This is a genomic window from Xanthomonas bonasiae, from assembly GCF_014836395.1.
GTDB classification, from domain to species: domain Bacteria; phylum Pseudomonadota; class Gammaproteobacteria; order Xanthomonadales; family Xanthomonadaceae; genus Xanthomonas_A; species Xanthomonas_A bonasiae.
In genome coordinates, this window is record NZ_JACSQX010000005.1 from 82667 (window position 1) to 140337 (window position 57671).

General features: G+C 67.2%; 40 protein-coding genes, 1 tRNA gene and 1 pseudogene. 30 read left to right on the forward strand and 12 right to left on the reverse strand.

All coding sequences use genetic code 11. From position 1 onward, the window contains the following. Positions 1–51: 51 nt before the first annotated feature. The gene (locus H9658_RS09295; protein WP_179567693.1) at positions 52–885 is read left to right on the forward strand and encodes a glycosyltransferase family 2 protein; all 834 of its coding nucleotides are present in this window, start codon (positions 52–54) and stop codon (positions 883–885) included. Next, positions 885–1919 carry a CDP-glycerol glycerophosphotransferase family protein gene (locus tag H9658_RS09300; protein ID WP_191825138.1) on the forward strand — a complete coding sequence of 345 codons (1035 nt, stop codon included), beginning with the start codon at positions 885–887 and terminating at the stop codon, positions 1917–1919. Before H9658_RS09295 ends, H9658_RS09300 begins: the two co-directional genes overlap by 1 nt. A gap of 31 nt (positions 1920–1950) precedes the next feature. Here H9658_RS09300 and H9658_RS09305 read toward each other — a convergent pair whose 3' ends face one another. From H9658_RS09305 to ribA, 3 genes are all read right to left on the reverse strand, one after another. Continuing rightward, complete coding sequence (locus H9658_RS09305; protein ID WP_191825139.1) at positions 1951–3465, reverse strand: PH domain-containing protein; 1515 nt, start codon at positions 3463–3465, stop codon at positions 1951–1953. Next, on the reverse strand, positions 3462–4010 hold the full coding sequence (locus H9658_RS09310; RefSeq protein WP_191825140.1) for a PH domain-containing protein: 549 nt from the start codon (positions 4008–4010) through the stop codon (positions 3462–3464). The genes H9658_RS09305 and H9658_RS09310 overlap by 4 nt, the downstream gene beginning before the upstream one ends. 182 nt (positions 4011–4192) lie before the next feature. Next, positions 4193–5314: a GTP cyclohydrolase II RibA gene (gene ribA / locus H9658_RS09315; protein WP_191825141.1), complete on the reverse strand. Its 1122-nt coding sequence runs from the start codon at positions 5312–5314 to the stop codon at positions 4193–4195. A 310-nt stretch (positions 5315–5624) separates the two neighbouring features. On the opposite strand from ribA, the gene H9658_RS09320 reads away from it, so the two are divergent. Beyond that, entirely contained in the window at positions 5625–6146 is a 522-nt protein-coding gene (locus tag H9658_RS09320; protein ID WP_179567672.1) for a GNAT family N-acetyltransferase, read from the forward strand. Between the two features lie 25 nt (positions 6147–6171). On the opposite strand, the gene H9658_RS09325 is transcribed toward H9658_RS09320, so the two are convergent. After that, a complete protein-coding gene (locus H9658_RS09325) occupies positions 6172–7086 on the reverse strand; it encodes a lauroyl acyltransferase (protein ID WP_179567670.1) in 915 nt (304 codons plus the stop codon). Positions 7087–7293: 207 nt separating this feature from the next. Here H9658_RS09325 and dtd point away from each other — a divergent pair, with 207 nt between their 5' ends. Both dtd and rpoD read left to right on the forward strand, forming a co-directional pair. Further along, positions 7294–7734 (forward strand): D-aminoacyl-tRNA deacylase, encoded by a 441-nt coding sequence (gene dtd / locus H9658_RS09330; protein ID WP_191825142.1) that lies wholly within the window; start codon positions 7294–7296, stop codon positions 7732–7734. Positions 7735–7845: 111 nt separating this feature from the next. Further along, positions 7846–9705, forward strand: coding sequence for an RNA polymerase sigma factor RpoD (gene rpoD, locus H9658_RS09335; protein ID WP_179567666.1), 1860 nt, complete (start codon positions 7846–7848; stop codon positions 9703–9705). A gap of 223 nt (positions 9706–9928) precedes the next feature. Here the strand turns inward: rpoD and H9658_RS09340 are convergent, their stop codons facing one another. From H9658_RS09340 to H9658_RS09350, 3 genes are all read right to left on the reverse strand, one after another. Next, a complete protein-coding gene (locus H9658_RS09340; RefSeq protein ID WP_191825143.1) occupies positions 9929–11215 on the reverse strand; it encodes an AGE family epimerase/isomerase in 1287 nt (428 codons plus the stop codon). A gap of 91 nt (positions 11216–11306) precedes the next feature. Next, the gene (locus H9658_RS09345; protein ID WP_179567662.1) at positions 11307–12611 is read right to left on the reverse strand and encodes a sugar MFS transporter; all 1305 of its coding nucleotides are present in this window, start codon (positions 12609–12611) and stop codon (positions 11307–11309) included. Next, a complete protein-coding gene (locus tag H9658_RS09350) occupies positions 12608–13657 on the reverse strand; it encodes a LacI family DNA-binding transcriptional regulator (protein ID WP_191825144.1) in 1050 nt (349 codons plus the stop codon). Before H9658_RS09350 ends, H9658_RS09345 begins: the two co-directional genes overlap by 4 nt. Positions 13658–13790: 133 nt before the next feature. Here H9658_RS09350 and H9658_RS09355 point away from each other — a divergent pair, with 133 nt between their 5' ends. From H9658_RS09355 to H9658_RS09385, 7 genes are all read left to right on the forward strand, one after another. Further along, positions 13791–16154, forward strand: a complete 2364-nt coding sequence (locus tag H9658_RS09355; protein WP_191825145.1) for a GH92 family glycosyl hydrolase — start codon at positions 13791–13793, stop codon at positions 16152–16154. 496 nt (positions 16155–16650) lie between these two features. Continuing rightward, positions 16651–19788 carry a maltotransferase domain-containing protein gene (locus tag H9658_RS09360; RefSeq protein ID WP_191825146.1) on the forward strand — a complete coding sequence of 1046 codons (3138 nt, stop codon included), beginning with the start codon at positions 16651–16653 and terminating at the stop codon, positions 19786–19788. Next, entirely contained in the window at positions 19785–23144 is a 3360-nt protein-coding gene (gene treS / locus H9658_RS09365) for a maltose alpha-D-glucosyltransferase (protein WP_191825147.1), read from the forward strand. The genes H9658_RS09360 and treS overlap by 4 nt, the downstream gene beginning before the upstream one ends. Next, positions 23141–25327 (forward strand): 1,4-alpha-glucan branching protein GlgB, encoded by a 2187-nt coding sequence (glgB, locus tag H9658_RS09370; protein ID WP_191825148.1) that lies wholly within the window; start codon positions 23141–23143, stop codon positions 25325–25327. The genes treS and glgB overlap by 4 nt, the downstream gene beginning before the upstream one ends. A 238-nt stretch (positions 25328–25565) precedes the next feature. Then, positions 25566–25641: transfer RNA gene (locus tag H9658_RS09375), tRNA-Ile, on the forward strand. 339 nt (positions 25642–25980) lie between these two features. Further along, positions 25981–26409 carry a PAS domain-containing protein gene (locus tag H9658_RS09380; RefSeq protein WP_179567650.1) on the forward strand — a complete coding sequence of 143 codons (429 nt, stop codon included), beginning with the start codon at positions 25981–25983 and terminating at the stop codon, positions 26407–26409. After that, positions 26406–27950, forward strand: coding sequence for a diflavin oxidoreductase (locus H9658_RS09385; RefSeq protein ID WP_179567648.1), 1545 nt, complete (start codon positions 26406–26408; stop codon positions 27948–27950). Before H9658_RS09380 ends, H9658_RS09385 begins: the two co-directional genes overlap by 4 nt. Positions 27951–27993: 43 nt before the next feature. Here H9658_RS09385 and H9658_RS09390 read toward each other — a convergent pair whose 3' ends face one another. Next, entirely contained in the window at positions 27994–28395 is a 402-nt protein-coding gene (locus tag H9658_RS09390) for a ribonucleotide reductase subunit alpha (RefSeq protein ID WP_179567646.1), read from the reverse strand. Positions 28396–28580: 185 nt separating this feature from the next. On the opposite strand from H9658_RS09390, the gene moaA reads away from it, so the two are divergent. From moaA to H9658_RS09475, 17 genes are all read left to right on the forward strand, one after another. Beyond that, entirely contained in the window at positions 28581–29561 is a 981-nt protein-coding gene (moaA, locus tag H9658_RS09395; protein ID WP_179568085.1) for a GTP 3',8-cyclase MoaA, read from the forward strand. Between the two features lie 4 nt (positions 29562–29565). Further along, on the forward strand, positions 29566–30564 hold the full coding sequence (gene moaCB, locus H9658_RS09400; RefSeq protein WP_179567644.1) for a bifunctional molybdenum cofactor biosynthesis protein MoaC/MoaB: 999 nt from the start codon (positions 29566–29568) through the stop codon (positions 30562–30564). Beyond that, on the forward strand, positions 30561–31817 hold the full coding sequence (locus H9658_RS09405; protein WP_179567642.1) for a molybdopterin molybdotransferase MoeA: 1257 nt from the start codon (positions 30561–30563) through the stop codon (positions 31815–31817). The genes moaCB and H9658_RS09405 overlap by 4 nt, the downstream gene beginning before the upstream one ends. After that, positions 31814–32074: a MoaD/ThiS family protein gene (locus H9658_RS09410; RefSeq protein ID WP_218848162.1), complete on the forward strand. Its 261-nt coding sequence runs from the start codon at positions 31814–31816 to the stop codon at positions 32072–32074. Before H9658_RS09405 ends, H9658_RS09410 begins: the two co-directional genes overlap by 4 nt. A 5-nt stretch (positions 32075–32079) precedes the next feature. Continuing rightward, positions 32080–32643 (forward strand): molybdenum cofactor biosynthesis protein MoaE, encoded by a 564-nt coding sequence (locus H9658_RS09415; RefSeq protein ID WP_179567640.1) that lies wholly within the window; start codon positions 32080–32082, stop codon positions 32641–32643. Between the two features lie 114 nt (positions 32644–32757). Then, a complete protein-coding gene (locus tag H9658_RS09420; protein WP_179567638.1) occupies positions 32758–33177 on the forward strand; it encodes a hypothetical protein in 420 nt (139 codons plus the stop codon). 142 nt (positions 33178–33319) lie between these two features. Next, on the forward strand, positions 33320–34738 hold the full coding sequence (locus H9658_RS09425; protein ID WP_191825149.1) for a NarK family nitrate/nitrite MFS transporter: 1419 nt from the start codon (positions 33320–33322) through the stop codon (positions 34736–34738). 73 nt (positions 34739–34811) lie between these two features. Further along, complete coding sequence (locus H9658_RS09430) at positions 34812–38552, forward strand: nitrate reductase subunit alpha (RefSeq protein ID WP_191825150.1); 3741 nt, start codon at positions 34812–34814, stop codon at positions 38550–38552. Then, positions 38552–40099, forward strand: a complete 1548-nt coding sequence (narH, locus tag H9658_RS09435) for a nitrate reductase subunit beta (RefSeq protein WP_191825151.1) — start codon at positions 38552–38554, stop codon at positions 40097–40099. The genes H9658_RS09430 and narH overlap by 1 nt, the downstream gene beginning before the upstream one ends. Beyond that, positions 40096–40779 (forward strand): nitrate reductase molybdenum cofactor assembly chaperone, encoded by a 684-nt coding sequence (gene narJ, locus H9658_RS09440; RefSeq protein WP_191825152.1) that lies wholly within the window; start codon positions 40096–40098, stop codon positions 40777–40779. Before narH ends, narJ begins: the two co-directional genes overlap by 4 nt. Then, the gene (narI, locus tag H9658_RS09445; protein WP_191825153.1) at positions 40776–41480 is read left to right on the forward strand and encodes a respiratory nitrate reductase subunit gamma; all 705 of its coding nucleotides are present in this window, start codon (positions 40776–40778) and stop codon (positions 41478–41480) included. Before narJ ends, narI begins: the two co-directional genes overlap by 4 nt. Positions 41481–41482: 2 nt before the next feature. Continuing rightward, positions 41483–42391: a peptidylprolyl isomerase gene (locus H9658_RS09450; RefSeq protein ID WP_191825154.1), complete on the forward strand. Its 909-nt coding sequence runs from the start codon at positions 41483–41485 to the stop codon at positions 42389–42391. A gap of 86 nt (positions 42392–42477) precedes the next feature. Then, a complete protein-coding gene (locus H9658_RS09455; RefSeq protein WP_191825155.1) occupies positions 42478–43800 on the forward strand; it encodes an MFS transporter in 1323 nt (440 codons plus the stop codon). Between the two features lie 208 nt (positions 43801–44008). Further along, on the forward strand, positions 44009–45211 hold the full coding sequence (locus H9658_RS09460) for a coproporphyrinogen III oxidase (RefSeq protein ID WP_191825156.1): 1203 nt from the start codon (positions 44009–44011) through the stop codon (positions 45209–45211). Between the two features lie 55 nt (positions 45212–45266). After that, a complete protein-coding gene (locus H9658_RS09465) occupies positions 45267–46013 on the forward strand; it encodes a helix-turn-helix domain-containing protein (protein WP_191825157.1) in 747 nt (248 codons plus the stop codon). 206 nt (positions 46014–46219) lie between these two features. Continuing rightward, positions 46220–46468, forward strand: a complete 249-nt coding sequence (locus tag H9658_RS09470; protein ID WP_191825158.1) for a hypothetical protein — start codon at positions 46220–46222, stop codon at positions 46466–46468. After that, complete coding sequence (locus H9658_RS09475) at positions 46465–47292, forward strand: cyclic nucleotide-binding domain-containing protein (protein WP_225209861.1); 828 nt, start codon at positions 46465–46467, stop codon at positions 47290–47292. Before H9658_RS09470 ends, H9658_RS09475 begins: the two co-directional genes overlap by 4 nt. A 93-nt stretch (positions 47293–47385) precedes the next feature. Here H9658_RS09475 and H9658_RS09480 read toward each other — a convergent pair whose 3' ends face one another. The 4 genes and pseudogenes from H9658_RS09480 to H9658_RS09495 form a co-directional block, all read right to left on the reverse strand. Beyond that, on the reverse strand, positions 47386–48609 hold the full coding sequence (locus tag H9658_RS09480) for an NnrS family protein (protein WP_191825160.1): 1224 nt from the start codon (positions 48607–48609) through the stop codon (positions 47386–47388). A 444-nt stretch (positions 48610–49053) separates the two neighbouring features. Next, positions 49054–50110: pseudogene (locus H9658_RS09485) on the reverse strand (IS3 family transposase). 162 nt (positions 50111–50272) lie between these two features. Continuing rightward, complete coding sequence (locus H9658_RS09490) at positions 50273–51865, reverse strand: hypothetical protein (protein ID WP_191825161.1); 1593 nt, start codon at positions 51863–51865, stop codon at positions 50273–50275. Beyond that, on the reverse strand, positions 51858–56819 hold the full coding sequence (locus H9658_RS09495) for an AAA domain-containing protein (protein ID WP_191825162.1): 4962 nt from the start codon (positions 56817–56819) through the stop codon (positions 51858–51860). The genes H9658_RS09490 and H9658_RS09495 overlap by 8 nt, the downstream gene beginning before the upstream one ends. Before the next feature lie 242 nt (positions 56820–57061). On the opposite strand from H9658_RS09495, the gene H9658_RS09500 reads away from it, so the two are divergent. After that, positions 57062–57493 (forward strand): SymE family type I addiction module toxin, encoded by a 432-nt coding sequence (locus H9658_RS09500; RefSeq protein ID WP_191825163.1) that lies wholly within the window; start codon positions 57062–57064, stop codon positions 57491–57493. Positions 57494–57671: the final 178 nt, after the last annotated feature.

Genomic DNA, 57671 nt, shown 5'->3' on the forward strand with positions numbered 1-57671 from the left:
CCGCCCCCCCCGCGACCGCAGGGTGCACCGCTGCCCCGGATACCGAGCGCCATGGCCGACGCCGCCGCGACCACCTTGCCGCTCAGCCTGGTGGTGATGACCTACAACGAAGCCGCCAACATCGCGCGCTGCCTGGACAGCGTGCCGTTCGCCGCCGACAAGCTGGTGGTGGACTGCGGCAGCAGCGACGACACGGCGGCGATCGCCCGCGCGCACGGCGCGCGCGTGGTCGAGCAGGCCTGGCTGGGCTTCGGCGCGCAGCGCAACTTCGCCTCCACCCAGGCCGCGCACGACTGGATCCTGGTGCTGGACGCCGACGAATTCCTGTCCGACGCGCTGCGCGCCGAATGCCTGGCGCGGCTGCCGCAACTCCTGGCCGAAGACCGCCTGGACGCGGTGTGGTTGCGGCGTAGTACCTGGTACATGGGTGCGCCGATGCGCTGGTACCGGCCGATGGTCGGCGAACGCCTGGCGCGGCTGTACCACCGCGGCCGCGCGCGCTGGAGCGATGCGCGGGTGCACGAATCGCTGCGCTTCGACGGCGCCAGCGCCGAGTTCGCGCCGCCGTTCAACCACCTGCACAACCCGACCCTGGTGCACAAGCAGCTCAAGGTGCTGCGCTACGCCGAACTGAAGGCGCTCGGCTGGCGCGACAAGCGCAAGCCGGTGAGAATGTGGCAGAGCCCGTTCGTGTTCGCCGGCGCCTTCCTCAAGGATTACCTGCTGCGCCTGGCGGTGCTCGATGGCTGGCGCGGCTTCGTGGTGGCGCAGACCGCGGCCAGCTACGCGCTGTACAAGCGCATGCGCTACTACGAGATGCAGGTCAACCCGGCCTCGGTGGAGCAGGCGCGGGCGCAGCTGCAACGGCACGATCTGGAGCACTGATGAGCAAGCATTACCTGCTGTACGGATCCGAACGCTATGCGCTGGCGATCCTGCGCCCGCTGCAGGCCGCGATCCGCGCGCGCGGCGACCAGGCGGCGTGGTTCTTCGACGGTCCCGGCGCCGCCGATCTGAGCGCCGACGAGCGCCACCTGGCGACCGTGGAGGAAGTGCTGGCGTGGAATCCGTACGCGGTGATCACCTCCAGCAACGCGGTGCCGCACTTCTTTCCCGGGGTGAAGGTCGAGACCTTCCACGGCTTCGACGCCGGCAAGCCGCGGCACATCTATGTCCGCGGTTTCTTCGACCTGTACTGCACCACCGGCCCGCGCGACACCGCCGCGTTCGGCGCGCTGGCGCGCAGGCTCGGCCACTTCGCGGTCAAGGAAACCGGCTTCCCCAAGATCGACCCGTTCATGCGCGAGATCGGCGCCGAGCTGGCACCGGTGCGGCAGCCGCCGGTGATCCTGTACCACTCCACGTTCTCGCCGTCGTGGAGCGCGGCCGGCATCCTCCACGACGAGGTCGCGCGGCTGTCGCGCACGGGCGAATGGCGCTGGATCGTGACCTTCCATCCGAAGATGGACCCGCAGATGGTGGCGCGCTATCGCGCGCTGGAGAACGACTACCTGCGCTTCGCCGACAACGACAACATCCTGGAGCTGTTCCCGCAGGTGGACCTGATGTGCTCGGACACCTCCTCGGCGCTCAACGAGTTCCTGCTCACCTACAAGCCGGTGGTGACGTTCAAGAACCGGCGCCCGGGCCCGCAGCTGATCGACATCGACGACCCCGCGCAGTTCGAGCCGGCGATCCGCCGCGCGCTGGCGCGGCCGCCGGAACTGATGGCGGCGATCCGCGACTTCGCGGACGGCCTGCATCCCTACCGCGACGGGCAGTCCAGCGAGCGCGTGCTGCGCGCGATCGACGACTTCGTCGCCGAGGGTGGACGCAATCCCAGGCGCAAGCCGTGGAATTTCTGGCGCAAGCTGAAGATCCGCCGGCGCATCGGCTACTGGGGCCGCGGCGCGCGTTGATCCGGCGCGCGGCCGGGTACCGCGCTCGCCGCTACCAGCGCAGCCGGCGCCGTGCCAGCGCGCGGCTCAGTTGCAGGTACAGCGCCTGCGCTTGGGCCTCGGGCAGCAGGCGCACCCGCAACGGCGGCTCGCCATGGCGGGCGCCGGCGGTATCCAGCCACAGCGTGGCGGTGCCGCAGTAGCGGTCCAGCGGCGAGCGGGTCAGCTGCAGCGCCTGCAGCTTGTCGATCTCGGCCAGTCGCCACCAGCGCGTCCACCAGCCGCCGCGCACCGCCACGTAGCGCGCGTCCACGGCATATCCCATGCGTTGCGCCTGGCGCCAGGCCTTGAACGCCGACCACGGCAGCCACAGCAGCGCCAGCGCGGCCCAGGCGCCGAACGGCCGCCACAGGCCGGCGCACAGCAGCGGCACCAGGCATAGCGCCGGCAGGCATAGCCGCCACCAGCAGCGCGTGGCGATCCCCTGCCAGTGCGGCGGCGGCCACGCGATCTGCGGCAGCAGCCGGTGCAGCAGCGCGTCGCACGCGGCCGGCGTCGCCAGCGGCGCCAATTCCTTCAGCGCGCGGCCCTCCTCGCCGTGCCCATCCATCACCGCGGTGTCGATGTGCAGGCTGCGCCGCCGCAGCAGGCGTTGCAGCACGCCTTCGTGCAGCGTCCAGGCCTGGATCCGGCGCCGCGCCACGCTGCTGCGCAGCCGCGTCAGCAGGCCGCGCTCCACGGTCAGCCGGCGCTCGCTCTCGCTGAGCCGGAAGCCGTGGTACTGCAGCAGCGCCAGCGCCATCGACAGCACGCGCATGACCAGCAGCAGCGTCGCCAGCATCAGCGCCACGCTGACCGCGCCGGCCATCCAGCCCAGCTGCAGGTGGCTGGCGTAGCCGAACAACTGCCGCCCGTAGTGCTCGATCGCATTGGAGACCATGCGCTCGGGGAACAGGTGATAGGTGGCGCCGAACGCGGTGATCACCACCACCATGCCGCGGTTGGAGATCAGCCCCTGGCGCAGCACTTCCGAGGTGGGCAGCGCCAACAGCACGTCGCTGGCCGGCGCTGCGTCCGCCGACGCGGGCGCGGTCTCGGTGGCATGCGCGCGATGGCGGATCTGCCGCTCCAGCGCCAGCGCCTGGTCCAGCCGCAGCACCCGCATCTGCGCTTCCGGCTTGGTCCCGCCGGCCGATTCCAGCCGCACTTCGGCCACGCCGAACAGCCGATGCAGCAGCGACTGGTGCACGACCACGTTGTGGATGCGCGCGAACGGGATCTCGCGCAGGCTGCGTTCCAGCCAGCCGCTGCGGATGCTCAGGCTGTCGCGGCCGATGCGGTACTGGTAGGTGAGGTAGCGCAGCAGCGACACCGCGATCAGCGCGCTGCCCACCAGCAGCATCATCAGCTGGTCGACATGGTCGTTGCGGCCGTCGCGCCCGCCGAACACCAGCAGCGCCAGCAGCGGCAGCAGGAAATGCCGGAGGTGCTGCAGCAGCACGAACAGCCACGACCACGGATGCAGGCGCCGGACCGCGGTGTCCTCGGCGTCCAGGGCGGCGCTCACAGCGCGTCGTCGTCGTGGTCGAGCTGGTGCGCCAGGCGTTCGCGCAGGCGCTCGGCGTCGGCCTGGTCCAGGCCGGGCACGGCGACCGCGTTGTGCCGGGTACCCGCGGTGTGCACCACCAGGGTGGCCAGGCGCGCCAGGCGCTCCAGCGGGCCGCGGCGCAGGTCCAGATGCTGCACGCGCGAGATCGGAACGTGCACTTCGCTCTGCCACAGCCGCCCGCGGCGCAGGTCCAGGCCCTGCGCGTTCAGCCGCCAGCGGATCCGGCGATGGCGCACGAAGCCGATGCAGGCGCCGAACAGCGCGCCGAGCGCCGCGGCGCCGGCACCGATGAGCAAGGCCTGGCGGCTGTGCAGCGAGAAACCGAAGATCGCCGCGCCGATCAGCACGCACAGGCCCAGCATGCAGCCGCCGCCGAGCGCGGCCAGCCAGGCACCGCGCAGCGGCAGCGGCAGCCAGGCGTCCGCAGGCGCGAACGCGATGGCGGCCTGAGGGTCGGCGCCAAGCGCGGCGGCGGAAGGGTCCAGGGACGGCGGTGCGGTCACGGCGGGCTCTCGAAGCGATGGGCGGGCACTGCGCACGCGCGCCGCGTAGGTCCCGATCGTAACGCGGGCGGCGCCCGGCGTGCTTCGTGCGCGGGCGCGCGGCGTGGAAACCCCTGTCCGCAGCACGCCCGGTCGTTCGGCGTGCGCCGCTGCCGTCGTCGCCGGTGCTGCGCCGTCGCGGCTCAGCGCGCGGCGTGGATCAGCGCGTCCACATCCAGCGCATGGCCGGCACGGGCGGCCTTGGTGCGCAGATAGCCCTCGTTCTCGGCGGTGATCGCGCCGGTGATCGGGATGCGTTCGACCACCTCGATGCCGGCCGCGCGCAGGCGCTCGGCCTTGGAGGGATTGTTGGTCAGCAGGCGCACGCGCTGGATGCCGAGCCCGCGCAGCATCGCCACCGCGCCGCCGTAGCGGCGCTCGTCGGCGCCGAACCCCAGCTGCGCATCGGCGTCGATGGTGTCCAGCCCGTCGTGCTGGTAGCCATAGGCGCGCATCTTGGTGGCGATGCCGGTGCCGCGGCCTTCCTGGTCCAGGTACAGCAGCACGCCGCCGCCGAGCTCCTTGAGCTTGGCCAGGCCATGCCGCAGCTGGTCGCCGCAGTCGCACTTCAGCGAGCCGAACAGGTCGCCGGTGAGGCAGGAGGAGTGCACCCGCACCGGCACCGGCGCGGACAGGTCGGGCTGGCCGATCACGATCGCGACCTGGTCGCGCTGCGCCACGCCGCCGCGGAACACCACGAATTCGCTGCTGCCGAGATCGCGCAGCGGCACCTGGGTGCGGGTCACCAGTTCGTAGCTGCCGGCGGTGGTGGTCGCGCAGCCGTGTTCCAGGTCGTCCAGCTGCAGCGACTGGCAGCCCTGGAAGGCGCTGCTGTCCGCGCCCAGGTCCACCGCGATCATCGCCGGCAACAGCAGGCCCAGGCGTGCGATCTCCACCGCGCCGGCATCCAGCGCATCGCCCGGCAGCCAGTGCGCCGGCAGCGCGCCGTCGCGCAGGTAGGCCAGCGCCGCCAGCGCGTCGTAGGACTGGCCGGCCAGGGCGATGCGCGCGCCCTGCGGCGCGGCCAGGCCCAGCACCTGCGCGCGGGTCGGGGTCAGGAACAGGTAATGCCGTTGCGCCGCCGCCTGGGCGAAGCTGAGGTAGGACTGCGCGGTGCTGCTGTCCAGCGCCAGCACCGCGCGCGCCTGGCCATGGTGCTCGATGACCACCGGGCGGCCGGCACGCAGCTCCGAGGCCGCGCGCTCGCTGCGGATCGCGGCGGGATCGCCGAAGGGGTGCGCGGAGGTGGGGACGGGGCTGGTCATGCACGACTCCAAATGGGGATCTCCGGCGCCGCTTCAAGGCTGGTCGGCGACGGCGCACCGCGGTCGCGCCGCATGGGAGCGGGCGGGGCGGCGTGCCCGGGCGGTCATTGTCGCGTGGTTTGGCCGCGCCGCCAGCATCCGCAGGATGGAACGCACTGTGCGCCGTGCCGCCATGCGGCGCATGCAACCGCTGGCCGGCGCGCGGTCACTCACGCAATCGCGGCCGCAATCGCCCGGCAAGCGGGGTGGGCATGTTCAAGCGCGGTCGATTGATTTCTACTACACCGGACCCGTTCTCCAGGACCTGCGCATGCACCTCGTCGAATGCACCGAACAGCGCCATGCCGGCGCGATCCTGGAGATCTTCAACGAGGCCATCGTCCATTCCACCGCCCTGTACGACTACCGGCCGCGCCCGCCGGAGAGCATGGCCGGCTGGTTCGCGGCCAAGCGCGCCGGCGGTTTCCCGGTGATCGGGGTCGAGGATGCGGCCGGCAGCCTGCTCGGTTTCGCCAGTTACGGCACGTTCCGCGCCTGGCCGGCGTTCAAGTACAGCGTCGAGCATTCGGTCTACGTGCACCGCGACCATCGCGGCAAGGGCCTGGGGCGGCGCCTGCTGCTGGCCCTGGTCGAGGCGGCGCAGGCACGCGGCGTGCACGTGCTGGTGGGCGGCATCGACGCCAGCAACGCCGGCAGCATCGCGTTGCACGAGCAATTGGGGTTCGTGCATGCCGGCACCGTGCGCGAGGCCGGGTTCAAGTTCGGGCGCTGGCTGGATCTGGCCTTCTACCAGCGCATCCTCGCCACGCCGGCGGACCCGCACGACGACTAGCCGCTGCGCGTGAGGCGCGACACCGCTAGTGCGGGTGCCTGGCCGTGGCGTAGGGGTTGGCTTCGGCCGGATCCGGACGCAGCGTGTAGCGCTTGTAGGTCCACTGGTACTGCGCCGGGTCGCGGCGCGCGACCCGTTCCACGCCCTCGTTCAACGCGGTCGCGGCGCGCAGCGGGTCCGGGTCGGCGATCGCCTCCGGCGCCGGCTGCACCTGCAGCGCGAACTCCAGGTCGTTGCCGACCCGCTCGCACCACGCGAACAGCACGATCGCGCCGGTGCGTTCGGCCAGCCGGTTGACCAGGGTCATGGTCAGCGCCGGCACGCCGAAGAACGGCGCGAACACGCCGTCGCCGGCCTTGGGTTGCTGGTCGGGAAGAATGCCGACCGCGCCGCCGTCCTTGAGTACCTTGAACAGCTGCCGCACCGCAGGGCCTTCGGCGCGCACCTGGCGCACGTTGTCGCCGCTGCGCACCAGTTGCAGGAAGGCATCGCCGACGTCGGAGGCCGGCGCGCGGTAGACGATGGCGATGTCGCCGCGCGAGGCCAGCCACTGGTTGAGCAGTTCCCAGTTGCCGAAATGCGGCGCGGCCACGATCACCCCGCGCCCCGACGCCAGCGCGGCGTCGTACAGGTCCTGGCCGTGGCGCTGGCGCAGCCGCGCCAGGTTCTGCGCCGGCGGCCGGGTCCACAGCACCAGGGTCTCGAACGCCTGCCGCGCGGTGGAGCGCAGCACGTCGCGGTGCAGCGCGATGCGCTCGCTCGGCAGCAGCTCCGGGTAGGCCAGCTCCAGGTTGCGGCGGGTGACCCGGCTTTCGCGCGCGTCCAGGCGCAGCCACAGGCCGGCCAGGCCGTCGGCCAGGCGCCGCAGCCACGGCCAGGGCAGGCGCGCCACGGCGGCGGCGCAGCGGTACAGAACGGTGGCGAGCGTTGCGGGTTTCATCGCGCCAGTTTATCCGCTCGGCCGGCCGTGCCAGGTCGACTGCGCCCGGATGACCCGATCGGCATCACGGATCGGCCGGCTTGCGGGCCATCGCGGCTTCCGCCGAGCGCCGCGACTCGGCGATGATGCCGGCGGGATGACAGCGCCGCGCCGAACCCTGATGCTTCCGAATCCCGAATCCCGAATCCCGAATCCCGAATCCAGCCCATGCTCTCCCTGATCCAGCGCGTCAGCCAAGCCGAAGTCCGCGTCGACGAGGTGGCGGTCGGCCGTATCGGCCCCGGCCTGCTGGCGCTGGTCGCGGTGGAGCCGGGCGACGACGAGGCCAAGTTCCAGCGCATGGCCGAGCGCCTGCTCGGCTACCGCGTGTTCGCCGACGACAATGGGCGCATGAACCGCTCGCTGCGCGACACCGGCGGCGGCCTGCTGCTGGTCAGCCAGTTCACCCTGGCCGCGGACACGGGCTCAGGGATGCGCCCCAGCTTCACCACCGCCGCGCCGCCGGCCGAGGCTGAACGCGGCTTCAACCGATTGCTGGAAATCTGCCGGGAACGGCACGCCCCGGGGGTGGAAAGCGGGCGCTTCGGTGCCCATATGATCGTCAGCCTGGTCAACGACGGCCCGGTCACTTTCCTGCTCCGGCCCTAGGCCGGGGCGCTCCTGGCGGAGCGATTCAGCTCCTTGTCCGGCAAGCGGCGGTCCGGGCTGTTATAATGCTAGGTTCACTCATTCATCTACCTGCCGGTGGCGCGAGCACTCATGGCCAACGAACGTCCTGCCCAGCAATCCGACATCAAGCTACTGATCAGCAAGGGCCTGGAACAGGGCTATCTGACCTACGCCGAAGTCAATGACCATCTGCCCGACGACCTGGTCGATCCGGAGCAGATCGAAGACATCATCAGCATGATCAACGGCATGGGCATCGACGTCCATGAAGTCGCTCCCGACGCCGAGACCCTGCTGCTCAACGACGGCAACACCGGCAACCGCGAAGTCGACGACACCGCGGCCGAAGAAGCCGCCGCGGCGCTGACCGCGCTCGACACCGAAGGTGGTCGCACCACCGACCCGGTGCGCATGTACATGCGCGAGATGGGCACGGTCGAGCTGCTGACCCGCGAAGGCGAAATCGCCATCGCCAAGCGCATCGAGGAAGGCCTCAGCCAGGTCCAGGCCGCGCTCGGCGCGTTCCCGCTGGCGGTGGAGACCCTGCTCGAGGACTACGAACAGCACAAGGAAGGCAAGAAGCGCCTGGCCGAGATCGTGGTCGGCTTCAACGACCTGATCGAGGAAGAGCCGGCGCCGGTCGTGGTCGCCAGCGACGACGACAGCGCCGCCGATGCCAGCGACGATGACGACGACGAGGAAGTCGAAGCCGCCGAGGAAGAGGCCGGCCCGACCGGTCCGGACCCGGCCGAAGTCGCGCGGCGCATGGAGGTGCTGGCCACCGAATACGCCAAGTTCAAGAAGGCGCACGCCAAGAACGGCGCCGAGCACAAGCTGGTCACCAAGCTGCGCACCGACATCGCCGAGGTGTTCGTCACCTTGAAGCTGCCGCTGCCGCTGACCGACGTGCTGGTGCGCAAGCTGCGCGACACCATGGCCCAGGTCAAGGACCACGAGCGTCGCGTGCTGCACCTGGCCACGCACGTGGCGCGCATGCCGCGCAAGGACTTCATCCGTTCCTGGGAAGGCAACCAGACCAACGTGGCCTGGGTCGACGACGCACTGAAGCGCAAGCAGAAGTGGTCTTCGGCGCTGCGCGACGTCAAGGACCAGATCGTCGCCGAGCAGGAAGCCACCGTGGCGGTGGAGCAGGCGACCTACCTGAGCCTGACCGAGCTGAAGGAAATCAGCCGCGCGATGGCCTATGGCGAAGCCAAGGCGCGCAAGGCCAAGAAGGAAATGGTCGAGGCCAACCTGCGCCTGGTGATCTCGATCGCCAAGAAGTACACCAACCGCGGCCTGCAGTTCCTCGACCTGATCCAGGAAGGCAACATCGGCCTGATGAAGGCGGTGGACAAGTTCGAATACCGTCGCGGCTACAAGTTCTCCACCTATGCGACCTGGTGGATCCGCCAGGCCATCACCCGTTCGATCGCCGATCAGGCGCGCACCATCCGTATCCCGGTGCACATGATCGAGACGATCAACAAGTTGAACCGCATTTCCCGGCAGATGCTCCAGCAGTACGGCCGCGAGGCCACGCCGGAGGAGCTGGCCAAGGAAATGGACATGCCGGAGGACAAGATCCGCAAGGTGATGAAGATCGCCAAGGAGCCGATCTCGATGGAAACCCCGATCGGCGACGACGAGGATTCGCATCTGGGCGACTTCATCGAGGACACCAACGTGGAGTCCCCGATCGAGAACACCACCAACATCAACCTGTCCGAGACCGTGCGCGACGTGCTCGCCGGGCTGACCCCGCGCGAGGCCAAGGTGCTGCGCATGCGCTTCGGCATCGACATGAACACCGACCACACCCTTGAGGAAGTCGGCAAGCAGTTCGATGTCACCCGCGAGCGCATCCGCCAGATAGAGGCCAAGGCGTTGCGCAAGCTGCGTCACCCGAGCCGTTCCGAGCAGCTGCGCAGCTTCCTCGATATCGACTGATCGAGCGCGGTTCGCGGCAACGAAAAAGCCCCGCCATGTGCGGGGCTTTTTTGTGGATGGAGAGCTGCGCCGTTCGCCATATCGAACGGCTCCGCGTGCGCCCCCTGTAGGAGCGGCTTCAGCCGCGACCGGGCGTTACCGGTAAGACCCGGTCGCGGCTGATGCCCCCCCCCGCTCCTACAGGAGGCAGAGGCACCGGATCGCCGGAGCCCCGCGTGTACGCCTACGCGAACGCCCGGCTGCTGCGCATCACCGCCAGCACGTCGTGGCAGGCGCCCATGGTGTGGTAGTCGGTCTTGCCGGCAGGGCTCTTCTCGTCGCTGTAGCTGCGGTTGTCGCGGCTGAGGATGCGGAACCAGGCGCCGTAGCGGTGGTCGACCAGGTGCTCCCACGAATACGTCCACACCTTGTCGTAAGCGCTGCGGTAGGACGCATCGTCGCTGGCGGCCAGCAGCCGCGCGGCGGCGGCGATCGCTTCGGCCTGCACCCAGAAATACTTGTCGTCGTCGCAGAAGTAGGTCGGGTGTCGCGCCACGTCGGGCACGCCGACTTCCGGCGTGGCCTCGGTGCCGGAGGCGAAGCCATAGACGATGCCGCCGTGCTGCGCGTCCCAGCCGTGCGCCAGCGCGGTGTCGAACAGGTGGCGGGCGGTCGGCAGCAGCCAGTCCGGCGCGCTGCCCTCGGCGGCCTGCAGATGCCCGTGCAGCAGCACCAGCAGCTTCGACCATTCGACCTGGTGGCCGGGCTGGAAGCCCCACGGCCGGAACAGGTGCTTGGGATTGTCGCGGTTGTAGTCCCAGTCCACCTGCCAGTTGGCGTCGTAATGCTCCCACACCAGGCCGCCGGCCAGCGCGGCTTGCCGGCGGGTGATGTGGTCGGCGAGCAACAGCGCGCGCTGCAGGTAGCGCGGCTCGGCGCTGGCCTCGTAGGCGGCGATCAGCGCCTCGCACAGGTGCATGTTGGCGTTCTGCCCGCGGTAGCTGGAGAACTGCCAGTCGGGCGTGGCCTCGTCGCGGTACAGGCCGGCGGCGGCGTCCCAGTAGCGGGTTTCCAGCAACTGCCAGGTCTCGTCCATCCACGCGTCGGTGTCGAGGCCGGCCTTCTTCGCGGTGGAATAGGCCAGCAGCACGAAGGCCGCGCCGTAGGCGTGCTGGGTGCGGTCCTCGGCGACGCCGTCGCGCAGGGTCCACACGTAGCCGCCGCTGGCGGTATCGCGGTGCACCTCGCGCAGGTAGCGCAGGCCGTGGCGCGCGGCGTCCAGGTACTCGGCGGCCAGCGGCGAATCGGCGAATTCGTTCGCCGCCATCGCGTAGTTGAAGACGAAGCGGGTGCTGCTGACCAGGTGACGGTGACCGGCGTCGTACACGCTGCCGTCGTCGCGGAAATAGTGGAAGAAGCCGCCGGCCGGATCGATCGCGCGCGGATGGTAGAAGGCCATGGTGTCGGCGATATGCGCGCGCAGCACGGCGGCATCGGCGAAGTCGGGCAGGGGCGTGGCAGGCAGGTTCATGCGGTCGCTAGGAGCCATGTGAGTGGGGGAAGGGGAGGGACGGACACGCGCAGGGCGCGGCGGCAACGCGCCGCCGCGCCCGTCTCGCGCATCAATGCATCGCGCGCGCCACCGGCTTGGCGCCAGGCGCCTCGGCCGGCAGATTGGCCGACAGCCGCGAGCCGCGCAGGCCGTACCAGAGGATATAGGCGTAGCACAGCAGCGGGATCACGAAGGCGTGCTGGATGCCGACCACGTCGGCCAGTGCGCCCTGCGCCAGCGGCACCAGCGCGCCGCCGACGATGCCCATGATCAACAGGCTCGAGGCCTTGCTGGTCAGCGGGCCCAGGCGCTCGATGGCCACGGTGAAGATGGTCGGGAACATGATCGAGTTGAACAGGCCGATCGCGATCACGCTCCACATCGCCACGTGGCCGGTGCTGATCATGGTCACGATCAGCAGCAGCGAGGCGACGCCGGCGAACGCGGCCAGCAGCTTGCGCGCCGGGATCACCTGCAGCAGCGCGGCGCCGGCGAAGCGGCCGACCATCGCGCCGCCCCAGTAGAACGCCAGGTAGCGGCTGGCGGTGGCTTCGGTCAGGCCGCCGGTGGTCGGGCCGGAGATGTAGTTGATCAGGAAGCTGCCGATCGACACTTCCGCGCCGACGTACATGAAGATCGCCACCACGCCCCACAGCAGGTGCGACTGGCGCAGCGCATCGCCGAAGCTGTGATGCGACTCGGCGCTGCCGGCGTCGTCTTCGCGCAGCGAGGGAATGCGCATCACCAGCACGAACACCGCCAGCAGCAACAGGCCGCCGGCCAGCAACAGGTACGGCACCTGCACCGATTGCGCCTGCGCGCCGCGATAGGCCGCCTGTTCGAGCGCGCTCATCGCCGCGATCTTGTCGGCCGACAGCACCGCGGTGGCCAGGATCAGCGGACCGATCAGCAGCGGGAACACCGTGGTGCCCAGCGAATTCAGCGCCTGCGCGAAGTTGAGCCGGCTCGGCGCCTTGCTCGGTTCGCCGATCAGACTGATGTACGGATTGGCCGCCACCTGCAGCAGGGTGATGCCGCTGGCCAGCACGAACAGCGCGGTCAGGAACAGCGGATACGACGGCAGCCGCGCCGCCGGATAGAACATCGCCGCGCCGATCGCCGCGACCACCAGGCCGATGACGATGCTGGCCTTGTAGCCGGTTCGCGCCACCACCGCACCGGCCGGCAGCGACATCAGGAAGTACGCGCCGAAGAAGGTGAACTGGATCAGCATCGACTGCGCGTAGTTCATCTGGAACACGGCTTTCAGATGCGGGATCAGCACATCGTTGAGGCTGGTCAGGCCGCCCCAGGTGAAGAAGATCATGCTGACCACCGCGATGGCGGCAGTGTTGGACAGCGGACGACGGCTCATGCAGCGACTCCGGGAACGGGCGATAGGGCGACCCGGCTGCTGGCGCGCAGGCACAGCCGGGACGGGGCGATGGTAAGCGCAGGCAGTGACCGTTGCTGGCGCAGCGCGTCCAGCACCAGCTGCGCGGCCTGCATGCCGCGTTCGCGCGGGGCGACCGCGACGGTGGACAGCGGCGGGGTGGCGACGGCGGCTTCGGCGATGTCGTCGAAGCCGATCAGCGCGTAGTCGCGGCCGGCGTGGCGGCCGCGTTCGGCCAGGCCGCTGGCCAGGCCCAGCGCGACCACGTCGTTGTAGCAGACCAGCGCGGTCGGCAAGGGATCGCGCACGCAAAGCGCGCCGGCCTGGCGCGCGGCGTCCAGCCGGGTCGGCGCGCATTCGATCAGCCACGCCGGGTCGGCGGCGATGCCGGCGGCGGCCAGCGCGTCGCGGTAGCCGGCGCGGCGTTCGGCGCAGGAACTGGACTGGCGGTGGCCGCCGAAGAACGCGATCGCGCGGTGGCCCAGCGCCAGCAGGTGCTCGGTGGCCAGGCGTGCGCCGCGGCGGTTGTCCAGCGCCAGCAGCGGCCAGTCGCCATCCAGCGCGCGGTTGAACAGCAGCACCGGCAGCCGCGTGCCGAGCAACTGGCGCAGCCGCGCCGCGTCGGTGTTCTCGGTCGGCGACAGGATCAGCGCCGCCGGCTGGTGTTCGATCAGCGACGCCAGCACGCTGTGCTGGCGCTCCGGCGATTCGCCGGTGCTGCCCATCAGCATCACGTAGCCGGCCTCGGCCAGCGCCGCGTCCACGCCGCCGGCGAATTCGGCGAAGAACGGATTGGCCAGGTCGTTGACCACCAGCGCCACCGCATTGGAGGCGCGCCCGCGCAGGCTGGCTGCGCCGCGGTGGTACACGTAGCCCTGCCGCGCGATCTCCGCCGCCACCCGCGCGCGCGTGTCCGCATGCACCAGCGGGCTGTTGCGCAGCACCAGCGACACGGTCGCCCGCGACACGCCGCAGGCGGCGGCGATGTCGGACACGGTGACGCGTTTGTCGGCGGGGGACGACGGCACGGCGATTAGACCGGTTCAAAAGGCCGCCCATCCTGCGCCGTCGTGATCCGCTGCGCATTTTGCAGTGCAGCAAAATGCAGGACGGCTTTTGTGGTATCCGTTTCTTGGACCGATTCGACCGGGGAAAGACGCAATGCCCAACACCTGGACTCAGCGCGCGGCCGTCGCGCTGCTGCTCGCCGCCGTCTGGCCGGCGGCGCACGCCGCCACCAAGCAGGCCCTGGCCAGTGCCGCCAGCCCCGGCGAACGCGCCGTCGCCGCGGTGGACCCGTTCATCGGCACCGGCGGCGAGGGCCACACCTATCCCGGCGCCACGGTGCCGTTCGGCATGGTCCAGCTGAGCCCGGACACGCGCATCCAGCCGCGCAAGGACGCCTACGGCTGGGCCGCCGGCTACCGCTACGACGACCGCAGCCTGGTCGGCTTCTCGCACACGCACTTCTCCGGCACCGGCCATTCCGACCTGGGCGACGTGCTGCTGATGCCGATCAGCGGCGCGGTACGGCTGGAGCGCGGCGATCCGGACACACCCGGCAGCGGCTACAGCTCGCGCTTCCGCCACGACGACGAACGCGCCGAGCCCGGCTACTACGCGGTGACCCTGGACGACTACCAGGTGCGCGCCGAGCTCACCGCCAGCGCGCGTGCCGGCGTGCACCGCTACACCTTCCCCAAGGGCCAGCCGGCGCACGTGCTGCTGGACCTGCGCACCAGCATGTACGACTACCCCGGCAAGATCAGCTGGTCGCGGCTGCGCGTGCGTGCCGACGGCACCGTCACCGGCTTCCGCGAAACGCGCGGCTGGGCGCCGGGGCGGCAGCTGTACTTCGCGCTGCGCTTCTCGCAGCCGCTGCGCGGCCATGCCTTGCACAACACCGAGCAGGACATCCCGTACAAGGGCTTCCCGCCACCGGGCGACACCGACCCCACGCAGCGCGCGCAGATCGAAGGCCGCCAGCTGGTGGCCAGCTTCGACTTCGGCCAGGCCACGCGCGAACCATTGTTGGTGAAGGTGTCGATCTCGCCGGTCAGCGAGGACAATGCCATCGCCAACCTCGACGCCGAGGTGCCGGGCTGGGACTTCGACGGCGTGCGCCGCGCGGCGCGCGCGCAGTGGGCGCAGGCGCTGGGCGCAGTGGAAGTGGACGCGGCGCCGCAGCAGCGCACCCAGTTCTACACCGCGCTGTACCACAGCCTGCTCGGCCCCACGCTGTTCATGGATAGCGACGGCCGCTATCGCGGGCCGGACAACGCCGTGCACCAGGCGCAGGGCTACACCAATTACTCGACGTTCTCGCTGTGGGACACCTACCGTGCGCTGCATCCCTTGCTGACCCTGGTGCAGCCGCCGCAACGCACCAACGACATCGTCAACTCGCTGCTCGCGCATCGCAAAAACAGCCCGTACGGCGTGCTGCCGGTGTGGTCGTTCCAGGGCCTGGAAACCTGGTGCATGATCGGCTACCACGCCGTGCCGGTGATCGCCGACGCCTACATGAAGGGCATCCGCGGCTACGACACCAACGCCGCGCTGGAGGCAATGGTCGCCAGCGCCGACTACGGCCCGTACGACGGCATCGCCCAGTACCGCGAACTGGGCTACGTGCCGATCGACGAGGAAGGCGAGGCCGCGTCCAAGACCCTGGAATACGCGTTCGACGACTGGACCATCGCACGCATGGCGCAGGCGATGGGGCGCAGCGAGGTGGCCAGCGAATTCGGCAAGCGCGCCGGCAACTGGCAGCACGCCTTCGACGCCAGCACCGGCTTCATGCGCGCGCGCAAGCGCGACGGCAGCTTCCGCGAACCGTTCGATCCCAGCGCCAGCGGCTACGGCAGCGACTACACCGAAGGCAACGCCTGGCAGTATTCCTGGTACGTGCCGCAGGACGTGGCCGGCCTGGCCCGCGCGCATGGCGGCGAGGACAAGCTGCTGGCACGGCTGGACCAGGTGTTCGAGGCCAAGGTCGATCCCAAGGTGTTCGAACACATGGAAGACATCACCGGGCTGATCGGCTGGTACGCGCACGGCAACGAACCCAGCCACCACGTCGCCTATCTGTATGCGTACGCCGGGCAGCCGTGGCGCACCCAGGCGCGGCTGCAGCAGATCATGCGCAGCCAGTACGCGGCGCGTCCCGACGGCCTGGCCGGCAACGACGACCTGGGGCAGATGTCGGCGTGGTACGTGTTCACCGCGCTGGGCTTCTACCCGGTGGCGCCGGCCAGCAACCAATACATCATCGGCCGCCCGTTCCTGCCGCAGGCCACCCTGGCGCTGCCCAACGGCAAGCGCTTCAGCGTGGTCGCCGAGGGCCTGGACGACGCGCATCCGTACATCGGCAGCGTCACCCTCAACGGCCGCCCGCTGAACCGCGCCTTCCTGCGCCACGAGGAGATCATGGCCGGCGGCGAGCTGCGCTTCACCCTGCAGGCGGAGCCGAACAAGACCTGGGCTGCGGGCGCGGCCGAGCGCGCCTATTCGATGAGCGAATAGGCGAGCGCTGCATCGTCGCGGCAGCGGTCGCCGCGACGCCGAGCTGCCCGAAACATGGCGGCAACCAGCGTCACGCCCGCGTCTTCGCGCTTGGCGAAGATGCCCGCCCGCGTCTGCAAGCCGTCGTAAGCGCGTGAACGGACGATGACGTCAAGGCGTCGGCAACGCCGTGCCCGCAGTGACGATTCCTGCGCAAACCCCACGCCGCGGAGCCGCGCGCGCTGCGCACGGCCGCTTGGCGAGCGTCCGCGGCCAGCCGGCGTATGCGTTTATTTAATGCCATGAACACATTCCATTGGCATCCCCTGTGGTCTTGTGGGGCCAGTCGCATGGCATCGAGCGGCATTGGCGCCCCGGCGTCGAATCCGATTGCGGATGCGGCACATCGTGCAGGTGCATTCCGTCTCCGTCTTGTGCGACGGCCGATCCGTGCCGCCGATGGCGATCGCTGCGGTCTGGATCGTGCACTCCTCATTACGCCGAACGGGATATCCGAATGCATGTCTGCCTGCTGTCCCCCCTCACGCACGACGCGGCCACGCTGGAGACGGCCATGGCCGCCGCGCAGGCCAATGGTTGCGATCATGTCGTACTGCCCAATCCGTTTGCGCAGGACCCGCAAGGGCGGCTGACGGATCCGACCAGCGACGATGCCGCCGGCGCCGCGCAGCTGCAGCAGTGGCTGGCGCTGGCGCAGAAGCACGGCCTGAACCTGTTGGTCGATCTGCGCATCGACGAGATCGGCGGCGGCAGCGGCCTGCTGCAGCAACATCCGCACTGGTTCCGCGCGCGCACCTCGGCGCTGCCGGATCCGCGCACGCAGCGCGGTACGCCGGAGATTGCCCAGGGCCGCTTCGCCTACGCCGAAGAGGGCGCGGGACTGGCGCAGTGGTGGAGCGTGCGTGTGCGCGACTGGCTGCGCAGCGGCGTGGCCGGATTCCGCGTGCTGCAGCCGCAGCGCGTGCCGGCCACGCTGTGGCGCAGCTTGATCGCCGATGTGCAGGCGGACGTGCCCGACGCGAAATTCGTGGCCTGGACGCCTGGCCTGGGCCTGGAGTCCTTGCGCGGGCTGCAGGGCGCCGGCTTCGATGCTGCGTTCTCGTCGCTGGCCTGGTGGGACGGACGCGGCAGCTGGTTCTTCGACGAAGACGTGGCGCTGCGCAGCCTGGCGCGTCGCGTCGTCGCCACCATCGATCCCGATGCGCCGTCCGAAGCGCAGCCGCCGTTGCAGCGCGCGCAACGCGCCCGCCTGGCATCCGCGTTCGGCGATGCATGGGCGATCGCCGAACTCACCGCCTTGCCAGCGCCGGCCGACACCGATGCCTATGCCGATGCCGCGCCGGCCATCCCGGCCGCTGCCGGACAAGATCTACGCTTGCGTCCCTTGCTGCGCGATGGCGCGCTGACCGCAATCGCGGTGGAACCGCTCGGCGCCGCGCCGTGGCTGGTGCTGCTCAACAGCGATCGCGATCATCTGCTGCCGGTACCGGGATCGGCGCTGCTGCGCCTGCTCGGCGACAGCGAAAGCTTGCTCAGCGATCAGGGCGAGCCGATCCAGGGCGACCAGGGCGGCACCCTGGAAGCGGGCGAAGTGCGCGTCTATCGCAGCGTGCCGGCGCGTCCGGTGCTGGCCGCCGCTCGCGCCCGCACGCCGGCCGATGTCGCCGCCGCTGCGGCGCGGATCTGCATCGAAGCGGTGACGCCCTCGGTGGACGACGGCCGCTTCCCGGTCAAGCGCACCGTCGGCGACCGCATCTGCGTGGAAGCCGACGCGTTCTGCGACGGCCACGACCGCATCGCGGTGGCGTTGCTGTGGCGCGCCGCCGATGCACGCACCTGGTCCAGCGCGCCGATGCGCGCGCTGGGCAACGACCGCTGGCGCGGCGAGTTCCCGCTGGAGCGGCTGGGCCGCTACGAATTCCGCATCGAAGCCTGGCGCGACATCTTCGCCACCACCCACGCCGACCTGGAAAAGAAGCGCGCCGCCGGCACGCTGCTGCCGGTGGACGTGCAGGAAGCGCTGGCCCAGGTCGAGGCGGCGCGTGCGCGCAGCCGCGGCGCCTTGAACTCAAGGCTGAAGGCGATCCTCGCCCGAATCACCCGCAGCGAGGATCCCGCTGCGCGCGCGGAGATCCTGCTGGAACCCGGCACCGCCGAAGCGATGGCGCGCGCCGACGACAAGCCGTTCCGCACCGAATACCCGATGACCTTCCGCGTCGAGGCCGAGCGCCGTGGCGCGCATTTCTCCAGCTGGTACGAGCTGTTCCCGCGGTCGCAGAGCGGCGACCTCGCGCGCCACGGCACCTTCGACGACGTCATCAAGCGCCTGCCGCACATCCGTGCGATGGGCTTCGACGTGCTGTACATGCCGCCGATCCATCCGATCGGCGAGAAGAACCGCAAGGGCCGCAACAACGCGGTCACCGCGCAACCCGGCGAACCCGGCAGCCCGTATGCGATCGGCTCGGCCGAAGGCGGGCACACCGAGGTGCACGCCGAACTCGGCGGGTTGGAGGGCTTCCGCCGGCTGCGCGCCGCGGTCGCTGCGCAAGGCCTGGAACTGGCACTGGATTTCGCGATCCAATGCGCACCGGACCATCCGTGGCTGCGCGAGCATCCGGACTGGTTCACCTGGCGCGCCGACGGCTCGATCCCGTACGCGGAGAATCCGCCGAAGAAATACCAGGACATCGTCAACGTCGATTTCTACGCCAGCGGCGCGGTGCCCGAACTGTGGAACGCGTTGCGCGACGCGGTGCTGTTCTGGGTCAACGAAGGCGTCAACCTGTTCCGGGTCGACAACCCGCATACCAAACCGTTCCCGTTCTGGGAATGGCTGATCGCCGAAGTGCGCGGCCGCCATCCGCAAGTCGTGTTCCTGTCCGAAGCCTTCACCCGGCCCAAGCCGATGTACCGGCTGGCCAAGGTCGGCTTCTCGCAGTCCTACACCTACTTCACCTGGCGCCAGCACAAGGCCGAACTGCAGGCCTACATCGAAGAGCTCAACACCGGCACGCCGCGCGAGTGCTTCCGCCCGCATTTCTTCGTCAACACGCCGGACATCAACCCGGTGTTCTTGCAGCAGAGCGGCCGCGGCGGCCACCTGATCCGCGCCGCGCTGGCGACCACGCTGTCGGGCCTGTGGGGCATGTACCAGGGCTTCGAACTGTGCGAGGCCACGCCGCTGGCGCCGGGCAAGGAGGAATACCTGGATTCGGAGAAGTACCAGCTGCGCGTGTGGCCCGAGCGCGCGCCCGGCGACATCGTCGACGAGATCACCCGCCTCAATCTGTTGCGCCGCCAGCACCCGGAACTGCAGTCGCATCTGGGCACGCGTTTCTATCTCGCGCACAACGACCAGGTGCTGTACTTCGGCAAGTTCCTCGATGAAGCGCATCTGGCGCGCAGCCGCAGCCTGGTGCTGGTGGCGATCAGCCTCGACCCGCATGCCGCGCAGGAAGCACAGATCGAAGTGCCGCTGTGGGAGCTGGGCCTGCCCGATCACGCCAGCGTCGCCGTGCAGGACCTGTGGGATGGCCACGCCTTCGCCTGGCACGGCAAGCAGCAAACCATTCGCCTCGATCCCTCGCGGCCGTTTTCCCTATGGCGTATCCGCGCCGGAGCCACTTCATGAATGCTGCAGTTCCATTGTCCGCCGACAGCGAGGCAAGCCCGCTGGTGCGCGACGCGCTCTGGTACAAGGACGCGATCATCTACCAGGTGCACGTGAAGTCGTTCTTCGATTCCAACGACGACGGCATCGGCGATTTCCCCGGCCTGATCTCCAAGCTCGACTACATCGCCGATCTCGGCGTGGACACCATCTGGCTGCTGCCGTTCTATCCCAGTCCGCGCCGCGACGACGGCTACGACATCGCCGAATACATGGCGGTGCATCCGGACTACGGCAGCATCGCCGACTTCGAACGGCTGGTTGCGCAGGCGCACGCGCGCGGCATCCGCATCGTCACCGAGTTGGTGATCAACCACACCTCCGACCAGCATGCCTGGTTCCAGCGCGCGCGCAATGCGCCGGCCGGCTCGCCGGAGCGCGACTTCTACGTGTGGTCCGACAGCGACCAGGACTACGCCGGCACCCGCATCATCTTCTGCGATACCGAGAACTCCAACTGGACCTGGGACCCGGTCGCCGGGCAGTACTTCTGGCACCGCTTCTATTCGCACCAGCCCGACCTGAACTTCGACAACCCGGCCGTGCTGGAAGCGGTGCTGGAAGTGATGCGCTTCTGGCTGGACCTGGGCGTGGACGGCCTGCGCCTGGACGCGGTGCCGTACCTGATCGAGCGCGACGGCACCTCCAACGAGAACCTGCCCGAGACCCACGCGATCCTGCGCCGCATCCGCGCCACGCTGGACGCCGAATATCCCGACCGCATGCTGCTGGCCGAGGCCAACATGTGGCCGGAAGACACCCAGCAGTACTTCGGCGAGAACGCCGACGAATGCCACATGGCGTTCCACTTCCCGCTGATGCCGCGCATGTACATGGCCATCGCGCGTGAAGACCGCTTCCCGATCACCGACATCATGCGCCAGACCCCGGAAATTCCGGAAAGCTGCCAGTGGGCGATCTTCCTGCGCAACCACGACGAGCTGACCCTGGAAATGGTCACCGACTCCGAGCGCGACTACCTGTGGCAGACCTACGCCGCCGACCGCCGCGCGCGCATCAACCTGGGCATCCGCCGGCGCCTGGCGCCGCTGCTGGAGCGCGACCGCCGCCGCATCGAACTGATGACCTCCTTGCTGCTGAGCATGCCCGGCACACCGGTGCTGTACTACGGCGACGAGATCGGCATGGGCGACAACATCCACCTCGGCGACCGCGACGGCGTGCGCACACCGATGCAGTGGTCGATCGACCGCAACGGCGGCTTCTCGCGCGCCGACCCGGCCGCGCTGGTGCTGCCGCCGATCATGGACCCGCTGTACGGCTTCCAGGCGGTCAACGTCGAGGCGCAGCAGCGCGACCAGCATTCGTTGCTGACCTGGACGCGGCGCATCCTGTCGGTGCGCAAGCGCTATCGCGCCTTCGGCCGCGGCACGCTGCGCTTCCTGTATCCCGGCAATCGCCGCCTGCTCGCCTACCTGCGCTGCCACGAGGACGAGACCGTGCTGTGCGTGGCCAACCTCTCGCACACGCTGCAGGCGGTGGAACTGGACCTGTCCGAATTCGAAGGCCGGGTGCCGGTGGACATCATCGGCGGCGGCAGCTTCCCGCCGATCGGGCGCCTGACCTACCTGCTCACCGTGCCGGCGTTCGGCTTCTACGCGTTCCAGCTGGTCGGCAACGCCACGCTGCCGGACTGGCACGTGCCCGCGCCGATGCCGCTGCCCGACTACCAGACCCTGGTGCTGCGCGGCGCGGTCGATGCCGATGCGCTGCTGCCGCACCTGGGCACGCTGGAGCGCGACATCCTGCCTGCTTGGCTGTCCACGCGGCGCTGGTTCGCGGCCAAGGACCGCGCGCTGCGCAGCGTGCGCATCGCCCGCCGCACCCCGCTGCCCGGCACCGACGCGTTGACCATGCTGGAGATCGAAGCGGAGCTGGAGCATGGCGAATACGAGCGCTACATGCTGCCGCTGGGCATCGTCTGGGACCGCGAGCAGCCCAGCGTGCTGGCCGAACAGCTGGCGCTGGCGCGGGTGCGGCACGGCCGCGAAGTCGGCTATCTGACCGACGGCTTCGCGCTGAAATCGCTGACCCGCACCACGCTTGCCGCATTGCGCGAGGGCGCGGTGCTGTCGGTCCAGGGCGAGACCCATGCCGGTGCCGATGCCGCGCCCGAACAGATCCGCTTCTGCCCGACGCCGGCACTGGCCGCGGTCGAGATCGCCGACGACGCCGAGATCCGCTGGCTGTCGGCTGAGCAGAGCAACAGCTCGCTGATCGTCGGCGACAAGGCGGTGTTCAAACTGCTGCGCCGCGTTTCCGCCGGTGCCAACCCCGAGATCGAACTCGGCGCGCGCCTGACCGAGATCGGCTACGCCAACGCCGCGCCCTTGTTCGGCCACGTCACCCGCGTCGATGCGCAGGGCGTGGAAACCACCCTGGCCTTGCTGCAGGGCTTCGTGCGCAACCAGGGCGATGCCTGGCGCTGGACCCTGGATCACCTGGCGCGCGGCGCCGAGGAATACGCCGCCGCGCAGGACGATGCCGCGCGCGACGAGAGCGTGGCCGGCTACGACGCCTTCGCCGCCGTCGTCGGCCGGCGCCTGGCCGAGCTGCACGACGTGCTGGCCCAGCCGACCGATGCCGCCGCGTTCGCGCCGCAGCCGGTGGATGCCGCGGCCGCACGACAGGTGGTCGCGGGTGTGGAGCACGAAGTGCAGGCGATGTGGGACACGTTGTCCGCGCATCGCGACGGCAGCGAGGATGGCGCCGAGCGCGCCGCGATGGACGCGTTGCTGGCCGAACGTCCGCGCCTGGACGCCTGGTTGCAACAGGCGCCGGCCCTGCTCGACGGCGCGCTGCTGACCCGCGTGCATGGCGATTTCCACCTCGGCCAGATCCTGGTCGCGTTCGACGACGTGGTGCTGATCGACTTCGAAGGCGAACCGGCCAGGTCCCTGGACGAACGCCGCGCCAAGGCCAGCCCGCTGCACGACGTGGCCGGCTTCCTGCGCTCGCTCGACTACGCCAGCGAAGTGTCGGCACGGGGCGAAGAAGGCACCGCCGCACGCGCCGGCGTCGGCCTGGACACCGCGCTGGACGCCTTCCTGTCCGCGTTCCGCAGCCGCGCCAGCGCCACCTTCCTGGCCGCCTACCGCCAGGTACTCGACGCCAGCCCGCATCCGTGGGTGGCGCCGGCCGCCTTCGAGACCACCACCCTGTTGTTCCTGATCGAGAAGGCCAGTTATGAAATTCGCTACGAGGCCGCCAACCGCCCGGCCTGGATCATGGTGCCGATACAGGGACTGCTGCGCATACTCGACCGCTTTCCCGCGCCACAGGAGGCGATGCGATGAGTGATGTCGGCCACACCTGGGACGAGGCGACGCTGCGCGCGTTCGCCAATGCCCGCCACGGCGACCCGTTCGCCGTGCTCGGTGCGCACCGCATCGGCGACACGCGCGTGCTGCGCAGCTACCTGCCCGGCGCCGAAGCCGTGGCGGCAGTGCTCGAAGACGGCCGCGAGGTGCCGCTGCAGGAAGGCCCCAGCCCTGGTTTCTTCTCCGCGCCGCTGCCCGACGACGGCCGCTACCGCCTGCGCATCCGCTGGCCCGGCGGCGAGCAGGTCACCGAGGACGCCTACGCCTTCGGCCCGCAGCTCAGCGATTTCGACCTGCACCTGATCAGCGAAGGCCACCATCTGCAGCTGGCTGATGCGCTGGGCGCCAACGCGGTCGAGGTCGATGGCGTGCGCGGCACCCGTTTCGCGGTGTGGGCGCCGAACGCCACGCGCGCCGCGGTGATCGGCGATTTCAACAGCTGGGACGCGCGTCGCCACCCGATGCGGCTGCGTCACCAGGCCGGCGTGTGGGAACTGTTCGTGCCCGGCGTCGACGTGGGCGCGCACTACAAGTACGCGCTGCGCGGCCCGCGCGGCGAAGACCTGCCGGCCAAGGCCGACCCGGTCGCGCGCAGCGCCGAACTGGCGCCCGGCACCGCCTCGATCGTGGCCGATCCCACCCCGTACCAGTGGCGCGACGAGGCCTGGATGGCGTCGCGCGCGCGACGCCACAGCCCGAACGCGCCATTGAGCGTGTACGAGATCCACGCCGGCTCGTGGATGCATGCCGACGACGGCAGCATGCTCGACTGGGACGCGCTGGCCGACCGCCTGATTCCCTACGTCGCCGACATGGGCTTCACCCATATCGAACTGATGCCGGTCACCGAACATCCGTTCGGCGGCTCCTGGGGCTACCAGCCGCTGGGCCTGTTCGCGCCCACCGCGCGCTTCGGCTCGCCCGACGGCTTCGCCCGCTTCGTCGACCGCTGCCATCGCGAAGACATCGGCGTCATCGTCGACTGGGTGCCCGCGCATTTCCCCACCGACGCGCACGGCCTGGCCCATTTCGACGGCACCTCGCTGTACGAACACGCCGACCCGCGCGAAGGCTTCCACCGCGACTGGAACACGCTCATCTACAACCACGGCCGGCGCGAAGTCTCCGGCTTCCTGATCGCCAGCGCCCTGGAATTCCTGCAGCGCTACCACGTCGACGGCCTGCGCGTGGACGCGGTGGCCTCCATGCTCTACCGCGACTACAGCCGCAACGCCGGCGAGTGGGTGCCCAACATCCACGGCGGCCGCGAGAACTACGAGACCATCGCCTTCCTGCGCCGGCTCAACCAGGTGGTCGCCGAACACGCACCGGGCGCCATCACCATCGCCGAGGAATCCACCGCCTGGCCGGGCGTCACCGCCGACCTGGCGCACGGCGGCCTGGGCTTCAACTACAAATGGAACATGGGCTGGATGCACGACAGCCTGCACTACATCGAACTGGATCCCATCTACCGCCGCTACCACCACGGCGAACTGACCTTCAGCATGGTCTACGCGTACTCCGAGCGCTTCATGCTGCCGATCTCGCACGATGAAGTGGTGCACGGCAAGCGCTCCCTGCTCGGGCGCATGCCCGGCGACGACTGGCAGCGCTTCGCCAACCTGCGCGCCTACCTCGGCTACATGTACACCCACCCCGGGCGCAAACTGCTGTTCATGGGCTGCGAAATCGCCCAGCCCACCGAGTGGAACCACGACGCCGCGCTGCCCTGGCACCTGCTCGACGACCCGCGCCACCGCGGCATCCAGCGCCTGGTCCGCGACCTCAACCGCCTGTACGCCGAACACCCCGCGCTGCACGCGCGCGACGACACCCCCGACGGCTTCGCCTGGGTCATCGGCGACGACGCCGGCAACAGCCTGTTTGCCTACCTGCGCACCGCCCAGGGCAGCGACACCCCGCTGCTGGTGGTGGTCAACCTCACCCCGCTGGTGCACCACGGCTACCGCATCGGGGTTCCCCGCGGCCGCCGCTGGCGCGAACTGCTCAATTCCGACGCCGAGATCTACGGCGGCAGCAACACCGGCAACGGCGGCAGCGTGCACACCGAGAACATCGGCGCCCATGGGCATCCCGCCTCGCTGTCGCTGACCATCCCGCCGTTGGGGGTGTTGGTGCTGGGGTTGGAAGACTGAGGATGGATTGAGGGAGGGGAAGGGGAGCCAGTCCGGACGACAAGTGACGGCGCGGAGCCGTCCGACCCTCCGTCGCCGTCCATCAGCAAAGGCGTCGTCCGCCGCGTCTACCGCGGCGGGCAGACAGCGCGCCACCGCGGACGTTAAACTCACGCCCGCCTCGGCGCCTTCCTCTGCATGCACGCCAGAGGCGCCAAGCCGGCGGCCGACGCATCGCCCGCCCGCTCCGGACGCTTCCGGGCCTATAGCTCAACGGTTAGAGCAGAGGACTCATAATCCTTTGGTTCCAGGTTCGAATCCTGGTGGGCCCACCAATAAGCCGTGGCGCGCGCAACGCCATCCAGGGTGCTCGCGTCATGCGGAGGGGCCACTGGCGCAATGCGCTTGCTGTGCAGCGGCAGCCGGCAGCGTGATCGCATGAACGGCTACGCGTCGCTGCCGGCATGCGTTGCCCGTGCCGCGCCGCCGCTGCCGGGCGAACGGCGGCTCAAGCGGCTCGGGCTTGATCTAGATCAACGCATCGCCTGAGCCGGCAGCCTATAAAGATTCTCAGCAAGAGTCCGGCAGCGTCGGGCATGCGGATCCCCGCAACATGGCGAGGATCCGCCATCCGGACGCCGGCTCTTCCGAACTCCATTCCCAAGGAATCGCTCATGGGCATCGCGCTCGCTCCAGAACAATTGCTGTCTTCCCTCGAGAAGGTGATGGTGATCTCCACCACCGACCTGCAGGGCACCATCACCTATGCCAACGACCTGTTTTGCCAGCTGACCGGCTTCGCGCGCGAAGAGTTGATCGGGCAGCCGCACAGCATCGTGCGTCACCCGGACGTGCCCAAGGCGGTCTACAAGGACATGTGGGACACGATCAAGGCCGGCAAGGTCTGGACCGGCATCGTGCCGAATCTGGGCAAGGGCGGCGTGCTCTACGTGGTCGATACCACCGTGCAGCCGTTGTACGACGAGCAGGGAAATATCAACGCTTACATCAGCATCCGCCGCGTGGTCAACGATCTGATGACGAACTTCGAGGCGGTGGAAGCGGCGAAGGAATACTTCGACGACTACTACGCCGGCAAGTGAGCGCTGCGCCCCCCATCGCGCGCGTGCTGGTCGGCTACGGCTCCGAATCGGGCAATGCGCGCGCACTCGCGCAACGCCTGGGCACGCAAGCGTTCCTGCAGCCGCACGGTCCCGTGGTGTTGGCGCTGGACGAGATCGATCTCGCCAGCCTGGGGCCGCACGATGCCCTGCTGATCGTCTGCAGTTCGTTCGGCGACGGTGAGCCGCCGGGCAACGCCGAACGCTTCCTGGACGCGCTCAGGCAGACACGGACGTTGCCGGACCTGCGCTATGCGGTCTTCGGCCTGGGCGACACCGCCTATCCGCGCTTTTGCGGCTTCAGCAAGACGCTCGACGCGCTGCTCGCCGAGCGGCTGGCGACCGCCCTGGTCAACAGGGTCGATGCCGATGCCAACTACGCTGCCTTCTTCGAGCGCTGGCTGCCCGTGCTCGAGCGGGTGTTGCATGGCGACCTGCAGGCAGGCCGCGACCTGCACCTTCAGGTCAAGGCCTATGGCGAGGCCAACGCGTTCGCGGCCACGGTGATGGAGCGACGCAGGCTCAGCGCCAGCGATCCGGCGGCCTGGCATGTGCGCCTGGATATCGCCGGCAGCGGCATCGTCTACCGGGCCGGTGACACGTTGCATGTGGTGCCGGAGAACGACGAGGACCTGCTCGGACGTCTGGCGTCCTGGTACGGGCAACCCGAGGCAGTACCGACTCTGCGCGGCAAGGAGTTGCGCCAGATCGGCAAGCCGCTGTTGCGCGAGCTGGCGCGGCTGGGCGGGAGCGAGATCCTCAAGGGCCTGACCAAGATCAGCCAGCGCGCCGCGCTGGAAGCGTATCTGTACGGGGCGGACCTGCTCGACGTGCTCGAGGATCACTGCACGCCCGACACGGTTCCGCTGGCGAGCCTGGCCGACCTGTTGCCTGGATGCCTGCCGCGCGCCTATTCGATCGCGTCGCGGGCAGATCCGGACAGCCTGGACCTGTGCGTGCGCGAAGTGCGCTATACGCGCGGCGGCCGTGTTCGCAGTGGCGTCTGCACCGGCTGGCTGTTGAGCGATCGCGCCGAACGGGTACGTATCTTCAGCCGGGCCAATCCGGGCTTCCACCTGCCGCCCGATCCGGGTTGCCCGCTGATCCTGATCGGCACCGGGACCGGCGTCGCGCCGCTGATGGGTTTGATGCGCGAAGCCGCCGCCAGCGACGGGCGCCGCGAGATCTGCCTGATCTTCGGCGAGAAGCGCCGCGAGCAGGATTTCCTCTATCGCGACGAACTCGAGGCGCTGCGCGACGGCAAGGTGCTGGACCGTCTGATCACCGCCTTCTCGCGCGACACCGACGCGAAGTACTACGTGCAGGACGCCATGGCCGAACACGGCGACTATCTCGCCGGGCTGCTGCGGCGCGACGCGCACATCTATCTGTGCGGAAACAAGCGACACCTTGAGGGCGTGGTGGAGCAGGCCGTAGGTGGGCTGATAGATGCGGACGCATCGCAGCAGGCTCCCTGGCATGCGCTGTCAGGGCAAGGGCGGCTGCACCGCGAGCTGTATTAGTCTTCGCACGCGGCCGGCAGGGCGGCCGCCGCATGGCGCGGCGTCAGCCGAAGCGGACCGGCACGCCCTGGCGGTCGAATGCGGCGAAACGGTCGATGCGGCCTTCGTTGATCGCATTGACCATGAAGCGCAGCGGCTGCATGGCCTCGTCGGCCGAGGGCGTCACGCCTGCGCGTCCAGCCAGGCCGCCGACGAACAGCAGATCCCACGCGATGCCGGTCCGTTCCGATTCGGCGAGCAATGCCTGGAACGACGCGATCTCCGCAGGCAGTTTGTCCACGCACAGCACGGGTGCAAGAGTGCCGCCCTGCCCCGATCGGTGTTGCTGCCGCTGCACCTCGGTCGCCGAGGCAGGCAGGTCGGTGCGAACGAAGACCAACAACAGGCGTTGCGGCTCCTGCTGAGCGCCGGCGGCCCGCAACAGGTCGGAAAAACTGGTCAGCATGGTGTGCTCGTGGGTGATGGCGGTCGCCTACAGCATGCACGCGGCAACCACAGGGTTTCTTGATCAAGATCATGGTGCACGCCGGTCGCATGCCCAAAGCTATGCGCAGTGGGAACAGGGGCGGAAGGCGGAGGGATCTCGTCGCCGCGCGGCCAGCCAGTGAATCAGACGAGCGAGCACAGATGATGGGCAGCCTCACCGACGGCTACGGGCGCAGCTTTCCCTATCTGCGCCTGTCGCTGACCGAAGCCTGCAACTACCGCTGCAGCTACTGCCTGCCGGACGGCTACCGCGCCGACGGCGCATCCCGCTTTCTCGGGATCGCGGAAATCCGGCGGCTGGTAGGCGGTTTTGCCGCGCTGGGAATGCACAAGATCCGCCTGACCGGCGGCGAACCCAGCCTGCGCAAGGACCTGCCGGCGGTGATCGCTGCGGTGTCGGCGGTGCGCGGTGTCCGCAAGATCGCCTTGACCACGAATGGTTGCCTGCTGCCGCGGCACGTGCGCACATGGCGCGAGGCCGGGCTGACCGCGCTCAACGTCAGCATGGACAGCCTGGATGCTGGACGCTTCCACGCCATCACCGGCCACGATCGCTTTGCCGAGGTCTACGAAGGCATCGAACAGGCGCTGACGCTGGGATTGGAGTCGGTCAAGGTCAACGCGGTGCTGCTGCGCGGCTGCAACGACGATGAGCTGCCGTGTTGGCTGGATTATCTGCGCGAGCGCGCGCTGAGCGTGCGCTTCATCGAACTGATGCGCACCGGCGACAATCTGGCGTATTTCGAGCGTCACCATCTGCGTGCGGAGGAGCTCGAGCTGCGCTTGCAGGCGGCGGGGTGGCGCCTGCGCGTGCGCGCCGCCGACGCCGGGCCGGCGCGGGAGTACGCGCATCCCCAGTTCCGCGGCACCATCGGCGTGATCGCACCGTACTCGAGGGATTTCTGCACCGGTTGCAACCGCTTGCGGGTCACTGCGCGCGGCGATCTGCGGCTGTGCCTGTTCGGCGACTTCGGCATCGCGCTGCGGCCGTTGCTGCAGTCCGATGCGGACCACGATGCGCTGGTGATGCGTATCGCCACGCAGTTGGGGCTCAAGGCGGCCGGACACGGCCTGCACCAGGGACATACGGGCCTGACCCCGCACCTGGCATCGATCGGAGGTTGAAACCATGAACGGCGATTCCGCAGCGGCCTTCCACATGGCCGACATCCGCGACAAGCGTCCGACCGCGCGCCGGGCGGTGGCGGTCGGCGAGCTGGTGGCCGGGCCACTGGCGTACCCGATGATCGTCGCACGGCGCCTGCCCAAGGGCGACGCACTGGCGTTGGCGGAAGTCGCCGGCCTGCAGGGCGCCAAGTCGGCTTCGACGCTGATGCCGCTGTGCCATCCGTTGCCGCTGGAGCTGGTACGCACCTTGTGCGTGCCGGTACCGGAGCGGTATGCGATCCGCGTGTACTGCGAGTGCGCCAGCCAGGCGCGTACCGGCGTGGAAATGGAGGCGCTGGCCGGCGTCAGCGCGGCGTTGCTGACGCTGTACGACCTGAGCAAGCCGGTCGAACCGGCGCTGACCTTTGGCGGCGTCCGCCTGTTGTTCAAGGAGGGCGGCAAGCGCGGACTGTGGCGGCATCCGGAGGGCATGAGCGAATCCGAGCAGGCGCGCTTCCGGCCGCGCGCGCCGCTGGCGCTGGACGGCGTACCGTGCGCAGTGCTCACGCTCAGCGACCGTGCCGCCGGCGGCCTTTATGCGGATGCGTCCGGCCCGGTACTGGTGGATGGGCTGCGGCATCTGGGCGCGCAGGTGTCCGCGAGCGAGGTGCTGCCCGACGGCATCGAGCCGCTGGCCACGCGCCTGCGCGCATTGGCGGACGCAGGCGTGCGGCTGTGCCTTTGCACCGGCGGTACCGGGCTGGGTCCGCGCGATCTGACCCCGGAGGCCTTCGCATGCGTCGCCGACCGCCGTGTCGAGGCGCTGGCGCAGATGCTGCGCACGCTCGGCGCGCAACATACGCCGCTGGCCTGGCTCAGCCGTGCCGAGGTCGTGCAGGTAGGCCGGATGCTGGCGTTCGCGTTGCCCGGAAGCCCGCGCGCGGCGGCGCAATGCATGGACATCCTTGCGCCGGTGCTCGGTCACGCGCTGCGCATGCTCGATGGAGGGCGGCATCCATGATCGGCTATGCGCAGGCGCTGTCGATGGTGCGCGAGGCGGCTCCGTTGCTGGGCGTGGAGGCCGTGCCGGCGAATGCGGCCGAAGACCGGGTGCTGGCCGAGCCGCTGGTCAGCGCCGCCGCGCTGCCGCCGTTCGACAACTCGGCGATGGACGGATTCGGCGTGCATGCCGGTAGCGCGGGACTGGCCGCCGGTGTGGAACTCGCCGTGCGCGGCTGGCAGGCGGCCGGCGATACGCAATGCCGCGCCGGCGATGGCGCCTGGGAAGTGATGACCGGCGCGTCCCTGCCTGCCGGGCTGGATGCGGTGATTCCGGTGGAGCAGGTGGAGGTGCTGGCGCAGGCCGAGGGCCGGCCGCTGGCGATCCGCCTGCTGGCCGCGGTGCAGCCGGGCCAGCACGTGCGCCGCAGTGGCGAGGACGTCGGCGTGGGCGAACCGGTGCTGTCCGCCGGCGAGCGCCTGGGTGCGCCGCAGACCACCATGCTGGCAGCGCTGGGCGTGGCGCAGGTGCTGGTGCGGCGGCGTCCACGGGTGGCGGTGATCGCCACCGGGCGCGAACTGGTCGGCGATCCGGCACAGCCGTTGGCCTCGGGCCAGATCCGCGACAGCAACCGTCCGTTCCTGGCCGCGCAACTGCGCGCGGCGGGTGCCGAGGTGGTCTGGCAGGGCATCGTCGGCGACGAACCTGCGCAGTTCCATGCCGCCCTCGACGCTGCGCTGGCAGCGGGCGCCGATGCGGTACTCAGCAGCGGCGCGGTGTCGCAGGGACGCTACGACTTCGTGCCCGAGGCGCTGCGCCAGCGCGGCGCGCGGATCGGGTTCCACAAGGTGGCGATCCGCCCAGGGAAGCCGCTGCTGTTCGCCACCCTGGCGGAGGGGCCGCTGTACTTCGGCCTTCCCGGCAATCCGGTGTCCAGCGCGGTAGGCCTGCGCTTCTTCGTCGAACCGGCGCTGCGCGCAATGCTAGGCCTGGCTGCGGAAAAGCCGCTGTGGTTGCCGGCGGGCATGCCGATCGCCAAGCCGGCAGCGCTGCGCTTCCATGGCAGCGGCGTGGTGGCGTGCGATCGCAGCGGGCAATTGCGCGCTGCGATCCTGCCGCAGCAGCACTCGTTCCGGCTGCGGCCGCTGCTGGCGGCCAATGCGTGGCTGGTGGTGCCGGAAGGCGTGGCCGACGTGGCCGCGGACGAACCGGTGCAAGTGTATGGCCTGGGCCATTGGCAGCCCGTGCAACTATCCTGGGAGAAACAGTCATGAAGATTTCGGTGCGCCTGTTCGGCGCGCTTTCCGATTACGCCGCCGGCCAGCCGCTGGAATTCGAACTTGCGGCCGGGCAATGCATGGCCGATCTGCGCGCGGTGCTGCAAGAGCGCCTGGAGGCCACGGTTCCGGGCTTCCGCCCGGCGCTGCTGCGCTGTTCGGCGTTCGCCGACAGCCGGCAGATCCTGCACGAGCGCGATCCGCTGCCAGCCGATGGCGAAGTGGCGGTGCTGCCGCCGGTGAGCGGAGGTTGAGCGGGATGAACGCACATGCAGGCATCCTTCATGCGCAGGTCGTCGATCGCGCGCTGGCGGCGCTGGATCCGGCCGCAGCGATCGATTTCGTATCCGACCCCGGCTTCGGCGGGCTGGCCGTCTTCATCGGCCGCGTGCGCGACTTCAATCATGGCCGCGTCGTGACCGGCATCAGCTACGACATGTTCGATGCGCTGGCGCTCAATGGCTTCGAGCGCATCATGCAGCAGGCGCTGGCCGACATCGGGCCAAAGCTGAAACTGTACGTGGCGCACGCCAGGGGGCGGCTGGCCATCGGCGAACTGGCGGTGGTGGTGGCGGCCGGCTCGCCGCATCGCGACGAAGCGTTCCGCGCGTGCCGGCGGGTGATCGAGGCGGTCAAGCACACCAGCCCGATCTGGAAGCGGGAACACTACCAGGACGGCAGCAGCGAGTGGAGCGAAGGCTGCACCTTGTGCGAATCGGCGCTGGTTCCCGCCTCAACGGCGGACACCGAGCGCGAGTCCGTGCATGCGCATCGCCACGACCGGGATGTCGCCGCGGACGGCATGGCGTTGACCGATGTCTGACGGCGCCATGTGCTGCGGCGCGCGATGCAGTGAGCGTCGATTGTGGGGCCATCCCTTCGCAACCGCTGAGCCGATGCGCCCGGCTGCGCTATCACTGACGTGGAGAAGCGATCCATGAAGCTGCAACACCAGGCACAGACCTTGCGGTTCCGGGTGGACGAGGCGGAGCTGGCCGTGCTGCTGGGGGGCGGAGAAGTGGCGAACCGGTTGTGCATCCCCGGCGGGCCTTCGTTGTGCCAGACGCTGGTACTGGCCGAACTGGAAACGGCGGCGATGGGTGGCACGCCGACCCACTGGCGGGTGGCGCTGCCACGCGCGGCGGTGGAGGCCTACTGCGGGCGATTGCCGTGCCGCGACGGGCTCCAGTTCCAGGCGGCGGCGCAGCAAAACGGCCAAAGCGCGCTGCGGATGGTGTTCGAAGTGGATGTGCGCGACAGCGCGCGGACGCGGACCGGCACCGCACGCGGACGCAATGCCGAAGCGCAGGCCGTGACCGGCATCCAGATCGGCTTTTCCGGCGACGGCGCCGTTTGACATTTGTCATGGATATCCGATTGGAGGCGGCGGGATTGATTTCGATCAACGGCCTGGTGCCGCGGTGATGGCTCAATGGCCGTGGGGCGATGGGAGCTGTATCTCCGCATCTGCCGCAAGTCCAATTCATCAGGTGACGGCCATGACTGTTCAAGCAGATGTCGCAACTCACAATCCCGGCGGCGGCCGCGGCCGCATCATCCAGGACTGGCGTCCCGAGGACCCGGCCTATTGGGCAAGCACCGGCCGGCGCATCGCCACGCGCAACCTGGCGATCTCCATCCCTTCGCTGCTGCTGGCGTTCTCGATCTGGATGCTGTTCTCGGTGGTGAGCGTGAACCTGCCGCGCGCTGGCTTCGCCTTCGACACCAACCAGCTGTTCCTGCTGGTGGCGCTGCCGAGCCTGTCGGGGGCGACGCTGCGGATCTTCTATTCGTTCGTGATTCCGTTGTTCGGCGGGCGCCGCTGGACAGCGCTATCCACCGCCCTGTTGCTGATCCCCGCGCTGTGGCTGGGCTTCGCGGTGCAGGATCCGAACACGCCGTACTGGGTGTTCGTGGCCATCGCCATCTGCTGCGGCCTGGGTGGCGCGAACTTCTCGTCCTCGATGTCCAACATCTCGTTCTTCTATCCGAAGGCGCGACAGGGCTTCGCGCTGGGCATGAACGCCGGGCTGGGCAACCTGGGCGTGTCGGTGACGCAGTTCGTGGTGCCGCAGGTGATCGCCTTCAGCATCTTCGGCGCGTTGTCTGGCGCGCCGCAACAGGTCAAGGACGGCACGGCACTGTTCCTGCAGAACGCCGGCTTCCTGTGGGTGCCGCTGTTGCTGGCCTGCGTCGTCGCGGCGTGGTTCGGCATGAACGACATCGCCAGCGTGCGCTCGTCCTTCGCTCAGCAGGCGCTGATCTTCCGGCGCAAGCACAACTGGCTGATGTGCTGGCTGTACGTCGGCACCTTCGGTTCGTTCATCGGCTTCTCGGCCGGGTTCCCGATGCTGATGAAGACCCAGTTCCCCGAGGTCAACGCGCTGGCCTATGCGTTCCTCGGCCCGCTGGTCGGCGCACTGACGCGTCCGCTGGGCGGCATGCTGGCCGACCGCCTGGGCGGGGCGCGGATCACCTTCTGGGTGTTCGCGCTGATGGCTGCGGCGGTGTTCGCGGTACTGCACTTCCTGCCCGGCGCGCACGGCGCAGGCAACTTCTTCGGTTTCCTGGCCTCGTTCCTGGCGCTGTTCGTGCTCACCGGCATCGGCAACGGCAGCACGTTCCGGATGATCCCGGTGATCTTCCGCACGCTGCACGAGCGCTGGTCGTCGCGCGCCGATGCGCAGGGCAAGGCCGCGGCGACACGGCAGGCGGGCATCGAATCGGCCGCGGTGGTCGGGTTCTCCGGCGCGATCGGCGCCTATGGCGGATTCTTCATTCCCAAGAGCTATGGCTCGTCGATCGCCCTGACCGGCGGTCCGGAGGCGGCGCTGTACGTGTTCGTCGCCTTCTATTGCACCTGCCTGGCGGTGACTTGGTGGTGGTACTACCGGCGCGGTGCCGAGGTTCCGTGCTGATCCGGCCGCCTGGCCGCGCAACGATTGGAAACACCCAAGCCACGATGCACACATTAGCGATGGGAGAGGCACGATGAGTTATTTCCTGGACCGGCTGCAGTTCTTCAAGCGAGCGCCAGAGCGCTTCGCCGACGGACACGGGGTCACCAAGAGCGAGAGCCGCGAGTGGGAGAACGGTTACCGCGCCCGTTGGCAGTACGACAAGATCGTGCGGTCCACCCACGGCGTGAACTGCACCGGCTCGTGCAGCTGGAAGATCTACGTCAAGAATGGGCTGGTGACCTGGGAGACGCAGCAGACTGACTACCCGCGCACGCGCCCGGACCTGCCCAACCACGAGCCGCGCGGCTGCCCGCGCGGCGCCAGCTACTCCTGGTACCTGTACAGCGCCAACCGGCTGAAGTACCCGCTGGTGCGCGGCGCGTTGCTGCGCATGTGGCGGCAGGCGCGCAAGACGCTCTCGCCCGTGGACGCGTGGGCCAGCATCGTCGAGGATCCGGCCAAGGCCATCGCGTACAAGTCGCGGCGCGGCATGGGCGGCTTCGTGCGCGTGCAGTGGGACGAGGCCAACGAGATCATCGCCGCGTCCAATCTGTACACGGTCAAGGAGTACGGCCCGGACCGGGTGATCGGCTTCTCGCCGATCCCGGCGATGTCGATGGTGTCCTATGCCGCCGGCGCGCGTTACCTGTCGCTGCTGGGCGGCGCCTGCCTGTCGTTCTACGACTGGTACTGCGACCTGCCGCCGGCCTCGCCGCAGGTCTGGGGCGAGCAGACCGACGTGCCGGAATCGGCCGATTGGTACAACAGCCGCTACATCATCGCCTGGGGTTCGAACGTGCCGCAGACGCGCACCCCGGACGCGCACTTCTTCACCGAGGCGCGCTACAACGGCACCAAGACCGTGGCAGTCACGCCCGATTACTCGGAAGTGGCCAAGCTCACCGACCACTGGCTGCACCCCAAGCAGGGCACCGACGCGGCGCTGGCGATGGCGTTCGGCCATGTGATTCTGCGCGAGTTCCACGTCGACAGCCCCTCGCAGTACTTCACCGACTATTGCCGGCAGTATTCGGACATGCCGCTGCTGGTGCGGCTGGAGCGTCGCGCGGATGGACGCCTGGTGGCGGGGCGCTACCTGCGCGCCAGCGACCTGGGCGGCCTGGGCGAGGACAACAACCCGGAATGGAAGACGCTGGCGTGGGACGAAGCCAGCGGCCGCATCGTGGTGCCGAAAGGCTCGATCGGCTTCCGCTGGGGCGAGCAGGGCAAGTGGAACATCGAGCAGCAGGACAGCGCCGGCGCCGCGACCCGCTTGCGGCTGAGCCTGAAGGATGATCACGAGGCGATCGAGGCGGTCAGCTTTCCGTATTTCGGCGGCATCGAGAGTGCACCGTGGACAGCGTCCACGTTCCAGGACGTGCTCGAACGCAATGTGCCGGTGCGCCGCCTGCAAGGCGCCGACGGCACGATCGAGGTGACCACGGTGTACGACCTGCTGCTGGCGCAGTACGGCGTGGATCGCGGCTTCGGCGGCGGCAACGTGGCCACCAGCTTTGACGAGGACGTGCCCGGTACGCCGGCCTGGCAGGAACGCATCACCGGGGTGCCGCGTGCCGACGTGATCGAGATCGCGCGCGAATTCGCGCGTACCGCCGACAAGACCCGCGGGCGCAGCATGATCATCGTCGGTGCGGCGGTGAACCACTGGTACCACAACGACATGAACTATCGCGGCCTGATCAACATGCTGGTCATGTGCGGCTGCATCGGCCAGACCGGCGGCGGCTGGTCGCATTACGTCGGTCAGGAGAAGCTGCGCCCGCAGACCGGCTGGCAGCCGCTGGCGTTCGGACTGGACTGGAGTCGTCCGCCGCGGCACATGAACGGGACCTCGTTCTTCTATTTCAATTCGGACCAGTGGCGCTACGAGAAGCTGGAGGTGAAGGAAATCCTGTCGCCGCTGGCGGACCCGAGCAAGTTCACCGGCACCATCGCCGACCTCAACCTGCGCGCGATCCGCATGGGTTGGTTGCCGAGCGCGCCGCAGCTGGACCGCAATCCGTTGCAGCTGACCCGCGAGGCCGAGCGCGCCGGCGTGGCGCCGGCCGAGTACGCGCTGACGAAGCTGAAGGATGGCACGTTGGATTTCGCCTACGCCGATCCGGATTCGCCGCAGAACTTCCCGCGGGTGATGTTCATCTGGCGCTCCAACCTGCTCGGTTCCTCCGGCAAGGGCCACGAGTACATGCTCCGTCACTTCCTGGGCACCCGCCACGGCGTGCAGGGCAAGGACCTTGGCGAGGAGGGCGCGCGCAAGCCGGACGAGGTGAAGTGGCACGACGCGCCGGCCGAGGGCAAGCTCGACCTGCTGGTGACGCTGGACTTCCGCATGTGCACGACCGCGCTGTACTCGGACATCGTGCTGCCCACCGCCACCTGGTACGAGAAGGACGATCTCAATACCTCGGACATGCACCCGTTCATCCACCCGCTGTCCAAGGCGGTGGACCCGGCCTGGGAATCGCGCAGCGACTGGGACATCTTCAAGGGCGTGGCCAGGACGCTGAGCGCGATGGCGCCCGGCGTGCTGGGCGTGGAGCAGGACCTGGTGCTGGTGCCGATCCTGCACGACACCCCCAACGAACTGGCGATGCCGATGGGCGTGACCGACTGGACCAGGGGCGAGTGCGAGGCGGTGCCGGGCAGAACCATGCCGTCGATGACGGTGGTCGAGCGTGACTATCCGAACCTGTACAAGAAGTTCGCCTCGCTCGGCCCGCTGCTGGACAAGCACGGCAACGGCGGCAAGGGCATGAACTGGGATACCCGCGACGAGGTGGCCTTCCTCGGCAAGCTCAACCATACCGTGCTGGAGGACGGCGTCAGCCACGGACGTCCGGCGATCGAGTCGGCGATCGACGCCTGCGAGGTGATCCTGCACCTGGCGCCGGAAACCAATGGCCACGTCGCGGTGAAGGCATGGGAATCGCTGGGCAAGTTCACCGGCCGCGAGCACACCCATCTTGCGGTGGGCAAGGAGCACGAGGCGATCCGCTTCCGCGACATCCAGGCGCAGCCGCGCAAGATCATCTCCTCGCCGATCTGGTCGGGGCTGGAGGACGACCACGTCAGCTACAACGCCGGCTACACCAACGTCCACGAGCTGATCCCGTGGCGCACCCTGACCGGGCGCCAGCAGTTCTACCAGGATCACGAGTGGATGATCGCCTTTGGCGAAGGCTTCATGGGCTATCGCCCGCCTGTGGACACCAAGGCCGCCGCGCCGATGCTCGGGCGCAAGCCGAACGGCAACAAGGAGATCGTGCTGAACTGGATCACCCCGCACCAGAAGTGGGGCATCCACAGCACCTACAGCGACAACCTGATCATGCAGACGCTCTCGCGCGGCGGCCCGATCGTGTGGCTCAGCGAGGACGACGCGCGCAGCGCCGGCATCGTCGACAACGACTGGATCGAGCTGTTCAACGTCAACGGCGCGATCGCCGCGCGCGCAGTGGTCAGCCAACGGGTGATGTCCGGCATGGCGATGATGTACCACGCGCAGGAACGCATCATCAACACGCCCGGGTCGGAGGTCACCGGCACCCGCGGCGGCATCCACAACTCGGTCACACGAGTGGTACTCAAGCCCACCCACATGATCGGCGGCTACGCGCAGCTGTCCTACGGCTTCAACTACTACGGCACCTGTGGCACCAACCGCGACGAGTTCGTGGTGGTGCGCAAGATGGACAAGGTCGATTGGCTGGATGGCGAATCCGCGAAGGTCGCGGCAGGGGAGGTGGCGTGATGAAAGTTCGTGCGCAAATCGCGATGGTGTTGAACCTGGACAAGTGCATCGGCTGCCATACCTGCTCGATCACCTGCAAGAACGTATGGACCTCGCGCGAGGGCGTGGAATACGCCTGGTTCAACAACGTCGAAACCAAGCCCGGCGTGGGCTATCCCAAGGAATGGGAGAACCAGGACAAGTGGAACGGCGGCTGGGTGCGGACCGCCGCCGGCAAGCTGATCCCACGCGCCGGCGGACGTTTCCGGATGCTGGCGAAGATCTTCGCCAACCCCGACCTTCCGCAGATCGACGACTACTACGAGCCGTTCGAGTTCGACTACCAGCACCTGCATACCGCCCCGGACGTCAAGCACCAGCCCACCGCGCGCCCGCGCTCGCTGATCAGCGGCCAGCGCATGGAGAAGATCGAGTGGGGGCCGAACTGGGAGGAAATCCTCGGCACCGAGTTCGCCAAGCGATCCAAGGACCGCAATTTCGACAACGTACAGAAGGAGATCTACGGCGCGTTCGAGAAGACCTTCATGATGTACCTGCCGAGGCTGTGCGAACACTGCCTGAATCCTGCCTGCGTGTCGGCGTGTCCATCGGGCGCGATCTACAAGCGCGAGGAGGACGGCATCGTGCTGATCGACCAGGACAAGTGCCGCGGCTGGCGCATGTGCGTGTCGGCCTGCCCATACAAGAAGATCTACTACAACTGGAAGAGCGGCAAGTCGGAGAAGTGCATCTTCTGCTACCCACGCATCGAGATGGGCGAACCGACCGTGTGTTCGGAAACCTGCGTCGGCCGCATCCGCTACCTGGGGGTGATGCTGTACGACGCCGACCGCATCCAGAGCGCCGCCGCGGTGCCGGCCGAAAAGGATCTGTACCAGGCGCACCTGGACATCTTCCTGGACCCGGAAGACCCGCAGGTGATCGCCGCCGCACGCGCCGAGGGCATCCCGGATAGCTGGCTGCAGGCGGCCAAGGCCTCGCCGGTGTACAAACTGGCGATCGACTGGAAGCTGGCGCTGCCGCTGCATCCGGAATACCGCACGCTGCCGATGGTGTGGTACGTGCCGCCGCTGTCGCCGATCCAGTCGGCGGCCGAGCGCGGCCACATCGGCATGAACGGCGAGCTGCCGGACATCGCATCGCTGCGCATTCCGGTGCGCTATCTGGCCAACCTGCTGTCGGCCGGCGACGAGGCGCCGGTGGTGCGCGCGCTGGAGCGGTTGATGGCGATGCGCGCGTGGCGCCGCGCCAAGAACGTGGACGGCGTGGAAGACCTCGCGGTGCTGCAGCAGGCCGGACTCAGCGTGGCGCAGGCCGAGTCGATGTACCGGTACCTGGCGATCGCCAACTACGAGGACCGCTTCGTGATCCCCACCGCACATCGCGAGTACGCCAACGACGCCTTCGGCGAGCGCGGCGGTTGCGGCTTCACCTTCGGCAATGGCTGCAATGGCGACAGCGCGGCGGACCTGTTCGGCAACCGCAAGCCCACCGGCCACACGGTGCCGTCGCCCAATCGGCGCGGAACCGAGGAGGTGGTGCGATGAGCCTGCTCAAGCTGATCGGCGTGCTGATGGATTATCCGCAGGACGCTCTCTGGCAACACGGCGAGGAACTGCTGCAGGCGGCCGACGATCCGGCCTTGTCGGCGCCGCGCCGCGCCGCGCTGTGCGGCTTCGTGCAGGAGCTGCTGGCCGAGGACCCGCTCGCGGTCCAGGACCGCTGGCTGTCCATGTTCGACCGCGGCCGGGCGATGAGCCTGCTGCTGTTCGAGCACATCCACGGCGAGTCCCGCGATCGCGGCCAGGCGATGGTCGACCTGATCGAAGCCTACCGCAGCAACGGTTTCGAGCTGTCCGCGCGGGAGCTGCCGGACTACCTGCCGCTGCTGCTGGAATACTTGGACCAGCGGCCCGACGCGGAGGCGCGCGACTGGCTGGGCCATGTCGGCCATATCGTCGGCCTGCTGGCGGCGCGCGCCGCCGAGCGCGAGAGCGGCTACGCGCTGCTGTTCGAGCTGCTGCTGGAATACGCCGATGGCGAAGTGAACCTGGCGCTGCTGCGCAAACGTGCCAGCGGCGAGGCGCGCGACGACTCGCCCGAGGCGATGGACCGGTTGTGGGAAGAAGAAGCGGTGCGCTTCGGCGCGCAGGCGCCGGGCGAAGACTGCAAGCCGGTCCCGCGGCCCGTCGCAGGCATCCAGGCCATCAACGAGGTGAAGCCATGAACCACTTGCATCAGTTCGCATTCCAGATCTATCCGTACATCGCGCTGGCGGTGTTCTTCGTCGGCAGCTGGGTGCGCTTCGACAAGTCCATGTACACCTGGCGCACCGGCTCCAGCCAACTGCTGTCCGACCGCGGCATGCGCATCGGCAGCAACTGCTTCCATGTCGGCGTGCTGGCGATCCTGGGCGGACACCTGGTCGGATTGTTGACGCCACACGCGCTGTACGAGCACTTCATCACTGCTCCGCAGAAGCAATTGCTGGCGATGGTCGTCGGCGGCGTGTTCGGCGCGCTCTGCTTCGTCGGCATCGCCATCTTGCTGGTGCGCCGGCTGACCAATCCGCGCGTGCGCGCCACCGGTACCTTCGGCGATACGCTGGTACTGGTGCTGCTGTTCGCACAGTTGGTGCTGGGCATGATCAGTATCGGCTACTCGACGCAACACATGGACGGCGCAGTGATGATCCGGCTCGGCGAATGGGCGCAGCACATCGTCACTTTCCGCTGGGGCGCGGCCGACTACATCAGCGACGTTTCCTGGGTGTACAAGACCCACGTGTTTCTGGGGATGACCCTGTTCCTGATCGCCCCGTTCACCCGCCTGGTGCACGTCTGGAGCATTCCGCTGAGCTACCTGTGGCGTCCGTACCAGGTGGTGCGGCGGCGTCAGGCGCCGCTGAACTACGACAGGAGGCGCTGAACATGGCCGCCACCTTGTCCGTGCCGCGGCGCCTGCCGCTCACCGTGATCGATTCGCAGCAGCCGGTGGCGGAGGAGGCGCACGCGCACCACGACGATGCGGATGCTGGCCCGCGCACGCTGGGCGCGCCGGCGCCGTGCCTGCTGTTCGTCGGCGACACGCCGATCAGCGAGGCGGATATCGCGCAGGAGATGCAGTTCCACCGCGCGATGCGGCCGCAGGTGTCGCGCGCGGCCGCGGCGCGCGCGCTGGTGGTGCGCGAACTGCTGCGCCGCGAGTGCGAGCGCCTGGGATTGGCGGCGCAACTGCCTGCCGACGGGCGCGAATCAGCCGAGGAGGCCACGATACGCATGCTGCTCGAGGGCGAGATCGAGCAGCGGGTGCCGGACGAGCAGGCCTGCGCGCGGTACTACGCGCAGAACGCCGAGCGCTTCCGCTCGCCGGACCGGGTCAAGGCCAGACATATCCTGTTCGCGGCGCCGGCCGACGATGTGGGCGGGCGCCACGAGGCGCGCCGCCGCGGCGAGAGCCTGATTGTCGAACTGCAGCAGCGCCCGGAGTTGTTCGCCGATTTCGCCATGCGCCATTCCGACTGCCCATCGCGCGAGCAGGGCGGCGAGCTGGGCTGGCTGCAGCGCGGGCAGACCACGCCGGAGTTCGACCGCCAACTGTTCCGCCTGCGCCAGGGCCTGGCCGGGTTCCCGATGGAATCGCGCTGGGGCTATCACGTCGTCGTCGTCGACGACATCGAGCCGGGCCTGCCGCAGACCTTCGAGCAGGTGCATCGGCGGATCGCCGACTACCTCGAACTGCAGTCGCGGCAACGCGATCTGCAACGCTACCTGCAGCTGTTGCAGGAACACTACGGGGTGAGCGGCCTGGATGCCATCGAGGCGGAAGCGGAGGCCTGAGCCGGCATGGCCTCCCGCCATCCCTCCAACCGCCCAAGATGCAGGCAGGCGCGCCTGTGCCTTTCACTACGAATGCAGACCATGCGATGAACGCCGTCCTTCCCTCCGCTGCCCAGCAGCGCGCCTTGTGGCTCAGTACCTTCGCCTTCACCACGTGCTTCGCGGTATGGATGATCTTCTCGATCGTCGGCATCCAGATCAAGCAGCAACTGGGACTCAACGACACCCAGTTCGGCCTGCTCATCGCCACGCCGGTACTGAGCGGTTCGCTGATCCGGGTGAACCTGGGCGTGCTGACCGACCAGATCGGCGGCCGACGCCTGCTGACCGCGGTGATGTTGTGCGCGGCGGCGTCCACCTGGCTGCTGACCTATGCGCGCAGCTACCCGCAGTTCCTGTTGGCGGCGCTGTTCGTCGGCATCGCCGGCGGCGCGTTCTCGGTCGGCGTCGCCTACGTCTCCAAGTGGTTCCCGGCGGCGAAGCAGGGCACCGCGCTGGGCGTATTCGGCGCCGGCAACATCGGTGCGGCCGTGACCAAGCTTCTGGCGCCAATGCTGATGGTGGCGGCCGGCTGGACCACGGTGGCGAAGGTATGGGCCGTGGCGCTGGCGGTGATGGCGGTGATCTTCTACCTGTGCACCCAGGAAGATCCCTCGCAGGCCGAACGCAAGCGCTCGGGCGTCAAGCCGATGTCGTTCCGCGAGCAGATGCGGCCGCTGGCGAAGCTGCAGGTGTGGCGCTTCTCGCTCTACTACTTCTTCGTGTTCGGCGCGTTCGTGGCGTTGGCGTTGTGGTTGCCGCGCTACCTGATCGGCGCCTACGGCATGGACATCCGCCAGGCCGGCCTGGTCGCGGCCTGCTATTCGATCCCGGCGAGCCTGTTCCGCATCGCTGGCGGCCTGCTGTCGGACCGCTATGGCGCGCGCCGGGTGATGTACTGGACGCTGAGCGTATCGGTAGTGTGCACCTTCCTGCTGGCGTACCCGGATACCCGTTACGTGATCAAGGGCATCGACGGCGACATCGCCTTCCACCTGGCGGTTGGCGTGGTCCCATTCACCGTGCTGGTGTTCGTGCTCGGCTTCTTCATGTCGCTGGGCAAGGCCGCGGTGTTCAAGCACATTCCGGCCTACTACCCGCAGCACGTCGGCGCGGTCGGCGGCGTGGTCGGCATGATCGGCGGGTTGGGGGGCTTCGTGCTGCCAATCGCCTTCGGTGCGATGAACGACCTGATCGGGGTGTGGACCAGCTGTTTCATGCTGTTGTTCGTGCTGGTGAGCATCGCCCTGGCGTGGATGCACTTCGCGGTCCGGCGCATGGAGCATCGCCAGCATCCCGGCCTGCGCGCGCAGACCGACCTGCCGGAGATCGCCGAGGCCGCCGCCGCAGCGAACGCACCTCTGGCCTGAACCGCCTGCAGCGACGCCTGAGACAGGACGGCGCCCACGGTTGCGGGGCGAGCCGCTCGGTCTGCTGCGCATCCGAGACGTCGGCGCAGCCATTCGCAACACCGCTCGCCCCGGCGCACGGTCGCCACCCGATCGCGATCGTCGCGTTCGAGCGCCGACTTGATCTTGATCAGGGCCTGGCTGGCAAGTGGCCGCTAACGTGTCCGGCATGGAATGCTCCCCGTTCGCGATCGACCGGGCTGCTCTGGCACGCTACCTGCCTGCAGCACCGCACTGGCCGTTGCATCCGCCTTGCGCGCACTACGTCTGCGGCTTCGGCGATGCCGATTTCGCCAAGACGGTGCGGGTCGGCAACGACCACCTGATCCCGCGCTCGCTGACGTTGTGCTTCGGCGCTCCGCGGGGCGGGTCGCCGATCGCGCCGGGCGAGTACCTGCACTGCCTGTTGCGCGCGCTGGCGCGGAGCGCGGCGCTGTTCGACGAGGATCGCGAAGTGCTGTACATCGTGCTGGGCGAAGGCTTGCCCGAGCTGATCGGCTGCGGCGGCGTGGCGCGCTTGCTCAATGCGATCCCGCAGTCGCTGCGCACGGTCGCACGCGCGGACGTGGCCGTGCTGTTGCGGCCAGGCAATTCGGTGGCGGCGCGTTCGCTGGTGGCCGCGGGCTGTACCCGCGGGGTACTGCTCGACGACGGCACCGCGTCCGCGGCGTCGCGGCTGGCCGCGCGCGAGGCAATCGCCGGCGCCGGCTTTGCCGCCACCGGTCACGTGCTGGCCGGATACCCGGATGCCTTGCGGCTGGAGGAGGTATTGTCGTGGCGACCGGATCGGGTGGGACTGGCCTGGCTGGCGGCGGTCGGTCCCACGCTGCCGCGCCTGCTGGCCGATGCGGTGCAACGGCTCGGCGAGGCCGGCTATGCGCCTGCCGGGGCGGACACCTTCGCCGTGGCGTCCAGCCCGCCCTGGCGCCGCGGCAGCCGTGCGCAGTATTGCGACCTGACCGGAACGGTGCGCGCCGAGCGCACCGACCTGATCGGCATCGGTGCGGGGGCGGAGAGCCAGCTGGGCGAGGTGTTCTGCCAGGCGATCGGCGATCCGGCGCGCTGGTGCGCGGCCGTCGCCGCCGGGCGGCTGGGCATCGAGCGCGGGCTGGTGCAGTCGCAGGACGAGGCCATGCGCGCGGAGATCATGCAGTCGCTGGCCTGCGACTACCGGCTGGATGCGCGGGCGACGCAACGCACCGATGCCATGCCGTTCCACGACGAATTCGCGCTGGCGCTGGCGCGGCTGCGACCGCTGGAGGAGCAGGGGCTGGTCAGCTGGAACGACCAGGTGCTGTCGCTGTCATTCACCGGCGCGCTGCTATGGCGTATCGTTGCCGCATGTTTTCAGCATCCAGCGTCGGCTCCCTAGCCGGTAACCCGTCGCCGCATTGCGGCAGCCCCGTTCGCGTGTCCAGGTGCGGCCGATGACGTCGTCCGCTCCCCCGCTCAATCCGGCCGCGTCGAGCGATGGCGACGAGCTGCGCTTCTGCTCGACCTGCGCGTTCTCCGATGCCTGCATCTCGCAGGGCTACGACAAGTCGATGCTTTCCGAACTGCATGTGCTGGTGGATCATGTCGGCCCGTTCCATGCCGGCGACTACATCTTCCGCACCGGCGAGGAATTCCGCGCCATCGCCGCGGTCCGGGCCGGCATGGTCAAGACCTTCGTCAACGACAGCAACGGCAACGAGCAGGTACTGGGCTTCAGCCTGCCGGGCGAAGTGATCGGGCTCAACGCGATCCATTCCTCGCGCTTTCCCTGCAACGCTGTGGCGCTGGACACGGTGCTGCTGTGCCAGTTCTCCTTTCCCAAGATGACCCTGCTGGCCTCGCGCATGCCCGGCCTGCAGGCCAAGCTGTTCAGCCTGCTCAGCGCGGAGATCGGCAAGGCGTCGATGCTGGCCGCCGACTACCGCACCGAAGAGCGCATGGCCGCATTCCTGCTCGACCTGTCGCGGCGCTACGCGCAGCGGGGCTTCTCGGCCACGCGTTTCAACCTGACCATGGCGCGCACCGAGATCGCCAACTACCTGCGCATGGCGCCGGAAACGGTCAGCCGCGTGCTGCGCCGGCTCGGCGACGACGGCATCATCGCGATCAAGCAGCGCGAAGTGGTGTTGCGCGATCCGGCGCGGCTGGAGGCGTTCGCATCCGGCGGGGGGAGCCCGTAGCCGGATGCTCCTAGATCGCGTCGCTCGCGGCGCGGCCAGCGACACGTGCCGCATGCGCTGTCCTGTGCGCTCCTGCAATGCACGAATGTGAGCCCCGGTCCGCTTGACTGCGGTCAAGGCGGTGCCGCGTACCGCGGCCTACAGTGTCGGTGTCCCGGATGCGACCGCAGTTGCGCGGCGCGACGGTGCATGCACGAGAGACCGCCATGTCCATCCATTCCGAAACGCCGCTGACGGCGGAACGTATCGCACTGATGCAGGCCGCGTTGCGAACCACCGATCCTGGCGCCGAACTCAGCATCGATCGGGCCAGCGGCCAGCTCGACATCGTGACCTCGCTGCCGGCGCACGAGGTGCTGGCGGTGCTCGGCAGCTTCGGCGCGAAGCCCGAACTGGTCGCCGATGGCGATGCGCCAGCGGACGGTGGCGGCTGCTGCGGGTGCTGTGGCGGATGAACGCGCGGCGGCACGCTGCATCCGCGCGCGCCACCGCCACGTCGGTTGCGTCACCACCTAGGCACACGAGCGCACTCCACCCGCCGGTACCGCGCCGGCTGCCGATCTGTCCCAACCGCAACGGCAGCGCCATGCGGCAATGCCTGATCTGCGATGTCGGCGCGCTCTGCCTGGCGCGTGGTCACGAGCAGCGTGTGCACGACATGCACCTGCACGTCGTGCACAGCGGCCCGTACCCGGCGGGCGCGTGCCTGTTCCACGAAGGCGATCCGATGTTGGCGTTGCTGGTGGTGCGCAGCGGCACGGTCAAGCTGGTCGTCGGCGCGCCGTCGAGCGAGGAACAGATCCTCGGTTTCGCGATGCCCGGAGACGTGATCGGGCTGGACGCCATCCACGCCGAACGCCACGGCTGCAGCGCGCGCGTGCTCGAGGCCACATCGCTGTGCCGCCTGCCGCTGGCCACGGTCACGCGGTTGACCGAGACCGTTCCCGGCCTGCAGCGCAACCTGTTGGACCTGCTCAGCCGCCGCCTCGATCGGAGTACCCGCCTGCTGATCGGGCGCTACGAGGCAGACCAGCGCCTGGCCGCCTTCCTCATGCTGCTGTCGCAGCATGCGCAACGGCGCGGGCTGTCCGCGCAGCGGCTGCACCTGGGAATGCCGCGCACGGACATCGCCAACTACCTGCGGCTCACTCCGGAAACCGTGAGCCGCACATTCCGGCGCTTGCAGTTGCGGCGGCTGATCGAGGTGAGCAGGCGCGAGCTGCAACTGCTCGACCTGGCGGCGTTGCATCAGATGGGTGGCGCACTGCTGCCGGCCTGACGCGCCATAGTGTGCCATGGAGCGCCGGTTGGCCTTTGGCGACGTGGGATTTGCGAAGCATGCCAGTGGCGCGTCCCGCCCGCGATGGTGCGCTCAGCCGCCCTTGCCGTCGGGGCGCGGACTCAGGTAGATGCGGCCGATCCGGGCTACCCAGGGAGCCAGCGCCAGCAGCCAGCCGACGGCGGCCGCCACCTGCCAGCGCAACGGGTCCGGTGTCAGTTCGGCGACGACCCGCATCGTGGCCACACCCTGGATCGCGGCGAACGCGAACCAGGCCACCGGCGGCATCGTCAGCGGGCGGCCGGAATGGCCCTGCGTCACCCGCGTCACCATCGCCACCAGCAGGCTGCCGAACAGGCCGATGGACAAGGCGTGGATCGGCCCACGGCCCAGCAACAACTGCCCGGTGAGCAGACAGCCCACGCTCTGGACCACGTATAGCGCGTAGGTGACCGGCAACCAGGCCATGCCGATGAACAGCGCGGCCAGCAGACCGGGCATGCAGCCGCGCGGCCACCAGCGCCATAGCGCGTACGCGGCGAGCGCGAGCGCAGGCGCGTCGGCCAGCCATAGCCAGGCGTCGGCGCCGGCCAGGGCCAGCGCCAGGTGCGCGAGCAGCGTTGCCCACATCGCAGCCAGCCACCACAGTGGGCGCCACGCCACGTAACCCGGCACCGCGTTGCCGGCGAAGAACGGGAACATGCGATGGGCGACGCTCAGGTACAGCGGCAGCAGCAGGCCGAAGCTGCCCAACGCGATGTTGGCGGCCATCAGCCTGCTCTCGCCGGCGGCCACGCCCGCGAACGCCAGCAGGCCCAGCCAGCCCAGCAGCAACGCCGCGTAGCACGAGTATGCGTGCCAGGTGCGGCCGCGCTCGGCCTTCAGCAGCCCGCCCAGCACGACCAGCGCACCGCTCCAGCCGGCGATGGCCAGCGCCAGTCCCAACCACAGGCCCGGCGCCCAGCCCAGCATCGCCAGCAGCAGCGCCGCCTGTCCGCCGAACAGCCCGGCGCCGATCGGCACATAGTGTCGGCGCGGCAGTTCCGGCAGTCCCATCCAGCGCGGGAACACGGTCAGCAGGAAGCCGAAAACGAAACTGGGCAGCACCAGGTACTGCATCGCCAATGCATGCAGCCAACCGGCCGGCAACGGCGGTTGCGGCAGCGCCCAGCCGCCGTGCAGGCCGGCCAGCCATAGGGCCCACCAAGCCATCAGCAGCAACAGGTTGCCTGCGCCGACGAAGAACAGCAGTCGATGCGGCGCGCGCGCCAGCATGGCCGGAGAAGGATGCTCATGGGACGCGGGTAGGTTAGGCATGGCCGCTAGTTTCCGGTCGCGACCCGTGCGTGTCCTTGACCTTGGTCAGGCGCCGCCGCGATACCTGGCGGCGTCCGGTAGGAGGCGCTCGCGACTGCGTCGTTAGTGAGTCAAATTGCGAGTCAAAGTGGTGGGCCGTCCTGATGAATTTTTAATTCTTACAATGGCTTGTAGGGTTAATTCGGTTGCTGGTGGGCACCACGCTGAAGTCCCAGGAAATCCCATGTGGTGCCGAACCCCCCCTGAAATCAGGGGGTTTTTCGTTCCTGGCGTCCCAGGGTGTCCCGTTGAATCCCGGCGGGGTGTGAGTAACGTAGTGAGTAAGGGCGGGTGCCCGACAGGCCCTCACTCAAAATCGCGTTACTCACATGCTGACCGACACCAAACTTCGCCACCTGCAACGTCCCCCCCTTTTTTTGTAGCGGGTCCGTTTGGAGTCCAGGTTCATCGTAGCGGCTTTGCCGCGAGTTGTTTCGCATAGGTGGCGGGCGTGAGTCCGCCGATGCTTTTCTTGGGTCGTTCCTCGTTGTATTCCCGGCGCCAGCGTTCGATCTCCGTGCGGGCATGCAGTAGTGTCGGGAACCAATGCTCGTTGAGACATTCATCGCGCAGGCGTCCATTGAGCGATTCGACGTAAGCGTTCTGGTTCGGCTTGCCTGGCTGGATCAGTCGCAGTGCCACACCACGCTCGTGCGCCCACGCTACCATCGCCCTGCCGCAGAACTCCTTGCCGTTGTCGGTCCGGATCACCTGCGGGAGGCCACGACCTCGTGCGTGGCATCGTCCATGACCAGCAGACACTTGATGGCACGGCCATCGGCCGTGCGATCGTCCATGACCAGCAGACACTTGATGGCACGGCCATCGGCCGTGCGATCGAAGATGGAATCCATCGACCAGACTTCATTAGGCCGCGTCGGCCGCAGCAACGGCTGTCGCTCGCCAATCGGCACCTTCTTGCGCTTGCGCCGACGCACCTGCAGCTTGGCCTGCTGATACAGCCGCTCCACGCGATTGTAGTTCACGACGTGACCGCCTTGCTGCAGCTTGAGATAGATCATGCCCACGCCGTCACGCTTGTGCCGATGTGCCAGTGCCTGTATCTGCTCCCCCGCATCTCGACGTTATGGTCCGCGCGCGATGTGTAGCGAAGCGCACTGGCACTCATGCCAACGACCCGCAAGGCGTGCCGCTCGCTCAGGCCCTTGCCTGCCATGTAGCGCACCTGCTCGCGTCGAGCCGGTGCGCTCACCATTTTTTTTTCGCAGCACGTCCTTGATCACTTCGTTCTCAAGCACCTGCTCGGCCGGCAGCTTCTTCAGACGCGCAGTTCCCTCAAGCGCCTGGCCTCGGACACGTCCATGCCGCCGAACTTGCTGCGCCACAGGTAATACGACGCCTCGCTGAAGCCATGTCGGCGGCAGAGTTCCTTGACCGGCAGCCCGGCCTCGGCCTCACGCAGGAAGTCGATGATCTGTCCTTCGCTGAAACGCTTCTTCATGTCCAATCTTCGGATTGTTGGGGATTGGACCCCAAAGCAGACTGCTACTCAATTGCGGGGGGGGGGGCGTAGTGCTCTCATGGTGTTGGCCCCTCAACTCACGTGCGATTCGCTTTCTGTCACGAAAAGGCTGGTTGAAATCAAGAGGCGAATGAGCGCTCGTCAAGAGTCAAACTTTGGTCGTTTGACGATTATTTTTGGGTGCGGCTTCTCAGCCGATGCTATGGGTGTTGCGCCGCTTGTCCTAACCGCGCCCGAGGGCTTCGGACGGGCCGCCTCACCAATTCCTAGCGCTTTGAAATCGATCAGGCTCTGGACGTGCTGCGAATCGGCCGACCAAGAAATAGAAGTGCTAATGGTTGGTGCGAGCCGCTGGGCGAGTAGCCTGGTGATTCTGTCCACTCGATCAGGGTCCGTGGTTGCGTAACCAATCGGAAGCGTTACCGCACTCACCTTGCTCGGTTGAACGTGGTACTGCGCAACTGCCAAGCGCTCGGGCACCACGAGCAATTCGAATCTATCCAATCGGATTCCGCCGGAGAACATCACGGCGTGAGGCAACCTAGAGTGAAATTTCCGCTTAAGCCAACGCTCCTCTGAAGCGCCCTCACCCTTAAAACACGCGACCAGTCGACCTCCATCTCTTCGATCAAGGGCCTTTTGGAATTTTGTGACAAATTCGACTAGTTCAGTACTGTTCGCCGCCCAGAATGGGACATCCGCAGGCAACCAGTGCGCGATGCTGGACCGCTCCTCCTCGTGGTCGTCCGATCGCAACATACTGATGAGCGTCGTTCGATTTCCGACGAGGTAAATCGGCCCCAAGAGGCCTCTGGTCAGTTGCGACCCATAGCCAGTCTTGTTCGCATCTCGGTCCCTTAGCCACTTAGAAAGATCGAATTCGTCTTCTCGCACATACCGAGCGAGAACCTCGTCCTCAACCAAGGCGCAAAAGTCTGAGAAGGACGCGGCGGGCTTGGGCAGGCTCTCGCTCGCGAGGTAGTCCGCCACCTTGGACTCAAGCTCAATCGAAAGTGGTCGCTTACGGTTGTCTCCTAAGCGTTCCACAGCGTCTCGGTGTACGTTCAAGTCGCCTGTGGCGCCCACATCCAGCGAAATCTCCATGTCTACCGGCACCTGCAGGGCACGCATGGGTCGGCAGCGGGCCACCTTGTATAGGCGAGTCTTGAAGCTTTCCTTTGTGCGGCCCCACGAGAATTCCAAGAACGCTCGAGACTGCTCGCTGAATGCCTCGGCTATGCGGTCGGGAGCGACTGACTTCGCTAGCTCCGGCATTGGGACCTCCGGCAGACCAAACCTCGAATTACTGTAGCCGCGGCGCGGGACGAGCTGAAGGGCCAGCAGGTCGAATACTGCGTCCTCCTCTCGGGTTTCGAAAGTTGTAAACGTCGGAACGTCTCCTGTAGCAATCTGCTTCGCGCGGAGGATCGCCGATGGGTGAAGCACTCCGTCGTCCGCAACGTCAACCAGCCTGTTTCTTGTAAGGCTGCTAACCAAACCATCCGTCTCCAGCTTTGACAGTCCAAAGTACGCTTGAAGCTCGCCAGGGCTGGCGCTCTCCATCATGACGATCAATCTGCAAGCGAATTCCTCAATAGCCGGAAGGGGCCTTTCGGTGGTCCATGAACACTCCAGCCGGTACTCCCTCGCCGGCAGCAATACGGAAATCACATTCGCCAGTCGGCGCTTGCCCAGCCCTTCCATCTCGCCGGCATCAACTTCTTCGTCAAGCATTTTTGGTCTCCTCAGGGACGACCTGTTGGAAGTCGAATTCGGGCAACTCCGTCACGATCGCATATCCCGGATGCCGCAATGCTGCCTTCTCCTCGATGAAGCCAAGCACGCGCCCCAACGGATCTAGTTTGTTTCGCTTTCGCCACATCCGAGCTGCACCTACGATCGCAAGGCGCTCCTGCGCTCGGGAAAGCGAAACATTGATTCGCGACGGCTCCCACATGAAGCCCTGTGTCTCGCTGATATTGTCTCGAACAAGACTCAAGATGATGAATGGGTTTTCTTGCCCCTGATAGCTATCTACCGTATCGATTCTGATCAGGCTACGAATCGAGGCAGCCCACTCGGCCTTGCTGAGCTCCTTTTCAAGCAATGCCTTTTGCGCGCTATACATCGTGATGACGCCAATTGGATGGTGTGACGACTGAATGTTCTTGAGCAGCTCCGCCTTGTCTGGGGCGGCGAGGCGCTGAAGGAGCCGAAGCACGAGGCGGGCTTCGTGGGGATTTACGTATTTCCCTCGTTTACTTGGGTCGCTGTCGCCGGTTGAGTCTGGCCCAGCTCCACTATCGATCCAAGTAACAGGAGAGTTCCAAGGAAAGGCAAGATGCTCGCACCAAGCCTGTGACTCGCCGCGGCCAGTCCTCAGCTGCACGCCATCATCTTTATAGAAACAATCGGAAACCAGGTCGCTAATTGGCTCGACCATTCGATATTGCGTATTGAGGGAAACTCCGCGAGTAACACGGAATGCGCGCTCAAAGTCGGTCTGTCTAAGTGAGTCCGGCGAGATTCCCAAAGACTTGGAAGCCGCGCGAAGGTGAGATGGTTCGTAGACTGGCGGCAACTGCCTGTGGTCACCCACCAACAAGATCCTGCGTCCAGACTGAAGCGGGATCATCAGCTCACTCGCTTGCGCGCGAGCAGCTTCGTCGACAATCACCCAATCGAAATCGACATCGGCTACGCCGAGTTGCTTGTGCCCCATGCCGACCAAAGTGCCGCAGACCAATTGCCTCGTCTGTACCAGGAATTGATCGTAGTTGGCCTGGCCCGCGTGTAGAACCGAGAGCCATTCCTGGCTGAGTGAAAGCAACTTTTTTAGGCGGGAGAGAGCTGCTGGATTATTGACGCCGTGGGCAGACGCAACCAGCGTGATGATGCTCTCCCATAGATCCTCGGACTCTAGAAGAGACGCCGCCTCCTCTGGGAATCGATTTCGAACAATTCTGAAAGTGAGTTCTCGGACCTCGTCAAGCTGAGACTGCAGCTCAGGAACACGTTCGCGAAGGTCGCCGCTTGCTGTCTCCGACTTTGCTAAGTTCAATTCTGCTTCGTATCTAACAATTGATGAGACAAGCCCATCTAGCGTTCGGTGCAGAGAAGACAACTCGGCCGAAAGCTGCGTCGGTATCCCAACGCGCTCTGAAAAGACAGCGATACGATGCTCGTACTCGCGATGGAAAGAATGTCGCATTTGACGCTGGATCGCTCGCGAGTGAGCATCCAACATTGGTGTGGCGAGCATTCGCTCTTGTCCCATTCGAACTACGCTGAGCGGGAAAATGTGCCTCTGGCACATCGCTCGAGCCTTCGTAGCTACTGCATCAACAGCCGTGTGAGACTGTCCGACCAGCAGTACGTTTCTAACGCTGACCTCGCTAAAGAGGTAGTGAATGAACGCCCCAACGAACGTGGTCTTTCCGGTGCCTGGTGGCCCCTGAAGAACGCCAACGGGTCCCTGCTCAATCAGTTGTTGAAAGGCCTCGACTTGCCGCTCATTTAGGCTTGTCTCTTCGTCATCGTATAGCTGTCTAATTCGCTCTGCACTGGGTCGAGGGGCCATCGGAGAGATCGATGGTGAGGCGATGGGGTCAAAGTACTTCAGGAGATCGGGAATCGCCGAGGCGTGCTCTAGCACGCGCTCCATTGCTTTGGATTTTCGGTCTCGCGAGGCTTTGCTCTGCAAGGATTCGAGCTTTAGCATCGCGCCAGGTATGACGCGCTTGCGGGCGTCCGTTCTGGTGACATCGATTACAAGCTCATCTTGGCTTGTTTGGAGTATGTCCAGAATTGCAAAATTGTTGCCGTCGTCCTTCAGACTAACAAAAACGCGATCATCCGAGCCGAAATCCATCGCGGCACCGTTCGCCGTCCTGTATGGAAGCCGCATTTGGCCCACAGCGTTTTCTTGGATGGCACCGGTCACTTCGACTTCGAGGAGGCTTTCCTCTTCAGTGTTCATCAGAGCTCGCCAAATCTCTTCGATTCGGATACCCGCGTCCTCCGGCCTCTCCGCCGCCTCCGAGTTCGAGGGAGAAAATTTCGCTTCAAGCAGCGAGAGCACCGGATCCAACCCCAGAATTAGGTCGAGGAGATCTTGAATCCCTGGCCCGCGTTCGTTTGACTTGATGAGTCCGATTGAGCGTTCGATGCTTGCGGAGGACTTACTGCTGGCTGATACCAGCTCACTGAGCGGAATTGGAGTTACCAATCGGACATCCCGAAGCTGACGTTGCTCAGGATCAATCACAAACGTGATTGCGCCATTAAGACCTGTTACGTAGCAGTCTAGCAAGGAGTCGTTGCGCTTATCCCATTTGCAATTGAAGTGGTAACCGCCGCCGTCGGACTCGAGCGCGAACTCCGAGTCTGCGAACTGAAGTCTGTTCCAAGTAACAATGATCGGTGTCGCCGCTTCTGACGATTCCGATGCTCCCTCGATGAGCCGTCGAACCTCAACCTGCAGCGGAGATAGCGATACGGGCACGCCTTGCGGCTGGCTGCGACCGACCTCTAGCTCCTGTTTGAATTGTTCGTCGGATTCTTCGACTAGGAGCTCTTCCACAAGCTTGTAGGCCGCAAAGCGATCGCGACCGAAGCCGTCGGTTGATGCTGGATTTGAAGGACCATATTCGACATTGAAGGGTTGCGTCCTCTCCCCAAAGTCGAGAAAGTCGAGCAGGAGAACCCTTTCGGAGCCGGTCTCCGGCGTCTCTGGAAATTGCACGAGCAGATTTCCTGGGTGAATGTCCCCGTGGCTCAGCTGCTGGTCGTGCAATGCCGAAACCGCCTGAATCAGGGCCGCGGCGATCCGCCTGCGCGATGGAATGTCCGCCCCTGCGATAGCCTCCTGCCACTCCTTACCTGGCTCAATTCTGGTTACGACGAGGAGGCCTCCCGACTCCAGCAAGCCGAAGTCGACAAGGTGCGGGGTCGCGGTTTCACGCGATCTGACTTTTTCGGCCTTGGATCGAAATGCCGCGACACGCCGATTCAGCCCGTGCGTGCCGGCGTTCGGGGCAACCTGCAACCAAAGTTTGACCAGTACGGGCCCATCGTCAACCGTGGATCTGTACCTGAGCACTTGTCCCGATCCAGGGTTCTCGCCATGGCTTGGCGGGAAGTGCTGAAAGATCTGAAACTGGCCCCATCCCCGCTTTATGAAGTCACCATCCGATATCTCGTTCCAGGTATTGATTGCCTCCTCTTTGCTCGCCGCCGCCGGCTTAACGCACTCGTTGAGAGCCGCCAACATCGCGGCAGCATTTTCAAAGCGATCGGCCGGTCCCCAGGAGAGGGCGCGCTGAAGCCAAGCGCTCAGCGCGCCGCCATATGGATCTTGTCTCGGGGGGACCCATTGCCAGATTCCTTGCTCGTCGCGCGGAAGGTCTGACTCAGGGAACAGAATTCGATACGCAGCGGCGGCGAGCATGAACACGTCTTGCCTAAAGGCGTCGTAAATCTCTCCCTCTACGCCCATTGCCTCTTCCGGTAACCGGACATGCGAACCCTGCAGAAGGTCTCGAACCTCGCTGACCGTTCCACGCTCCGGGAAAAAAGCCGCTGCGAGACCAGAGATGACCACGCTTCGCTGATCTGAGGCGTGCCACAAGTTGTGAAGGTCGATATCACGATGCGCAACACCTAAGGCGTGCAATTCTGAAAATGGCACTAAGAGAGCTCTGACCAGATCCAAGCGAGACTTGGGGTCATGATCCGGCCCCACTTTGCTTAGGTGTTCATCCAGGCGGCTAAAGGTTCTCCTGAGCTCGTAAAGCTCCGTAAAATCTTCAGAAACGTCACTTGTGCTGAGCGGAACCAGCGGGCGAAGTAGATACTCTTCCAGCCCTCTCTCATGGGATTTTGCAAGCGCGAACAATCGATTTTCGCGAAGAGCGACTTTTGCCCACTGTTCTTGCGTCGCGTTGCCAACGCCGAGCGACGACATGTTCCAACGCCTCATCAGCGCCAGATCATTGGCAATTTCCTGATGATGGCCTTTGAATTCCGCGAACAAGCCGAGCTTGTGCCGAAACCAAGGGGTTGGTTCGGCCGTGTAGCTGTGATGGGAAAATTCCTTCGGCCTGACTCGGCTTCCGGCGAAGAACTGTTCGAAGATGGGCCGACAAGTCGCGCTATTTGGGCGCGGCTTCCCTCGGCGATCAAACAGGTCCGTATAATTTTGCGGCGCTTCAGAAACAACCGTTGCGTAATCGTTGGCGCCAGTTACTTTGAGAAACTCATCAAGCGTGTGAACGAAGCGACGTTCCGTTGTAGAAAGATTTTCTGGACCGGCAGTCCCGCACATCACGACGTGGGCTTCGACTCTGGGGGCATAGCCGAGCTTGTGTTGAAGCTCCCTTCCTAGCAGCTTGCTAATCCGAATCGCGTGGACACGCTTGATCTCATAGGGACTCTTCCCCTTGGAGTAACCGTTGAGGTACCAGCGGCTGTCACTGCTCTCAAGCTTCCCGGTCCATTCCTTGAGCTCCACAAGCAATAGACGGTCATGCGTGATGATCATTGTGTCCACGTCCATGGACCCCTCGTCATCAACAACGAGCAGACTGGCGTAGCCAAACCAGCTTTGCCTCAACGACTCCTGCATCCGCTTGACCGCTCGAACTTCGCTAGCGTGCAGTCCGTTGCCCCCAAGAATCTTTATGTCCATGAGTCCCCCTCGTTCATACGACAAGCCTCGCCCAGAGGCAGCCATCAAGTAACGATACGATATCAGGGTCAGGTTGACTTAATCCGCACCGGCGCGATTTCCTAAAGATGTCTACAGGCGTTCTGTGTTAAGCGTTGACAGCTTCTTTGGGTCGAGCAACTATCTACTCGCTACGGTAAATTCCGTAGCCGGGTTTGGTCTCCCGAAATCACTTGGCGACTCCCACTCAAATGGAGGACGTCATGTCCGGTAGTGCAGACGCTCGTTCAAAGACCAAATCCCCTCGCCGTGCCGTCAAGGCAATGCCTTGCTGGCTCAAGCTCGAATCCCCCGATCCCTTAGATGCAATCGCCGCCGATCCGCTGCCTGGCGCGTCGGCACCGCCGTTCCACCCCGACGCCGACAAGGACCCAGTGCCCAGACGCTCGGTCCCACGCCGGCCCACGCAATGCACCATCGGCTATCGCTACTACGATGTGGACCGCAATGGCATGCGGGTCGGGCGGCAGGTGCCCAGCCTGCGCTTGCATGGCCTGTGGCTGGAAGGCCTCGGCTTCGCGGTGGGCGGCAAGGTGCGGATCACGATGGCCAATGGCGCCCTGCTGATCACGGCCGTGCCAGTGGCGCCGCCGCCAGTGGCGAACAAGCGACGCAGGTTCAAGGTGGCGCCGTAGCCGCTCGGTTCTGGCGGTGGCGTTGCTGGGGTGGCCGGCTCGAGCCGAATCGCTCGAGGGGTGGAGGCGGCGCGGCGCTCGCCGCGTCGTCACTACGGGCCGGCCCTTGGACTAAGTCGCCTCCGTACGACGGTACATCGCCGTCCTCTGCGGGCAATGCGGATGTTATGCGGCGATT

Coding starts and splice junctions, on each gene's coding strand:
- H9658_RS09295 (WP_179567693.1), top strand. CDS start 52: ATGGCCGACGCCGCCGCGACCACCTTGCCGCTCAGCCTGGTGGTGATG.
- H9658_RS09300 (WP_191825138.1), top strand. CDS start 885: ATGAGCAAGCATTACCTGCTGTACGGATCCGAACGCTATGCGCTGGCG.
- ribA (WP_191825141.1), bottom strand. CDS start 5,314: ATGACCAGCCCCGTCCCCACCTCCGCGCACCCCTTCGGCGATCCCGCC.
- H9658_RS09320 (WP_179567672.1), top strand. CDS start 5,625: ATGCACCTCGTCGAATGCACCGAACAGCGCCATGCCGGCGCGATCCTG.
- H9658_RS09325 (WP_179567670.1), bottom strand. CDS start 7,086: ATGAAACCCGCAACGCTCGCCACCGTTCTGTACCGCTGCGCCGCCGCC.
- dtd (WP_191825142.1), top strand. CDS start 7,294: ATGCTCTCCCTGATCCAGCGCGTCAGCCAAGCCGAAGTCCGCGTCGAC.
- rpoD (WP_179567666.1), top strand. CDS start 7,846: ATGGCCAACGAACGTCCTGCCCAGCAATCCGACATCAAGCTACTGATC.
- H9658_RS09340 (WP_191825143.1), bottom strand. CDS start 11,215: ATGAACCTGCCTGCCACGCCCCTGCCCGACTTCGCCGATGCCGCCGTG.
- H9658_RS09345 (WP_179567662.1), bottom strand. CDS start 12,611: ATGAGCCGTCGTCCGCTGTCCAACACTGCCGCCATCGCGGTGGTCAGC.
- H9658_RS09355 (WP_191825145.1), top strand. CDS start 13,791: ATGCCCAACACCTGGACTCAGCGCGCGGCCGTCGCGCTGCTGCTCGCC.
- H9658_RS09360 (WP_191825146.1), top strand. CDS start 16,651: ATGCATGTCTGCCTGCTGTCCCCCCTCACGCACGACGCGGCCACGCTG.
- treS (WP_191825147.1), top strand. CDS start 19,785: ATGAATGCTGCAGTTCCATTGTCCGCCGACAGCGAGGCAAGCCCGCTG.
- glgB (WP_191825148.1), top strand. CDS start 23,141: ATGAGTGATGTCGGCCACACCTGGGACGAGGCGACGCTGCGCGCGTTC.
- H9658_RS09380 (WP_179567650.1), top strand. CDS start 25,981: ATGGGCATCGCGCTCGCTCCAGAACAATTGCTGTCTTCCCTCGAGAAG.
- H9658_RS09390 (WP_179567646.1), bottom strand. CDS start 28,395: ATGCTGACCAGTTTTTCCGACCTGTTGCGGGCCGCCGGCGCTCAGCAG.
- moaA (WP_179568085.1), top strand. CDS start 28,581: ATGGGCAGCCTCACCGACGGCTACGGGCGCAGCTTTCCCTATCTGCGC.
- moaCB (WP_179567644.1), top strand. CDS start 29,566: ATGAACGGCGATTCCGCAGCGGCCTTCCACATGGCCGACATCCGCGAC.
- H9658_RS09405 (WP_179567642.1), top strand. CDS start 30,561: ATGATCGGCTATGCGCAGGCGCTGTCGATGGTGCGCGAGGCGGCTCCG.
- H9658_RS09410 (WP_218848162.1), top strand. CDS start 31,814: ATGAAGATTTCGGTGCGCCTGTTCGGCGCGCTTTCCGATTACGCCGCC.
- H9658_RS09415 (WP_179567640.1), top strand. CDS start 32,080: ATGAACGCACATGCAGGCATCCTTCATGCGCAGGTCGTCGATCGCGCG.
- H9658_RS09420 (WP_179567638.1), top strand. CDS start 32,758: ATGAAGCTGCAACACCAGGCACAGACCTTGCGGTTCCGGGTGGACGAG.
- H9658_RS09425 (WP_191825149.1), top strand. CDS start 33,320: ATGACTGTTCAAGCAGATGTCGCAACTCACAATCCCGGCGGCGGCCGC.
- H9658_RS09430 (WP_191825150.1), top strand. CDS start 34,812: ATGAGTTATTTCCTGGACCGGCTGCAGTTCTTCAAGCGAGCGCCAGAG.
- narH (WP_191825151.1), top strand. CDS start 38,552: ATGAAAGTTCGTGCGCAAATCGCGATGGTGTTGAACCTGGACAAGTGC.
- narJ (WP_191825152.1), top strand. CDS start 40,096: ATGAGCCTGCTCAAGCTGATCGGCGTGCTGATGGATTATCCGCAGGAC.
- narI (WP_191825153.1), top strand. CDS start 40,776: ATGAACCACTTGCATCAGTTCGCATTCCAGATCTATCCGTACATCGCG.
- H9658_RS09450 (WP_191825154.1), top strand. CDS start 41,483: ATGGCCGCCACCTTGTCCGTGCCGCGGCGCCTGCCGCTCACCGTGATC.
- H9658_RS09455 (WP_191825155.1), top strand. CDS start 42,478: ATGAACGCCGTCCTTCCCTCCGCTGCCCAGCAGCGCGCCTTGTGGCTC.
- H9658_RS09460 (WP_191825156.1), top strand. CDS start 44,009: ATGGAATGCTCCCCGTTCGCGATCGACCGGGCTGCTCTGGCACGCTAC.
- H9658_RS09465 (WP_191825157.1), top strand. CDS start 45,267: ATGACGTCGTCCGCTCCCCCGCTCAATCCGGCCGCGTCGAGCGATGGC.
- H9658_RS09470 (WP_191825158.1), top strand. CDS start 46,220: ATGTCCATCCATTCCGAAACGCCGCTGACGGCGGAACGTATCGCACTG.
- H9658_RS09475 (WP_225209861.1), top strand. CDS start 46,465: ATGAACGCGCGGCGGCACGCTGCATCCGCGCGCGCCACCGCCACGTCG.
- H9658_RS09480 (WP_191825160.1), bottom strand. CDS start 48,609: ATGCCTAACCTACCCGCGTCCCATGAGCATCCTTCTCCGGCCATGCTG.
- H9658_RS09490 (WP_191825161.1), bottom strand. CDS start 51,865: ATGCTTGACGAAGAAGTTGATGCCGGCGAGATGGAAGGGCTGGGCAAG.
- H9658_RS09495 (WP_191825162.1), bottom strand. CDS start 56,819: ATGGACATAAAGATTCTTGGGGGCAACGGACTGCACGCTAGCGAAGTT.
- H9658_RS09500 (WP_191825163.1), top strand. CDS start 57,062: ATGTCCGGTAGTGCAGACGCTCGTTCAAAGACCAAATCCCCTCGCCGT.